This window comes from Kocuria salina, assembly GCF_013368965.1.
GTDB classification, from domain to species: domain Bacteria; phylum Actinomycetota; class Actinomycetes; order Actinomycetales; family Micrococcaceae; genus Kocuria; species Kocuria rosea.
Map to the genome: position 1 here is coordinate 1 of NZ_SSSF01000012.1, position 54,944 is coordinate 54,944.

The 54,944-nt window shown below is 65.3% G+C and carries 60 protein-coding genes and 2 pseudogenes; 36 read left to right on the forward strand and 26 right to left on the reverse strand.

Annotated elements, in window-relative coordinates; genetic code table 11:
- The 3 genes from E7Z53_RS17450 to E7Z53_RS17460 form a co-directional block, all read left to right on the forward strand.
- Positions 1–535 (forward strand): hypothetical protein (locus E7Z53_RS17450; protein WP_217905925.1); only part of this gene is annotated, 535 nt, incomplete at its 5' end.
- Positions 536–599: 64 nt separating this feature from the next.
- Complete coding sequence (locus E7Z53_RS17455; protein ID WP_176338413.1) at positions 600–935, forward strand: hypothetical protein; 336 nt, start codon at positions 600–602, stop codon at positions 933–935.
- Positions 936–1,013: 78 nt separating this feature from the next.
- Positions 1,014–1,184 (forward strand): hypothetical protein, encoded by a 171-nt coding sequence (locus E7Z53_RS17460; RefSeq protein WP_176338414.1) that lies wholly within the window; start codon positions 1,014–1,016, stop codon positions 1,182–1,184.
- Positions 1,185–1,306: 122 nt separating this feature from the next.
- Here the strand turns inward: E7Z53_RS17460 and E7Z53_RS17465 are convergent, their stop codons facing one another.
- Complete coding sequence (locus tag E7Z53_RS17465; protein ID WP_176338415.1) at positions 1,307–1,984, reverse strand: TetR/AcrR family transcriptional regulator; 678 nt, start codon at positions 1,982–1,984, stop codon at positions 1,307–1,309.
- Positions 1,981–2,811 carry an alpha/beta fold hydrolase gene (locus tag E7Z53_RS17470; RefSeq protein ID WP_176338467.1) on the reverse strand — a complete coding sequence of 277 codons (831 nt, stop codon included), beginning with the start codon at positions 2,809–2,811 and terminating at the stop codon, positions 1,981–1,983. The genes E7Z53_RS17465 and E7Z53_RS17470 overlap by 4 nt, the downstream gene beginning before the upstream one ends.
- Positions 2,812–3,053: 242 nt before the next feature.
- Here E7Z53_RS17470 and E7Z53_RS17475 point away from each other — a divergent pair, with 242 nt between their 5' ends.
- From E7Z53_RS17475 to E7Z53_RS17490, 4 genes are all read left to right on the forward strand, one after another.
- A complete protein-coding gene (locus E7Z53_RS17475) occupies positions 3,054–3,533 on the forward strand; it encodes a hypothetical protein (protein ID WP_176338416.1) in 480 nt (159 codons plus the stop codon).
- A gap of 282 nt (positions 3,534–3,815) precedes the next feature.
- The gene (locus tag E7Z53_RS17480) at positions 3,816–4,037 is read left to right on the forward strand and encodes a hypothetical protein (protein WP_176338411.1); all 222 of its coding nucleotides are present in this window, start codon (positions 3,816–3,818) and stop codon (positions 4,035–4,037) included.
- Between the two features lie 148 nt (positions 4,038–4,185).
- A complete protein-coding gene (locus E7Z53_RS17485; protein ID WP_176338417.1) occupies positions 4,186–4,617 on the forward strand; it encodes a hypothetical protein in 432 nt (143 codons plus the stop codon).
- 10 nt (positions 4,618–4,627) lie between these two features.
- On the forward strand, positions 4,628–5,188 hold the full coding sequence (locus E7Z53_RS17490) for a hypothetical protein (RefSeq protein WP_176338418.1): 561 nt from the start codon (positions 4,628–4,630) through the stop codon (positions 5,186–5,188).
- 185 nt (positions 5,189–5,373) lie between these two features.
- Here the strand turns inward: E7Z53_RS17490 and E7Z53_RS17495 are convergent, their stop codons facing one another.
- From E7Z53_RS17495 to E7Z53_RS17505, 3 genes are all read right to left on the reverse strand, one after another.
- Positions 5,374–5,877: a hypothetical protein gene (locus E7Z53_RS17495; protein ID WP_176338419.1), complete on the reverse strand. Its 504-nt coding sequence runs from the start codon at positions 5,875–5,877 to the stop codon at positions 5,374–5,376.
- Between the two features lie 119 nt (positions 5,878–5,996).
- The gene (locus tag E7Z53_RS17500; protein ID WP_176338420.1) at positions 5,997–6,605 is read right to left on the reverse strand and encodes a hypothetical protein; all 609 of its coding nucleotides are present in this window, start codon (positions 6,603–6,605) and stop codon (positions 5,997–5,999) included.
- Positions 6,606–6,729: 124 nt separating this feature from the next.
- Positions 6,730–7,557: a hypothetical protein gene (locus E7Z53_RS17505; RefSeq protein WP_176338421.1), complete on the reverse strand. Its 828-nt coding sequence runs from the start codon at positions 7,555–7,557 to the stop codon at positions 6,730–6,732.
- A 240-nt stretch (positions 7,558–7,797) separates the two neighbouring features.
- Here E7Z53_RS17505 and E7Z53_RS17510 point away from each other — a divergent pair, with 240 nt between their 5' ends.
- Both E7Z53_RS17510 and E7Z53_RS17515 read left to right on the forward strand, forming a co-directional pair.
- Positions 7,798–8,280 (forward strand): hypothetical protein, encoded by a 483-nt coding sequence (locus tag E7Z53_RS17510; RefSeq protein ID WP_176338422.1) that lies wholly within the window; start codon positions 7,798–7,800, stop codon positions 8,278–8,280.
- Between the two features lie 32 nt (positions 8,281–8,312).
- A complete protein-coding gene (locus tag E7Z53_RS17515; RefSeq protein ID WP_176338423.1) occupies positions 8,313–8,573 on the forward strand; it encodes a hypothetical protein in 261 nt (86 codons plus the stop codon).
- Positions 8,574–8,669: 96 nt separating this feature from the next.
- Here E7Z53_RS17515 and E7Z53_RS17520 read toward each other — a convergent pair whose 3' ends face one another.
- Together E7Z53_RS17520 and E7Z53_RS17525 are read right to left on the reverse strand one after the other, a co-directional pair.
- Entirely contained in the window at positions 8,670–8,906 is a 237-nt protein-coding gene (locus E7Z53_RS17520; RefSeq protein WP_176338424.1) for a hypothetical protein, read from the reverse strand.
- Entirely contained in the window at positions 8,903–9,058 is a 156-nt protein-coding gene (locus E7Z53_RS17525) for a hypothetical protein (protein ID WP_176338425.1), read from the reverse strand. Before E7Z53_RS17525 ends, E7Z53_RS17520 begins: the two co-directional genes overlap by 4 nt.
- Positions 9,059–9,191: 133 nt before the next feature.
- On the opposite strand from E7Z53_RS17525, the gene E7Z53_RS17530 reads away from it, so the two are divergent.
- Positions 9,192–10,280: a hypothetical protein gene (locus tag E7Z53_RS17530; RefSeq protein WP_176338426.1), complete on the forward strand. Its 1,089-nt coding sequence runs from the start codon at positions 9,192–9,194 to the stop codon at positions 10,278–10,280.
- Between the two features lie 94 nt (positions 10,281–10,374).
- Here E7Z53_RS17530 and E7Z53_RS20495 read toward each other — a convergent pair whose 3' ends face one another.
- The 6 genes from E7Z53_RS20495 to E7Z53_RS17555 form a co-directional block, all read right to left on the reverse strand.
- Complete coding sequence (locus tag E7Z53_RS20495; RefSeq protein ID WP_255219666.1) at positions 10,375–10,506, reverse strand: hypothetical protein; 132 nt, start codon at positions 10,504–10,506, stop codon at positions 10,375–10,377.
- A gap of 99 nt (positions 10,507–10,605) precedes the next feature.
- Positions 10,606–11,070 carry a hypothetical protein gene (locus tag E7Z53_RS17535; protein WP_176338427.1) on the reverse strand — a complete coding sequence of 155 codons (465 nt, stop codon included), beginning with the start codon at positions 11,068–11,070 and terminating at the stop codon, positions 10,606–10,608.
- A gap of 151 nt (positions 11,071–11,221) precedes the next feature.
- Entirely contained in the window at positions 11,222–11,842 is a 621-nt protein-coding gene (locus E7Z53_RS17540) for a hypothetical protein (RefSeq protein ID WP_176338428.1), read from the reverse strand.
- A 215-nt stretch (positions 11,843–12,057) separates the two neighbouring features.
- Positions 12,058–12,417, reverse strand: coding sequence for a hypothetical protein (locus tag E7Z53_RS17545; protein ID WP_176338429.1), 360 nt, complete (start codon positions 12,415–12,417; stop codon positions 12,058–12,060).
- A gap of 148 nt (positions 12,418–12,565) precedes the next feature.
- Entirely contained in the window at positions 12,566–13,054 is a 489-nt protein-coding gene (locus E7Z53_RS17550) for a hypothetical protein (RefSeq protein ID WP_176338430.1), read from the reverse strand.
- A gap of 435 nt (positions 13,055–13,489) precedes the next feature.
- Positions 13,490–14,083, reverse strand: a complete 594-nt coding sequence (locus tag E7Z53_RS17555; protein WP_176338431.1) for a recombinase family protein — start codon at positions 14,081–14,083, stop codon at positions 13,490–13,492.
- 173 nt (positions 14,084–14,256) lie between these two features.
- On the opposite strand from E7Z53_RS17555, the pseudogene E7Z53_RS21000 reads away from it, so the two are divergent.
- The 3 genes and pseudogenes from E7Z53_RS21000 to E7Z53_RS17565 all read left to right on the forward strand — a co-directional run.
- Positions 14,257–14,442: pseudogene (locus tag E7Z53_RS21000) on the forward strand (Lsr2 dimerization domain-containing protein); the annotation flags it as partial.
- Positions 14,443–14,451: 9 nt separating this feature from the next.
- Positions 14,452–14,535 (forward strand): annotated as a pseudogene (locus tag E7Z53_RS21005) (Lsr2 family DNA-binding protein); the annotation flags it as partial.
- Between the two features lie 329 nt (positions 14,536–14,864).
- Entirely contained in the window at positions 14,865–15,956 is a 1,092-nt protein-coding gene (locus E7Z53_RS17565; RefSeq protein ID WP_176338432.1) for a DUF4365 domain-containing protein, read from the forward strand.
- Between the two features lie 56 nt (positions 15,957–16,012).
- On the opposite strand, the gene E7Z53_RS17570 is transcribed toward E7Z53_RS17565, so the two are convergent.
- The 3 genes from E7Z53_RS17570 to E7Z53_RS17580 all read right to left on the reverse strand — a co-directional run bounded on the left by E7Z53_RS17570 (position 16,013) and on the right by E7Z53_RS17580 (position 19,642).
- Positions 16,013–17,773 (reverse strand): hypothetical protein, encoded by a 1,761-nt coding sequence (locus E7Z53_RS17570; protein ID WP_176338433.1) that lies wholly within the window; start codon positions 17,771–17,773, stop codon positions 16,013–16,015.
- 289 nt (positions 17,774–18,062) lie between these two features.
- Entirely contained in the window at positions 18,063–19,022 is a 960-nt protein-coding gene (locus E7Z53_RS17575) for a hypothetical protein (protein WP_369598015.1), read from the reverse strand.
- 137 nt (positions 19,023–19,159) lie between these two features.
- Positions 19,160–19,642, reverse strand: coding sequence for a hypothetical protein (locus tag E7Z53_RS17580; protein ID WP_176338435.1), 483 nt, complete (start codon positions 19,640–19,642; stop codon positions 19,160–19,162).
- Positions 19,643–19,767: 125 nt separating this feature from the next.
- On the opposite strand from E7Z53_RS17580, the gene E7Z53_RS17585 reads away from it, so the two are divergent.
- Together E7Z53_RS17585 and E7Z53_RS17590 are read left to right on the forward strand one after the other, a co-directional pair.
- On the forward strand, positions 19,768–20,001 hold the full coding sequence (locus E7Z53_RS17585; RefSeq protein WP_369598016.1) for a helix-turn-helix domain-containing protein: 234 nt from the start codon (positions 19,768–19,770) through the stop codon (positions 19,999–20,001).
- A gap of 53 nt (positions 20,002–20,054) precedes the next feature.
- A complete protein-coding gene (locus tag E7Z53_RS17590; protein WP_217905927.1) occupies positions 20,055–21,041 on the forward strand; it encodes a restriction endonuclease in 987 nt (328 codons plus the stop codon).
- Here the strand turns inward: E7Z53_RS17590 and E7Z53_RS17595 are convergent.
- Positions 21,038–22,720 carry an N-6 DNA methylase gene (locus E7Z53_RS17595; protein WP_176338438.1) on the reverse strand — a complete coding sequence of 561 codons (1,683 nt, stop codon included), beginning with the start codon at positions 22,718–22,720 and terminating at the stop codon, positions 21,038–21,040. The genes E7Z53_RS17590 and E7Z53_RS17595 overlap by 4 nt on opposite strands.
- 516 nt (positions 22,721–23,236) lie before the next feature.
- Here E7Z53_RS17595 and E7Z53_RS17600 point away from each other — a divergent pair.
- The 3 genes from E7Z53_RS17600 (at position 23,237) to E7Z53_RS17610 (ending at position 24,985) form a co-directional block, all read left to right on the forward strand.
- Positions 23,237–23,464, forward strand: coding sequence for a DUF2188 domain-containing protein (locus tag E7Z53_RS17600; protein ID WP_176338439.1), 228 nt, complete (start codon positions 23,237–23,239; stop codon positions 23,462–23,464).
- 54 nt (positions 23,465–23,518) lie between these two features.
- Positions 23,519–24,262, forward strand: a complete 744-nt coding sequence (locus tag E7Z53_RS17605; RefSeq protein ID WP_176338440.1) for a hypothetical protein — start codon at positions 23,519–23,521, stop codon at positions 24,260–24,262.
- 393 nt (positions 24,263–24,655) lie between these two features.
- Entirely contained in the window at positions 24,656–24,985 is a 330-nt protein-coding gene (locus tag E7Z53_RS17610; RefSeq protein ID WP_176338441.1) for a histone-like nucleoid-structuring protein Lsr2, read from the forward strand.
- A gap of 469 nt (positions 24,986–25,454) precedes the next feature.
- On the opposite strand, the gene E7Z53_RS17615 is transcribed toward E7Z53_RS17610, so the two are convergent.
- The gene (locus E7Z53_RS17615; protein ID WP_176338442.1) at positions 25,455–25,805 is read right to left on the reverse strand and encodes a hypothetical protein; all 351 of its coding nucleotides are present in this window, start codon (positions 25,803–25,805) and stop codon (positions 25,455–25,457) included.
- The gene (locus E7Z53_RS17620) at positions 25,802–25,987 is read right to left on the reverse strand and encodes a hypothetical protein (protein WP_176338443.1); all 186 of its coding nucleotides are present in this window, start codon (positions 25,985–25,987) and stop codon (positions 25,802–25,804) included. The genes E7Z53_RS17615 and E7Z53_RS17620 overlap by 4 nt, the downstream gene beginning before the upstream one ends.
- A gap of 487 nt (positions 25,988–26,474) precedes the next feature.
- On the opposite strand from E7Z53_RS17620, the gene E7Z53_RS17625 reads away from it, so the two are divergent.
- Both E7Z53_RS17625 and E7Z53_RS17630 read left to right on the forward strand, forming a co-directional pair.
- A complete protein-coding gene (locus E7Z53_RS17625; protein ID WP_058874560.1) occupies positions 26,475–27,110 on the forward strand; it encodes an AAA family ATPase in 636 nt (211 codons plus the stop codon).
- Positions 27,104–27,403: a hypothetical protein gene (locus tag E7Z53_RS17630; protein ID WP_176338444.1), complete on the forward strand. Its 300-nt coding sequence runs from the start codon at positions 27,104–27,106 to the stop codon at positions 27,401–27,403. The genes E7Z53_RS17625 and E7Z53_RS17630 overlap by 7 nt, the downstream gene beginning before the upstream one ends.
- 389 nt (positions 27,404–27,792) lie before the next feature.
- Here E7Z53_RS17630 and E7Z53_RS17635 read toward each other — a convergent pair whose 3' ends face one another.
- From E7Z53_RS17635 to E7Z53_RS17655, 5 genes are all read right to left on the reverse strand, one after another.
- The gene (locus tag E7Z53_RS17635; protein WP_369598017.1) at positions 27,793–29,052 is read right to left on the reverse strand and encodes a Y-family DNA polymerase; all 1,260 of its coding nucleotides are present in this window, start codon (positions 29,050–29,052) and stop codon (positions 27,793–27,795) included.
- Between the two features lie 21 nt (positions 29,053–29,073).
- Positions 29,074–29,499 (reverse strand): LexA family protein, encoded by a 426-nt coding sequence (locus E7Z53_RS17640; RefSeq protein ID WP_176338446.1) that lies wholly within the window; start codon positions 29,497–29,499, stop codon positions 29,074–29,076.
- Positions 29,500–29,666: 167 nt separating this feature from the next.
- On the reverse strand, positions 29,667–31,571 hold the full coding sequence (locus E7Z53_RS17645) for a DUF262 domain-containing protein (RefSeq protein ID WP_176338447.1): 1,905 nt from the start codon (positions 31,569–31,571) through the stop codon (positions 29,667–29,669).
- A 106-nt stretch (positions 31,572–31,677) separates the two neighbouring features.
- A complete protein-coding gene (locus tag E7Z53_RS17650) occupies positions 31,678–32,961 on the reverse strand; it encodes a hypothetical protein (protein WP_176338448.1) in 1,284 nt (427 codons plus the stop codon).
- A gap of 164 nt (positions 32,962–33,125) precedes the next feature.
- A complete protein-coding gene (locus tag E7Z53_RS17655) occupies positions 33,126–33,341 on the reverse strand; it encodes a hypothetical protein (RefSeq protein WP_047802221.1) in 216 nt (71 codons plus the stop codon).
- 349 nt (positions 33,342–33,690) lie between these two features.
- Between E7Z53_RS17655 and E7Z53_RS17660 the strand changes: the two genes are divergently transcribed.
- The 4 genes from E7Z53_RS17660 to E7Z53_RS20500 are packed head-to-tail and all read left to right on the forward strand — an operon-like array spanning position 33,691 to position 36,045.
- Positions 33,691–34,020, forward strand: a complete 330-nt coding sequence (locus E7Z53_RS17660; RefSeq protein WP_176338449.1) for a hypothetical protein — start codon at positions 33,691–33,693, stop codon at positions 34,018–34,020.
- A complete protein-coding gene (locus E7Z53_RS17665) occupies positions 34,020–35,021 on the forward strand; it encodes a hypothetical protein (protein ID WP_176338450.1) in 1,002 nt (333 codons plus the stop codon). Before E7Z53_RS17660 ends, E7Z53_RS17665 begins: the two co-directional genes overlap by 1 nt.
- The gene (locus E7Z53_RS17670; protein ID WP_062737182.1) at positions 35,018–35,611 is read left to right on the forward strand and encodes a hypothetical protein; all 594 of its coding nucleotides are present in this window, start codon (positions 35,018–35,020) and stop codon (positions 35,609–35,611) included. The genes E7Z53_RS17665 and E7Z53_RS17670 overlap by 4 nt, the downstream gene beginning before the upstream one ends.
- 11 nt (positions 35,612–35,622) lie before the next feature.
- Positions 35,623–36,045 (forward strand): hypothetical protein, encoded by a 423-nt coding sequence (locus E7Z53_RS20500; protein WP_255219668.1) that lies wholly within the window; start codon positions 35,623–35,625, stop codon positions 36,043–36,045.
- Between the two features lie 101 nt (positions 36,046–36,146).
- Here the strand turns inward: E7Z53_RS20500 and E7Z53_RS17680 are convergent, their stop codons facing one another.
- Complete coding sequence (locus E7Z53_RS17680; RefSeq protein ID WP_176338451.1) at positions 36,147–36,503, reverse strand: ArsR/SmtB family transcription factor; 357 nt, start codon at positions 36,501–36,503, stop codon at positions 36,147–36,149.
- A gap of 171 nt (positions 36,504–36,674) precedes the next feature.
- Here E7Z53_RS17680 and E7Z53_RS17685 point away from each other — a divergent pair, with 171 nt between their 5' ends.
- The 12 genes from E7Z53_RS17685 (at position 36,675) to E7Z53_RS17740 (ending at position 49,899) form a co-directional block, all read left to right on the forward strand.
- On the forward strand, positions 36,675–37,802 hold the full coding sequence (locus tag E7Z53_RS17685) for a transglycosylase SLT domain-containing protein (protein WP_369598018.1): 1,128 nt from the start codon (positions 36,675–36,677) through the stop codon (positions 37,800–37,802).
- Between the two features lie 200 nt (positions 37,803–38,002).
- Positions 38,003–38,434 (forward strand): hypothetical protein, encoded by a 432-nt coding sequence (locus E7Z53_RS17690; protein ID WP_255219669.1) that lies wholly within the window; start codon positions 38,003–38,005, stop codon positions 38,432–38,434.
- Positions 38,431–40,002, forward strand: coding sequence for a hypothetical protein (locus E7Z53_RS17695; protein WP_176338453.1), 1,572 nt, complete (start codon positions 38,431–38,433; stop codon positions 40,000–40,002). The genes E7Z53_RS17690 and E7Z53_RS17695 overlap by 4 nt, the downstream gene beginning before the upstream one ends.
- Positions 40,002–41,423 (forward strand): AAA family ATPase, encoded by a 1,422-nt coding sequence (locus E7Z53_RS17700; protein WP_176338454.1) that lies wholly within the window; start codon positions 40,002–40,004, stop codon positions 41,421–41,423. The genes E7Z53_RS17695 and E7Z53_RS17700 overlap by 1 nt, the downstream gene beginning before the upstream one ends.
- A gap of 2 nt (positions 41,424–41,425) precedes the next feature.
- On the forward strand, positions 41,426–42,028 hold the full coding sequence (locus E7Z53_RS17705) for a DUF6668 family protein (protein ID WP_176338455.1): 603 nt from the start codon (positions 41,426–41,428) through the stop codon (positions 42,026–42,028).
- 15 nt (positions 42,029–42,043) lie between these two features.
- Positions 42,044–42,313 carry a hypothetical protein gene (locus E7Z53_RS17710; RefSeq protein WP_035930757.1) on the forward strand — a complete coding sequence of 90 codons (270 nt, stop codon included), beginning with the start codon at positions 42,044–42,046 and terminating at the stop codon, positions 42,311–42,313.
- Positions 42,314–42,362: 49 nt separating this feature from the next.
- The gene (locus tag E7Z53_RS17715) at positions 42,363–43,160 is read left to right on the forward strand and encodes a hypothetical protein (protein WP_176338456.1); all 798 of its coding nucleotides are present in this window, start codon (positions 42,363–42,365) and stop codon (positions 43,158–43,160) included.
- Positions 43,157–44,809 (forward strand): hypothetical protein, encoded by a 1,653-nt coding sequence (locus tag E7Z53_RS17720; RefSeq protein WP_176338457.1) that lies wholly within the window; start codon positions 43,157–43,159, stop codon positions 44,807–44,809. The genes E7Z53_RS17715 and E7Z53_RS17720 overlap by 4 nt, the downstream gene beginning before the upstream one ends.
- On the forward strand, positions 44,806–46,338 hold the full coding sequence (locus E7Z53_RS17725) for an SCO6880 family protein (RefSeq protein WP_176338458.1): 1,533 nt from the start codon (positions 44,806–44,808) through the stop codon (positions 46,336–46,338). The genes E7Z53_RS17720 and E7Z53_RS17725 overlap by 4 nt, the downstream gene beginning before the upstream one ends.
- Complete coding sequence (locus E7Z53_RS17730; RefSeq protein WP_176338459.1) at positions 46,338–47,870, forward strand: hypothetical protein; 1,533 nt, start codon at positions 46,338–46,340, stop codon at positions 47,868–47,870. Before E7Z53_RS17725 ends, E7Z53_RS17730 begins: the two co-directional genes overlap by 1 nt.
- The gene (locus E7Z53_RS17735; RefSeq protein ID WP_176338460.1) at positions 47,867–49,546 is read left to right on the forward strand and encodes a type IV secretory system conjugative DNA transfer family protein; all 1,680 of its coding nucleotides are present in this window, start codon (positions 47,867–47,869) and stop codon (positions 49,544–49,546) included. The genes E7Z53_RS17730 and E7Z53_RS17735 overlap by 4 nt, the downstream gene beginning before the upstream one ends.
- On the forward strand, positions 49,543–49,899 hold the full coding sequence (locus E7Z53_RS17740; RefSeq protein ID WP_176338328.1) for a DUF4913 domain-containing protein: 357 nt from the start codon (positions 49,543–49,545) through the stop codon (positions 49,897–49,899). Before E7Z53_RS17735 ends, E7Z53_RS17740 begins: the two co-directional genes overlap by 4 nt.
- A 207-nt stretch (positions 49,900–50,106) precedes the next feature.
- Here the strand turns inward: E7Z53_RS17740 and mobF are convergent, their stop codons facing one another.
- The gene (mobF, locus tag E7Z53_RS20665) at positions 50,107–54,624 is read right to left on the reverse strand and encodes a MobF family relaxase (protein ID WP_303396647.1); all 4,518 of its coding nucleotides are present in this window, start codon (positions 54,622–54,624) and stop codon (positions 50,107–50,109) included.
- Positions 54,625–54,944 lie beyond the last annotated feature (320 nt).

The window sequence follows — 54,944 nt, forward strand, 5'->3', positions numbered from 1 at the left end:
CCGGTGGTACGGTATCGCTCAACTCAGCATATTTGCTGACGTGAACATGTGGTGGTGGGCCGCTGGATCAGGGGCATTCATGGAAAACATCGTCCTGTTTGGCGCCGTGGTCACCATGGTGGTGGCAATCCTCTTGGGATGGGTACGAACTCCTGTTGCCCAGCGACTGGCTCCCACTACGGATGCCGTGGGGCCAGTGGCCGCGCAGGTGGTGGTGGTGGCGATCTTCACCGCTACTGCTGCGGTGGCCGCGGCGATGACGCTCATGCTGTTCTCCGCCCTGGACGACTCTCAGCCACTGTGGGTGACGGTGGGCTTCCCAGTAGGGATCAGCGCCATCCTCCTGGCGGGCGCGGTGCTGGCGCGGTTCTTCGCGGAGCGTTTCGGCGAGGCGATCTACACGGCCTTCAATGGCCCCGCCCACCCGGAGGAGAACCCGTCCATGTATGCGGCCGCTTCATCCCGCTGGTGGTGGATCTACGTACTGGCCGCGGTCCTGCCGCTGACCGTGCTCGTGGCCGGCCTGCTCCGATGACGGCACGAGTTGCGGCAGCAGGCAGTGGCCGACACAGGGCACGACACGATGCGGAGAGTATTCGATGACCGCCAAGACCTTCATCATCATGACCTTCGGTGGATTCGTGGCCATGGCCGTTTTCGTGCTGCTGGTCGTTATTCTCGGCGGCACCTGGAGGGGCGGCAACGAAGGCATGGCATGGGTGTTCCTTGCCGCCTCCGCCCTGACCTCCCTCTCCTACCTCATGTACCGCCAGAAATGGTCCCCGACACTGACCGGCGCACGTTACTTGCTGGCCGTGGAACGAGGGCTGACCATCGAGGAAGCCATGGAGATCTGCCGGAAGTACTCGTTCCTCATGCTCATCAGCGCCGGCATCTTCCTGGTCGCCGCAATAGTCGCCTTCTTCACCTACTGACGGCCCCGGCCACTTCTCCTGCTCCGCTGACTCACCACTGCTTCAGAGACGACGAGCAACAGCCGAACGAGGATTGACATGCAGACAGTGCTTATCGTCTTGAACTCGATCTGCTTGGTGCTGCTGGTCGTGACGGTGTTGATCGGGCGCTACAAGTTCCAGTGGAGCGACACGAAGCTCGTGATGGCCGCCCTGACGTTCGGCGCGGCGTCGCTCGGCGGGTCAATGTTCATTTCCTACCTGACGTGAAGCGTCCAGCTCACACGATCTGAGCGCCGCCGAGCAGGCACAGCCTCGAGGTCCCGGCAGACCAACCTCATCTGCAACGTTCCGGGCATGGGCTCTTTGCACTACCAGGGCGCACTGGTGGGTCAGTGGGCGGGCTGGGAGTCGTCGGCCAGTGCCTGTACGAGGCCTTCGGCGAGTTCGCGGAAGGCGGCCGCACCGGCGGCTGGTTCGGAGGGGTTCTCGGGCTCCAGCCCGGTGACCACGAGGTCGGCGAGCAGCTCGAAGGTCGCATCCAAGGACGGTGTCGTCTCATCGCCCAGCACAGGTTCGGCCAGCAACGGGCCCACGGCGAGCACACTGAGCAGATGGCTGGTGACGGCGGGATCAACGTCGGGTCTCAGCAACCCGGCATCGATGAGCTCCTGCAGAAAAGCCGTTCCCAGCATCACGCGGGGGCGATAGCGTTCGGGTCCTCGCAGCAGCCCGTCGAGGATACGCCCGGTGTCGGCGTAGAGGGCGCGCATAAACGGGCGCTCGAGCAGCACCGCGATCGAGTGGCGGTAGATGCCCGACAGCCGCCCGCCCTCGGGGTCGGCCTCGACCCGGGAGCACGTCTGCGCGATGTAGTGGCTGAGCTCCCGCCGCACGGCGGCGTCGACGAGGGCGGCCTTGCTGGGGAACTCCAGGTAGACGGCTCCCTTGGAGATCCCGGCCTCCCGGGCGATCTCATCGATCGAGGCGCCTCGGACGCCCCGCCGCAGCATGAGGGCGACGGTGGTGTCGAGCAGCTTCTCCCGCCGTTGGGTGTCGCGGGCGCTCACCGTGCCCTCCCGGCGGGGGCGTGCTCAGCCAGGAACTCCACCAGGACGCGGTTGAAGAACGCGGGATTGTCCTGGTTGGCGTTGTGCCGGGCGCCCGGGACGATCTCATACCGTGCCTGGGGATCACGGGCAGCCCAGGCCGGCGCCGACCTGGCGATGGTGCCGGTCCGGTCCTGGTCACCGTGGGTCAGCAGCAGCGGGTGCTCGATCCGATAGCCCGGGCGGGGCCGGGGAACTCGCGTGACCGCGCCCCAGACGGCCAGGAACTCCTGCTTGCTCAGCGCGCTCATCGCCTCTCGGGCATCGGCCCGCACCCCGGGGCTGATCGCCAGCGAGGTCGCCATCACATCCTGCAGGTGCCTGTAGGGCCACCACCGGAACCACAGCAGCGAACTGCGCAGCAGGAACAGCTCCGCACGCGGGATCGGAGCCGTCGTACACGTCGCCCCGATGATCCCCAGGGCGACGATACGCTGGGGATGCCGCAGCACCAGGTCCTGAGCGACATAGGCCCCCAGCGACTGACCGACCACCACCAACCGATCGGCGGTGACCTCCTCGACCAGCGCGAGCACGTCCTCCGCCAGATCCGTCACCTGCAACGGCACCCGTCCGATCGGCTTGGACACCCCGTGCCCACGCAGGTCCATCGTCATCACCCGGTAGCCCGCCTCCAGCAACGGCCCCACCTGAGTGCCGAACATGCGGTGATCCATCGTCGCCCCATGCAGCAGCACCACCAGGGGCGCCGTCTCCGGGCCATGCAACCAAGCGTGCAAGCGGCACCCGGAGCGCTCCACCACCACTTCCCGCACCTGCCCGATCATCTCACTCACCCACCTAGAATGACCGGTTGAACGGATTTGGTCAATTAGTCACATATGGATGACTTGCACCCCCCGGAGCGAAGGGGTTACACCACGGCACCGCCCCACGGAACAGCGCGATATCCACGCATGACATGGGAACCCTCACCGCAACCAGGTAGGTCGAGAAGTCAGGTGAACCCGAGGGGGTTCCCTCGAAGGAATAACCGACGATTTGCCTCATAGCGTCTAGGGTGACCGGCATGACGAGCCGAACGTTCACCGTCGCAACCGCCACCACCGCGATGACACTGGCCATCACCGCCTGCGGATCGTCACCGAATTCGGAATCACACCCGGAGCCCGACCTCACCAGCTGGACCGCCGACACCCTGCCCGTCCCAGCTGAAGGCGGCTTCTCCATGACCAACATCGCGACCCCGGACGGCGCCCATGCCAACGACGCGATCCCCGACGTCGAGCCCGGGTGGTACGCCATCACGATGGCCTGCGAGCCCACCGGGTCTGCAACTGCAGTCGAGGATCCCTCGGCGCATATCGTGCTCAGCGGCGAGAGCGGCAACTACGGCGGAGGGGATTGCCCACGCCCGCCGATCACCACGACCACCTACGTCGGCATCCCCGAGGAGCCAACGCCGGAAACGTTCAGCGTGAAAGTCCTCCCGGACGGCCAAGAGCTCTACTGGGGCGTGTCCGCTTCACCGACGACCGCCCCCGAGTAGCTCTTCTCGATCCGCCGGCACAGCGCTCATCACCGCATCCGGCGCGCGGACGAGGCCTCCGGTCGGGCAGGTGCTGGGCTGATCCACACCCATACCCGTACAAGCCCCCGCTTTCCGTCCACCGCAAGGGGGGAACCCCTACTGCACTGTGGAGTGGTGAGATCCGCGGACTCCAGTCGTCGTACCACGGTGACTGCACGACACGCAGGGCGTCGGCGCAGTCCGGGAGGTTCGATCGCGTCTCAGTAGCGTGGGAAGCCCCACCCGAGGAGGCTCACCACGATGCTCACCGATCTCGCCGCACCGCCCGGCGTCCTGGCCGCGTCCGGGATCAATCCCACTGCCGGTGACTGGGGTCTGCCCCTGTTGGCCCTGCTCTTCCCTCTGGTCATGTTCGTGCTCTCGTTGCTGATCTTCTACTGGGTGGTGCGCAAAGGCGTGACCGCCGGCATCAGGGACTACGTGCGCCAGCACGGCGACCGCCCCGGTAGCTGGCGACCGTAGACCCCCCCAGAAGGCGCCTGCCCTCGAGGCCCGTGTATCGAGCGATGACCTCGTCGCCGTCCAGGAAGGAGCCCGTCCTGTGGATGCCCCAGCTCAAATGCCTGCCCGGCCCTGGAGGAGTGCTGCCCGGTGGATCTGGCATTTCTTGGTGCGCTGGGTGCCGATCATGGTGGCCCTGCAGGTGAGCTTCGAGGTGCTGCTGCGCAGCGACTGGTTCCTCCGGAACCCTGACCTCGACCCGGGGCAGGCCGCCACCGTGGTCGTCTTCGTCCCGGCCGGGCTCTGGGCGGTGGCCGACGGGTATCGCCTGGTGCCCACCGGACAGGCCGTCGCACTCTGGGCCGTCGTCGGTGCTGCGATGGTGCTCGCCGCGCATCTTTACACCGCGGTGCTCGGTGTCAGCCAGGGCATGACCCTGACCGTGGTGGAAACAGCCCGGTGGGCCACAGCGGCCCTGGACCTCGCCGTGCTGCACGCCGTGCCCGCCGGGATGCTCGTGCTGCTGGGGGCGGGCCTGCACCACCTCCGGAGCACGCGGGCCACCGGCCAGTCCACGACCACCGCCGAGGGCGGCCGGTAGCGTGAGCGGCATGGACGACCGCCCCCGGCCCGCACCCGACGAGTCCTCACCGGTCGACACCGCCCCGGTCCCCACTGTCGGCCAGGTGGTGGTCGGCACCGCGCCTGCCGCCGCGGTCCTCGTCGTTGCGATGCCGGTGGCGCTGTGGTGGCTGCTGGACACCTCCTCCGGTGAGCTGCGCACCCCGTGGCGGCCGGCGCTGCTGCTCGGTCTCCTGGCCCTGTTCCACCTCCTGGCCCGACTCGCCCGCCCCCCACGGCCCACTGGCCTGCCGTCGGTGTCCGCGGAACGGGTGCGCAACGCGCTGGTCTCCGCCGCCCGGACCGGTGCCGTGCCCTCGGAGCCGCGAGTCCGCGCCGCCGCCGCTGCCACGGCCTGCCAACGGGTCGAGGCCGCCGCCTACGCCGTGGCCGCCACGACCGGGGTGCTGATCGCCTCGCTGCTGGTGCCGCAGCCGGCTTGGACCGTCTTCGCCGTCGTCGCCGGGATCCTGGCGCTCATCCACGTTCTCCGCGCCCGGCACCCCTGGGCCTACCTGCGCGCGGTGCACCACGACGACCACGCCAACTAACGAACCCTTATTGCATCGTCGGAGACGTGAGGCAGGCCGAGGTTCACACGGCCCGGCTGGTGCACCGGTCCGGGGTGCTGGTGAGTCCTTGGGCCGGTGGGCCATCGTGGTCTCTCTGCCTGCAGCGCCATCGATGCTTGGCCAGAGCCACTGCGGACGAGGTGGGCGCGCAGCCGAGTGCGGCGTCACCTCCAGTGCATCCCCGCCGGCATCTCGTCAACGGTTCCGAGGGCCCCGAAGAAGACCAGCCGTGCGATGAGCACCAGGACCAAGGGGGCCACGGCCCAGCCCACGATCCAGGCTCGCTTCCGGTAGGCCTGCGCGTACAGCTCCGCCGTCTCCCCCGCGGCTGCCCCGACCCACTGCTGGTAGGAGAGCCGGCCCATGTACTGGCTGCGGTAGCGGGCCATGAGGTAGCCGTAGGCGAAGAACAACGCCCCGAGGATCGGGGCGATGACCACCATGGGATCCGGGTCGGCGTAGAGGACCTGGACGGTCGTGATGAAGGTCAGAAACAGGCTCATTGCGACCATCGCGAGGTGGAAGGACGTCACCGCCAGCGACACGGCCACCCGCGGAACGTCCTGGGGGGCTTTCGCCAGCCGGGCAGCCACCGGTGCCCGAGCGAGGGTGAGGACCACATTGGCCAGGCCCACGCTCATCAGAATCCCGAGGGCAATCCAATTCATCGTCTCCTCCTCGCGCCGCTGCCGGTGAGGGCAAGCCCGGTCCAGTCGCACGTTCGCCGGCAGGCCGTCCTGAACTTCTCAGGCATCGAGGCGGCGAAGGCCGAGGACAGGCATGGACCTCACCGGGGGTAGCGCGGCTGGGTGAACCAGGCGCGCAGCGGGGCTTGGAACGCGGTCACCAGCCAGGCGATGTTGACCGCGATGAAGGCGATGCCGATGGCGATCAGCACGATCGCCCACTGCCCGTAGAGCCAGAACCCGAAGAGGTTGCCCAAAAAGCCCAGCGAGCTCAGGATCGCGGCCACGATGCCCACGATCCGCGCCCAGTTCGCGCCCTTGCGCAGGAACACGTATTCCGTGGCGTAGAGGCCCACCAGCACCACGATCGCGATCACCCCGGAGGCGATCGAGAAGCCGCGCATCTGCCCCATCATGGTGCCGACCTGGCCGGCGTCCTCGGCCGGCACCCCCATGCGCTGGTACATCGCGGCGAAGTCCGTCGTGGCGAAGATAACCGTGACCACCACCCCGAGGGCCGTATACAGGGCGCCTGAGGCCACGGTCAGGCCCAGCAGCCGTTTGAGCTGCCGCGGCGCCGGCACCGGACCGCGCTGCTGGCCGGGGCCCGCCCCTGCGGACCATTCGGCCGGGGCGGCCCGGGGCGAGGTGCTGCGGGTGGGTTCGTAGGGGTGACTGGGGTGTCCTGGGTTATCCGGTGGGGTGCTCACAATCGGAACTCCTTGAATGGTGCGGTGACAGTGCTGACGAAGCCCTGGAGTGCGTGGCGGTGGTGCGTCCGGGGCACCTCAGATCGGTGGCACCCCGTCCCGGATGGCTCACGGTGTATTGGTCTCATCGCAGATCGTGATCCCGGGCGGCCCATTTGCTCTTCCGGCGGCGTTCAGCCCACCACATCCCGGCCGTCACGACCACGGCCATCCCGGTGAACGCCGCGTACGTCCCGAGGGACAGGTCCAGCCCGGCGAAGACCGCCAGCACCGTCAGGATCAGCCAGGCCAGCCAGATCTTGACGAGGTTGGAGATGTTCAGCGCGTCCATCGGCCCCGGCCCGGGGTCAGGCTCCCGCTCGGTCAGGCGCCCCAGATGGGAGCCCCCGGGTTCCTGGCTCTCCGTGTCCTCCGGGCGGGTGAGGGAGCGGCAGGTATCGATCAGGTGGGCGTTGCGCTCGGCCGCCCACCGCGGAACACCCGGGCGCATGAACAGATACCACCCAAGGTTGTCCCGGGCCCGCGCGGAGAGCACCGCCCCCGTTCCTGAGGGCACAGCGGTGACGGTCAGGGCGGCGGGAAAGGCTCGGCGGCCCCGGACGGATTCGACCCCGAGGAACCGGAACTTCCGGTCCGAGCCCATCTCCACGGTGGTCCCGTCCTGGCTCTCGTGGACAGTTGCGCCTTCGCCGGCGAAGTGTGCGCTGATGCGCTCCAGCGCCTCAGACACCGGAAGCGCAGTAGCCCACCGGTCCTCGAGAACGAAGCGGTCGTGCCGGGGGGCGTGTGCGGCGAACCGGGCGAACACCCATCCCGCCACAGCCAGGCCCGCGAAGCCCAGCACCCACCCCCACCAGGGCATCTCCACCAGGCGCAGCGCCAGAAGACCCCCCACGAGGACGACAACCAGGACAATGACCGCAGCGGTGGGCGTGCGCGGTTTCTCGCTCATCGGCCCGCACCGATCGACTCGGCAGCACAGGGAAGACTCATCCTCTCTGCCTATCAACGAGAAGATGAACCCACCAGACACACATGTGCGGTAGCAAACCGCAGAGGGGTGGGGGCCCGTTAGTGGAGCGGCCCTGTGGAACGGCCGCCCGACAGCACCGCTGAAGAGTCCACAAGCGTGACCGTTCCCTGTCGCACCGGCAGCTGGTTGGCTGGGATTCCACAGCGACGGAGGGAACCAGTGGGCAACAGCAGCGCACCAGGGTGGAGTGCCCGGTGGTGGGACGTCACGATCTGGGGCACCATCCTTCTGACCGTGCTGATCCACGCCGTGCTGCACGGGTGGACGGACGAGCACACCGTGGCCGCGGTGGCGATGGGAGCCTGGGTAGCACTCAATCTCATCTGGATTCACCGCCACCGCAGCAGACGTCAACACGCGGCTGCAGAGTCGATGTCTCCGACAGCCACGGACCGGCAGGCCACCACCTCCAGCACAGCGGGCGTGCACGGCCGTCGGAGGGCGGTGCCCCTGCGCGGGATCGCCCTGGTGTTCCTGGCGGCGATGGTGGTCTTCATCCTGCGCACGGACAACCTCATGGCACCGACGACAGCCCTGGGGGTGTGGATCGCCTTCGCGTGGATCGAACGGCTGGAACGCAAGGATCCCATCCAGCGACGGCCACCTGATCCCAGCCTGCACGACGCCACCCGGCGCAACTAGACCCGGGTCCACCGGAAGAACGGGCACCCACGATGACGACACCGACCCCCACTGCGCCGGCTTTCGACGGAACCCGCCGCTCCATGCTCGACATGGGGCTCCAACCCTTCGGTGACTGGTGGTCCACCCTCCCCACCGGGGTCCAGGTCGCCCTCGTACTGGGCTTCGTCGCGGCGATGGCCGCGGTGATCTGGTGGGCGATCCGCCACGAACGACGCCACACGCCACCGGGCACGACCTCGGCCATGCACAAGAGACCGAGACTCGGGCGGAGCAGCCCTCCAGGATCCTGACCGCCAACCAGAGACAGTCAACGCCGTCGGCCAGCGCCACGTGCTCGAGCAACCGCAACGCTGAGCGGGCGCCGCATCGATTCCCAGCGACTGCGCTCAGTTGCCGCCGGCATTGGCCTTCTTCCGCGCCTTCCGCTTGTCGTCTAACCACATTCCGCCCCACACGACAGCCATCAGTCCGATCATCTGCAGCACATTGTCGGTGCGCACGGCGAACCAGATCAGGAACGCCAGCAGGAACGGTAACGAGATCAGCGCCAGCAGACCCTGCCACTCGGCCCGGCGCGCCTGAGCCGACTGCGGCGCCCGGTGCCGCGGCGTGCGGGTGCTCACCGGCGACCCCGCCCGCGATTGTTGTCGAGGCGCATCAGGAACAACCCGAGCAGCAACAACCCGGTGAAGATGGCGATGAACCCCACGTGTCCCAAGGCGATCTGCCAGCCGGCGACGACGAGGTAAACGAGCGCCCACAGTGCGGTCCGCATCCGCACTCCACCCGTCATAGCAACCCCCTTATTCGTGTCTCGGTCCGCGCATCCTGGCACGCGCGCACCAGCCTCGTCGTTCCCCTCTTGTGGCCCAAGCGGTGCGCCGTCACCGGGCGGTAGCGTCACCACCATGGACCAGCCCGCCCAGCGCACCGACGAGGTGCCCATACCGCGTGCCGGGCAGGTGCTGGCGCGGACACTTCCTGCCGCGCTCATGCTGGTCATCGGTATTCCGGGGTTGGCGCTGTGGGGCCTGGACGAGAACGGCGACGCACGAGCCGACTGGTTCTTGCTCCTCCCGGGACTACTGGTCCCGGCCGCCCTCTTCCTCCATCGACTCACGAAGGCGCCTCGACCCGCGCTGTCACCGGACACCGAGCTGGCACCGCTGAAATGGGACCTGGCGATCGCGGCCGAGAGCGGTCGACTTCCACCGAGATCTCCGGCGCAGGCAGCCGCGGCCCTGGCCTGTTGGCAGGTCGAGAAAACCGTGCTGGTCGGCGCCGCTGCCGTTGGTGCGACCATCACCTGGACGACTCGTGCGGTGTGGCTGTGGCTGGTGCTCGCGGCGCTCTGCGCTGCGGCTACCGTGGTCGCGGGCCGCCAAGCCCGCCACGGCTGGGTCTACCTGCAAGCCACGCACTCCACTGGCCGGCCGACGCCATCAGATGCGGTCAGTGCCATTCCCGCAGCAGCCCACGAGACCACAGCGGTGCCCGTGCCGACGGCCGGTCAGGTCCTGATGCGCACACTGCCCGAGGCGGCGGTGATGGTCATCGGGCTGCCACTGGTCGTCCGGTTCGTGCTGGACGAGAACGGTGAGACACGCACTCCCTGGTGGCCGGTGCCGCTGCTCGCCCTCGCCGGTCTAGTCATGCTCGTCGACCGCTACGCCCAGGCCCCTCGCCCCCGATACGACCAGCGGGTCGGTGAGGCGCAATGGAAGCCGGCGTTCGCTGCGGCTGCGAAGACCGGGGTTCTGCCCGAGCACCCCGAGGTGCGGGCCGCGGTCGGTGTCGTCGCCTGCCAGAACATCGAAGGAGTGGTGACAGGCGTCGCCATGGTCGTAGCTGTCGCCCTCAGCGCACTGGCCGCCCCTGGCTTCCCGTGGCTGGGTGCACTGGGGGCCCTCGTGATCCTCACCGTGATCAACGCCCTCCGGGCTCCCCGGGCCTGGGGCTATTTGCGCGCACTGCACACCGCCGAGCCCACCGGCTGACGACCAGCGGCGACGCGCCCCTGGGTAGCGTGGAGCCATGAACAAGCTCCTGCTCTCCCTGACCGGGGCCGCGGCCGGCTAGGTAGGCCGGCAGCTACGCGTCGGCGGCGACCTCCAGCCGCACCCGGTAGCCCAGCAGCGGGCACCCCGCCGAGCACCCCGGCAACTGTGTCCCGGCACCGGGGACCGCCTCGAGCTCCACGCCCACGTCGTTGCCGGCGCGCACGGTGAGCTCCCCGGGATTCGGGCCCTCTTCGAACCCCCTACCGCAATGAAGAGTCTCAACCTGCCCCAGGCCCTCGACCCGGCCGCTTCGGGCTTCCAGTCACTTCGCCGGGTCGAGCTCCGTGTCCCGCTCGTGGAGGTAGACACCCATGGTGAGCATGGCGATGAACTCGAAAGCGAACACGGCGAAGGTCCACTCACCCTGGGTGACGCCGAAGAAGACCGCGACCGGGATGACGATGAACAGTTTCATCGCGTCGCTGGTGATCATGGACCGTCCGCGGGCTCGCGGGGTGTCGATGTAGCCGTGCCCGGGGTAGAACATGCGCCCCTCCACTTGGTCGGGGTCCGCTTCTTCACCGGCCATCTGCTCGGCCCACTCGCGCCGGCGACGGGCGTAGTGGAACATGCTGATCACCGTGATCACGTACATCAGGGCGGTGATCCCGGTGACGAAGAGGAGGACCATCCGCTCGTCCCCGCCGGTATTCACACCAGCGCCTGCGCCGACGGCCAGAGGCACCAGCCACAGCGCCAGCAGCACCTTGTCGACCCCGGTCAGCATCGTTCCCCTCCCCCAGTCATTGCCTGCGGTAACGGCATCCTGGCACGACAGCACATCGCCTGTCTGACCCCTCATTCGGGGCGTGATGCGGCTCTAGCGTCGCCCGAAGGGCCCGCCGGGTCCTACTCCTCGGCCCGCACGAGGAGAGACCTCAGGAACCGGTCCCCCAGGGATGTGCCCCCGGCGAAGAGAACTGTCGACGGTCGGCTCGCGCCCCCATCAGATAGCTGGAACTCATCAGGAAGAACGCCAGGAAAGCCCCCAGCGACTGCCAGTCCCGCGCGACCGCCGACAGCACACCGAAGGCACCGAAGAGCACGGAGCCGACCACCCCGATACCGATCATGGCCTGCACCCGGTGCGGACGGGTGGCGATGAGCTGGGCGTAGCGCTGTTGCTGCCGCGGTTGCTCGAACAGTGCCGCCACGGGGAACGCCACCAGGAAGGGGAACAGCGCGACACCGGCCATGGTGGGATCCTCCCAGCTGCTGAGCAGCATCAGCACCCCGGCGATCGGCCACCACACCAGCATGATCCGGGTGGACCGTCGACGGCTCAGCTGCCGGGGAGCCCGGCGGAGCACACCACTGATGAGCAGGACACCGAGAACGACCGCCATCGCCCCGGTCAGCACGCCCAGCCAGGGGGCGAAGAGCTCCGAGGTGACCGGTGAGGTCAGGTGCCCGATGCTCCACCACAGGGGCACCGCCCCCACGGCGATCATGAACAACCCACCCAACACCGTCAGCTGCGCCCACCGTCGCTGTTGCACCCACCACCCCCATATCTGGACGGACCCCGCCCTACCGCCCGGTACAAACATCGATCATATGTGCATAAGTGAACGATCGTTGTTGTGAAGGGACATGCGCCGACAGCCATCGCGTCGCGTCAAGAACCCCAGCTGCACCCGTGGATGCTCGGCTCCCGCGCCCTATTCCACGGCAAGGGCCCGTGTCCACCCGGACAGGCTGGACAACTTCCATGTCAGCGAATCTCTCTCCCGCCGCCCTCGGACCCTTGCCCCTGCGCTCGGAAAGTGAACCAGCTAATGGTTCCGATGACCGCTGCAGCAATCACCGTGACGGGAAGGATGAACCAGGACACCCCCTCCCCCCGGACGACTTCGGGCAGAAGCATGGCCAGGATCGCCCCCAGCACGAAGACCGCCGTGTAGATCACCCGCTGCGTCTTCGGCGATTTCGACCCCCAGGCGAGCCGTCGCCCCGGCAGGGCAAACAGCAGAGCCAGAATGATGAAGGCAAGGGGAACCAGAGACCAGGCAAAGTCCGGGGACTCGACGACCGTGAGCACGATCAGCAGAAGGCCGAACACACCGATGATCAACTGGGCTATCCCATTCGACGACATCTGCGCTTGCTCCGTTCTGCTGGTCTGCTACCGCTCATGGCGCAGGTAGTCGTATCCTCACACGCCAGTTCCGCTCTGCTCGATGCCCTCTTGTGCGCCAGAGAAACCCCTGTTGCGACGCTATTTAGTTAGTACGGGGTGAGCTCGCCCAGGGTTGCGGGTTCTGAGATTCACCCCAGTTGAGGAGGGCAAGGGTCAGAAACATCGCTGCCATGGGCAACATAAATGTGGTTGAAGTCAAGGTGCCAAAAACAGCCACAACCAAGCTGAATGCGGCGGCGAAAGCCGCCATGACCCCGTAGCCCAAAGCAATCCGCCGCAAGGTCCTCCGCTGAGACTGCACATCAGTAGGTGGCTCCCAATCGGCGCGAGGGCTGATGGAAAACGGTAGAACCAAGCAAAGTCCCAAGAGGATCGGGAAGGCCGCCAAGGCGGTCTCGAGCGTAATAGGGCCGGCGGTGGCCAAAAATGCCAGCACCCCCGCGTTGACCAACAAGGCCACTAGTGCGTGCCCATACCTCCACCGAGCCATCTCAATGCTGCGAGTACGGGCATAACTAAGCAGCATCACTCCCAAGCCCACCGCCATGAGACCAAAAAAGATGTCGACCACGATACTGAGGCCCTCACTCCGGTCGACCGGATCCCACCCCAAGATGTTCCACACGATGGGAACCAACCCCATACCTATGACCGTGATTCCACAAAGCCTCAGTAGCTGCTGTGGTCCGCGTCCGCCCATTCCCAGTCTCTCCCCCGTTTTGCGCCGTGTGCCTAGTCACCCACCAGTGTTGTCCACCGGGGCCCACCCCCCGCCCCTATGTGCGTTTGTGAACTTCCGTGCATGTTGGGGCCACCATCCTCGAGTAGCCCGTCTTGACCCGGTCCCGACCAGAAGGGGCACGTTAGAGGGACCTCAAGCGGGCCCGGATGCACCCCTGAGGAACGCAGGCAACCAAGCGCGGTTGTCATGCCCGTTTACCCCGCCCGGTAAAAAGCCCGCTCAGGTGCGTCATACGCACCACGATGTCCACAGGCAACGACGGACTCAGATGGTCGTCGCTTGCGGGAGCTCTCGAATCCGCCGGTAGAGGGTGGCCCTGGACATGCCAAGGTCCCGGGCGACCTGGGTGGCCGGCTCGCCTCCCTCGATCAGCCGGAGAGCATTGCGGATCTGGGAGTCGGTGAACGTCTGGCGCCGCCCGCCGAGGTCCTTGCCTGCCGCCCTGCGTTTGGCCACCGAGTCGGTTACCCGTTCCCGCTTGATCTCCAGTTCCATCTGGGCCAGGGCGGCCATGACGGTGAAGACCATTGAGCCCATCGGGGTGGCGGTGTCCACATCTCCCCCACCGAGGTTGAGTACCCGCAAGCCGGCACCCCTTCCCCGCAGCGCTTCCGCGAAGGCCAGCATGTTCTGCGTCGACCGCCCCAACCGATCCAGCGTGGTAATCACCAGCGTGTCGCCGTCCTCGAGTGCGGCCACCGCCTTGTCGAAGGCCGGACGCGATGCACGACCTCCAGACACTCCACTGTCAACATAGACGTCATCGCGCCGTACGCCGGCACCCAGCAGGTCAGACACTTGACGGTCCGCGTCCTGCTGCCGCGTCGACACACGGGCGTACCCGATCAGCTTCCCCATGTCCACCCCATCTGTCTCGCAACTAACGTTGAGTATCCGATTCTAGGGGCATGGATAAAGCACATAGCTACGAGACAGGCCGAACCGCGGAATCATGCGGGTGCAAATTTCTTAGACGAGACGTCTCGCATCCCATGGCTTGAAAGACGACTGATGGCTGACCCGCTGACGAGACCCTCACCTTCGGCCTGGACGGTTGCGACCCCGAGATCGACCTCTCAACCGTCAACGCCGAGAAGCTCCACGAGGCGCTGCGGCCCTTCGTGGCCGCCGCACGCAAAGCCACCGGCGGGCGCCGCACCCGCACCACCCGGACCACCGGTGGTGATGCCGCCGAGACCGCCGCGATCCGGACCTGAGCGAAGAAGCACGGCCACCAGGTCTCCCCCCGTGGTCGCGTTCCCGCCGAAATCCGCCAGGTCTACCACGCCGCCGCCGGCGGCCAGCCCTAAGAGATGACTTCCATACCGGGGCCGTACAGGAGCACTTCAGCCAACCAGGGACATCGCAACCCTGAGATGACATAGTCACGTACCGAGCCAAGCAACGGATAGCTCGTGCGCTCAACGAGATGAAGTATGTGCTTCCGGGCGCCAGCCGCAGACACTGCGTGGAATCAGCGCGTCTGCCGATGTCCTTATGTAGGCGTGAGCGTGGGGCATCGTGCCGATCCATCAAGGAGACGGATGAGTTGGCGACCATGGAATCGCACTGGACTCGGACACGCTGCAAGCGCGCTACGACGACGCGTAATCTGTAGCCATCAAATGGAAGGAAAAATGTGCCTTCACTACTCACAGAAGAAGAATTTGAAGATGACTACCGCCTGCGGTTCGAGAGACTACTGCATGGTCAGGGCCTACTCATTGATTTTCGAAGAGACCGGGCTGGCCTAGACGCTGGCCTGGTGCTTGCGCAAGACGATTCAAGAAAGCTGAGTAACGTAAAGGTATGGTTTCAACTCAAAGGCAAGCATAAGGAAACGCTATCCGCTACCCAACTAGAAGAACGGGGAAGCGTAGATGTATCAGTTGATATTGAACACTTAAAGTATTGGTACGCCTCCCCCGAGGCTATCTACTTAGTGATATACATAGAAGCAACTGACATGTTTCTTGCTGAAGACGTCCAAGATATTGTAGACCGTCAGTGGGGAACAAGCATCCTGTCTCCTCAATTTCTCCCCGGCCAGAAAACAGTAACGGTACACATTAGCAGTGAATTAATCCTTGACACACGGGCAATTAGATCAATGGCCCGCCATCAATCCATGCGAATTGATGGCCCCGCATTCCGCGGCCGACCTTTGGGTCACCGACTAGACCCCCTCCGTTGCGACTTAGCGGAACTCCATCCTAATGTATTCATGGATGTTGTTGATGACCTGCTTAAAGCTCATCGCTTCAAGCTGGAAAAAGAGCTAGACGTTAATAGCCTGCTAATCTTGCCTAAAAATTCACGAGATCAAACGAAGTTCATCGTAGGCACCTTTCACACTACCTACGAGTGGATTTTTTCACTGGGCGTGGAGTACGGGCATGATGGCACCGGCTCCCCTCGAGAAGAAGGGCAAACTTTCCACGCATTTGGTAAAGTCGCCATCCTCGTACTGGGAAATCATCTTCAAGCTAAAGCTGCCGAACGAGCGACGGATTTTCTTAAGCAGCTCGAAGAAGAAGGGGTGACCAAAATCCTAGTTATAGCTAATGCAGATGAACGCAATATTTTGGGGACTTATGGTCGCATGATGGGACGATTGAGCTCGATCCCACAAGGGCTTGGAAGCCTATCCTATAGTGTGCTCACCTGTACGCTCATCTATTTAAAGTACAGGGATCAATTGGTATGGAAAACAATAAACTACAATTATTAGCCTGGGCTTTTGCACTTAGTAGTTGAGACGCCCCCAGGTCACCTGGTTTATCTGCATTATCGCACGATGATTACGTTATGCGCAGTAGGCACATCCGGGGCGTTGTTGGATGAAATCATTTTCGCAAAATCCATACGAAGGGTCAGATTCTTAGAAAGATTACCCCTTCTTGTTACAGAAAATGTAGTCTTGCACATTTCTGCAACATCTAGATCGCCTGTGGACACCGCAAGGTTTAGAGTCTTTCGCAGGTAAGGCATAAAACCAATGTCCCCTCCCAGTACATGCAACCCATACGTAGCAGCAGCAAATTGCAGGGCACTTGACGTCAAGCTGGTACGGCTTCCGAATTGACAAGCGTGCAACAATTCCAGCCGACCCATCAAAAGGTCTTCCGGTGGGGATTTTTGTTCCATTAGGTGCGTATATTTGGTATACGCTTCAAAGGGAACTAACAAATTTTCATCGCCTGGTGAGCTTGTCACCGTGACAGCTACGTCATCAGGCGAATTATGCGCAAGAGCCAAGGCCAGTACATGCACATCACGAGGTTCCCCTAGCAACTCAAAGGTCCAGGAAGTGGAGTCTTCCCAAGCCGATGCAAGTTCAAACCCGTGTTGTTCTAATGAAATACATGCTAAGCGAAATTTAGATACTCCCATGTACGCCGCATCTCGCTCATCCAATAAAATAGACACATTCGCCTGCGCAAGAGCGTTCGAAAGTGCCCATGACGTAGCCAACAACGACTCGAGGAAAGCAAATACGTCATTTATCACCTGATCCTGCGTTAGGGTTTCAGCAAAGGAGCGAAGCTGAAATTGAACTTCGTCGCCATTCAAGGCAAAGCTGCTTCCATGTTGGGCTGCGTTCCGGAGGTAATTGGCTACGCCAGCAAACAATCTCGAAGTGGCATCATTCTGCGCTAAGGACCTGGCTAGTGATGTGGCATCAGCTTCAAGCAGTCTTGCATAAGGTTGTGACTTTTGACCCGACAGTAAACAATACCAGGCAAAAATGGGAGCAGCGACGTCTTCAAATATTTCTCCATACAATTTAATTATCCGACGAAGCAGTGCGTAAGAGTCATTTTCGCGCTGGAGAACCGACTCAAAGGAAAAAACAGATTCCACAAGTAGACGCGAGCTTTTCGCCAGTGATTCTAGAGCGCCTGCTTGGGAGGCCACAGCCAACAGACGCTCATTAGCGCGACACAGTCGGGCCGCTTCAATGAGCAACTTTTCAAAATTTTCTGGGTCTAAGTGAACCTTGGACACGGCTTGCAAAGCAAGATACTGAGCTCCGTGCCCTTCATCGACTTCAACTCCGGTCAGACTTTTAGCTTCCTCGGCTCCTTTACTCCCAATATCCAATATGGACATGTTGGGATGGGTGACCAATAATGCTTTTATGCCTCTTTCAAATAAATTGGGCTCACTTAAGTCTTCATAGACACTTGCTGCACTTACTGCTAATGCGTAGTCCTCGATATCCAAAGCGCATTCATCAATCCTGAGTTGGCCTTGATGGATGAGTTTTTGTGCATCAAGCATGCTGGAGACTGAAAGCGCTTCAGCGTAAACCGTCCACAACGACTGCATACGCTGGAGCGTGGCCGTCACGGCTTTGTGCGCGGACATAGTCGGACGCAACGGCTGAGTTACCTTGTACTGCCTAAGGGTACTTTCGATTGAACTTTGAGCTTCTACCATTTTGCATATCGATTCGGCTGACCCATCTGTCTTGGCCATAAGGTCTAGCGCGCTAATAAATGCTGAAAGATGCTGCGTCAATTCGGTCAGTGTTTCCGGGTCCATCCCGCTTCTTTTTGGCAATGACTGAAGTCTCGAACTTCGAATCCGGTCATTGACTTCACGGACGGCTGAACGCCTTTTTACTACGTATCCATTGACTTCCGAGACTGGAGCCTTCTTGCCGCAATCCGCACACGGGTTGCCTAGTACGCGTTCTGCGTGGCAACGTTCACATTCCGTTAATTGAAACCGAAGTGAAGTTTTCATTGTATGTATCTACCCAATTTCCTCGAATCTTAATGATTTAGCGCTTTCACCGAATTCCTGGAGGTACACGGATGGAGAGCAGCCACTAAATATCGTTGCGGCCTTGGAGGAGGCGCATCATCGTGGCGACCATGTGCTGGCCCTGGAGCTGGTCGTCGGGCGTCTGCTGGTATTCCTGTCCGGTCATGCCGTCGCCCTGACGGCGGTTCTGCGGGGGCTCGAGGCCTTCGATCAGGATGGCCTCCATGGTGGCCACCACCAGGTCCGTCCCGAAGGTCTCCGCAGCGCGCCCGAGTCGACCGTTGGCGAGCACCGGGCGCAGACCGAACCAGGAGAACCGATCCCAGCGCCCGGACAGCCGGTCTTTGGTGTGGTCGAACAGGCGTTGCCCCAGCCGTGGTTTGGACACGCGTCCGACGTAGACGGTGCGTGCTCCGTCATGGAGCAGGTAGACGCCGACCTGTTGGGCGAAGTCCACGTCCTTGTCACTGCCGGCCTGGTGTCCGAGAATTCGGGCGCCCTTGCTCCAGTTCACCTTTTCGCGTTCCCAGAACATCCCGAAGGAGGTGATCAAGCCGGGGTCCTCGGTGGTGTCCTCCGGCGGGACGGGTGCGGGAACGACGTCGGAGGGGTCCGGGGCGTCCTCGTCGATCTTCTCCCCACCCGTAGCAGGTCCTTCAGCGAGAGGCAGAGGCGCCGGGGCAGGGGCGGCGGTGGGTTGGTTTCCGGCGGTCGTGTCTCCGGTTTCGAAGCGGTCGCGCAGCACGGCCAGAGTGATCCTCCTGCCGTCACGTTCGACTGCCCACATCACCCATCCGTTGGTTGCCCTGCCTCCGCGCACCGCCTGTGCTGCCGCGGAGGGCGTGCGATAGGACTGGCCGTCGTAGTTGACGCTGCCGTCGGCGTTCACCGACGCCTGGGCAGGCCACGAGGGACGGGTGGATCCCAGTCTCTCCCCTGATTTGAGCAGATCCGCACCGATGAGGTCCAACAGTGTGGTGGTGTGCACCGTAGGGGTCCGGCGCGGGCGGGGAGAGCGAGTCACGATGAATCCTTTGGGGGCAAGGAATGAACCCCTCCATCACACCACGGGGTTCGTGCTTGCCGGTCCCGGGCCCACCGCAGGGGCAGGGCTGGTGTGCCAGTGTCACCGGTATGCGATCCTCCCGCGGCTTCCAGGCCTTAGAACAAGGCGGCGCTCAGTACGACGTCGATCAGGCGCGGGGCGTATGCCAGCAGGGCGATGATGGCTCCCGATTGCAGCCCCGCCCGACACAGCTGGCGCCGTCGTCTGGCGGTGCGCACGGACGTGCGGAGGTCGGTGAAGCGACGCTGTAACACCGCAGGAACCAGCGGTGGTTGGGGATTGTCGTGCCAGGTTCCGGTCCGCTCGGCGGCCGAGGTGATCCGGGTAATCATGTCGACGGGGAGGACAGCACACCGTCGGCGCAGCCATCGCACCAGGTGGCGGTCAGTGAGCACGGTGACGCCGGCAGGCTTTTGCTTGATGGTCAGGCGCATGAGGCCGACGAGTACCAGCACGGCGGTGACCGGCACTGGTTCTCCGACCGCGGTGGCGAGCGGTTTGGCAGCCCGGGCTGCTTCATGGTGGGCGCGGGAGACGTGGTGCTGTTCCTGCCCGGCGATCAGACCGCTGGGGGTCACTTCATTGCTAACTCAAATGGAGGTCGCCGCCGTTAGCGATGGCGGCCAAGGTGCTGCCCATGAGGCACGACAATGCTACTCATAGACTGTCGCCTTCTAGAGTGTCTACTGGGCACTATTTCCGAGTGCAACAAAATCCTGATGACACAACTGCCCTCAGAAGGCTAGGTGACAACCTCCGCGCGCTGCGCGAGTCCAAGGGAAAATCGCAAGACACCCTTGCCAACACCTCAAGTCTTCACCGGACCTATATCGGCGCCGTCGAGCGTGGAGAGCGCAATCCAACGTACCTGACCCTAAAAAAATACGCGGCCGGACTGGGCATCAGCGTTCGAGACCTATTCGAGGGGCTCGAATGAGGACGGGCACACTAGAAAGTGCCCTCATGGTTCGATCAGACATCCAGGAGGGGATGCCCTCCATCTACGATGAGCCAGCCACCGAGCTAACCGGGTTTTTTTACACGCCATATGAACTCGAAGTGCTTTTGAAGGAAGAGTTATTAGGACGCGACGACCTATATGGACTACCCGTGCGCACCCGATCCAAGGTAGCAAAAACCCTAGTTTGTGAAGCTTTAGGATACGTGGCCCCAAAAACATTCCAAAGGGTTAACCCTAGACTGAGCCACATAAACGCCGATGTCTACGCGCAGGAATCAAACAACCTCCAAATTTGGAATCAAGAAGTTGATGCATCACGTCGCTACATCATTCTTATTCTTATTGAGGGACAAATATCAAATGTAAAAGTAATTGCCGGAGCCGACCTTGCTCAATATGATACGACGGGAACTCTGACACGAAAGTACCAGGCAAACCGAATTAACGAAAATTCAGGATCCCGACTAGTCTCCCAAACTGACAGCAATGAGCTTGTGAGACTTTTCCAACCATCATTCACACTTGACTACGCAGTCTCTCCTGTAGCGTTACCCGAGCCTGGACTCGTGCTGGATATCGCTACCATATATTCCAGATTGCAAGCAATCGTAGGACGCACCTATATCGACCCTGGACTAACGCAGGAAAGAAATAGGGGAAGCGTCGTACACAGAGACGCATGCGAACTACTCGGCTTATCACACTTTGCCGACAATGGGCAGTTCCCCGATGTTCTTTCTCAGCTACTAGAAGTTAAACTGCAACTAGCGAGGACAGTGGATCTGGGGCTTGAGCTACCAGAGTCCACAGCTCCCGTTGCTTCTACCAATGGAATTCTTGCAGCCCGAGACATGCGATACGCCATATTCTATGCCGCCCGGGATGGCGCCAAATTTACAGTAACAGAATTAGTGGTAGTCACAGGGAAGGACTTTTTCAAGGAGTTCCGGCAGTTCCAAGGAAGAATTTCGAACTCCAAACTTCAGTTGCGGCTTCCCGGTCCCTGGTTCAACTAAAACAGCGTGTCACTGGCCGGACCCGTCACCGCAACATCCATGGCTCCTTCGAAGGACTGTCGCACCAGGCGGTCCACTTCGCTTAGTTCCCCTGGAGTCACTTCTCCTTCCGATTCGCAGATGCTTTTGGTCAACGCGATAAGTCGGCGAGAAGTGTCAAGCGACGGGTCCGGCAATGGTAGCTTCCCAACATACTGAGTCATCCATCGTCGTCGACCTGAGTACAGTTTATTGCCACATACTTCATCGTAGAACCGAACACCCAGCCTGGAATTAGCTACTGCGATCATTAAGTATGCGAGACCCTCGTCACCAATGTCGGCAACGGAGATCCAGTAACAGTTTCCGTTCACAATGGCGCCTGATTTGTCGTAAGCAAACCGTGCGTCCACGCTTATGTCAGGGAACACGATTTTAGGCACCGACCACATTGCTGGCTTTTGAGGCACCCAAATCTCATACCACTCTCGGCCACTCTCGATAACGTATTTACGGCCCTTCAAACGTTCGGAGTGGCCTTCCAAATAGGTCATGCTGCTTGGATAAAGTGACATATCCACTAGAACTCGCTTTACTGAGCCGAGATCGTATGGATACAACACTTTAGTCTCGAGATTCTTGGAGATCCTCCATGGTGTCACGTTAGCTTGCGTGACCAGAGGCAAGAGAAGGTCTTTGTCAGGAACGGGTCGCGCCGACTCCCAATTGTCGGATATGAATACGCTGTCTGCCGTCGTCTTTATGCCAACCCGAATTTTGGCGACATCAGCGAAGGTCTTCCATGTGGCTTTCCGTATGGCTCGCAACCAATCGTCACCAGATCTATGAGAGAGGCGCCACGGTTCAGCGGGGGAAGTCGAAGGCACTAGCGTGCCAACTCGAATGGAAATTGTGCGACCTTCATGGGTTACGGTCGTGTCGCCGTCGCTGGTTAGCGATTCATACAGGCCTTTTATGGTATCCGGTTGGCCACTCTCATCTTCATACGCCGATGAGAAGTAACAAGAGACTTCAGGTGCTGGCGCTTGATTCAGTGCGACGACAATCGCGGGCAGTACGGCGGCGCGAAAAAGCTTGGTGTCACCCAGGTCATACAGCTCGACGGGTTGCAGAGACGTTTGGAATACGGCCCGTACGTTCGCCCCCGCCTTAGTCGACAAGAAGCGGTTGGAGCATAGTAAGCCCAACACTCCGTTATCACGTAGCAGAGCTGGAAAAAGTGTCACAAAGGGATGGGTAAGGTCAATACGCCCCTTCAAACCGAAATCCGCGGCCAGTGCTTTTGATGCCTCCTGCCCAAGTTGCTGGGTACGCACATAAGGCGGATTAGAAATAATTGCATCGAATGATCTTGGAGACAATTCGCGCCCTGCTTCAAGGAAATCTCCTTGATGCCACGTGGCATCCACGTCAAGGTCGCGGGCTCGCGTTTCGGCCACTGCGATGGCATCAGAATCCAAATCGTAGCCGACCAGTTCAAGCCGCATGTCAGGTCTACGTTGCTTGGCGACCTGGTCAATCGCCAGCAACAGCTCCCCGTCGCCACAGGCCGGATCAAGCACTCGTACGTCCTGCTGATCTCCTATCTGATGAAGAACTCGTTCCGCAAGGAACAGTGCCAAGTCCGTCGGGGTGTAGTGCCTCCCGTGGCGCTTAGTTGATGCCGACTCTGTCAGCATGGGGCTCCTCCGGTTGCTTCTCGTGTTGGGCCGCGTGCAGTCTATAAGTAGCAGCTGACAGCGGTCACGCTAGGTTCGGACGGGTCGTTGAGAACCCAGACGAACCTTGGCATGGAAGTCTTAGGGGAATGCGGTGTTGGCGGCTAGTGTGACCCCCGATATTCGCAGCAACCGGCGCATTTGACGCTACCTCAGGGCGCTGCATCCCGCGCCCGGCCCGGCTGACGGCGGCCTCAGCGGGCTAGCTAGCGCTCGGCCCCATGACCCATCAGCCAGGTTCTGGTCATGCACCGGGCGTCACGGAACTTGCACCTCCTTGTGTCCGCCGTCCGCAAATTCCTCACCTGCAATGGGCGCCCCAAGCACGTCATCGGCACCTCCGGCTTTCAGGGGGAGACCGCCGAGATCCGGTCCTGCGCCAAGGAGCATAGCCACTAGTTAGGCCGTCTGACCCCCTGTGTACATTCGAATACATGAGAACAGCACTCTGTTACTAATGCTCGAAAGGGGAACGGCATGGCACGTAAGCCCAGCGTCACGACCTACAACGAGGACGGCGTGTGGAAAAACAAGGTCGATGGAAACAGCCGCGCGAGCAATGTGTCGGCCACGAAGGCGGACGCCCAGCGAACCGGACGGCAGATGGCCGTGGACCGGGGCGCCGAGCACGTCATCAAGAACAAAGACGGTCGCATCGGAGAGAAGAACTCCTACGGCAATGACCCGCACCCGCCAAAGGGCTAAAGCCGGTCATGACTGTTGTGCAACGCTTCGAGCCGAGAAAGTAGGCCCTCACCCATGGTGATGTTCGAGCCTCAGCGTGATTTCCCCCGCGCGTACGTCGCTCTGCCCGCCCTACCCGAGGATGCGGTTCTCCCTGCCCTGAAGTGGGCCTTCAAGCACAGTGAAACCGGAGCTTGGGAGTCCGTCGGATTGCGGGTTGCTCAGCGCAGCACTATTCGGAACGTTCCCGTGCTCCAGAAGTTGGAGAAGCACGGGGTGCGCATCAGCACCGACCGTCACACCAATAGCAATCAAAGCCCCCGGGGGCCGTTAATTGTGTACCGACCCGACGTCGAGTCCTTGGTCGCGGCCGAGGATTTTCGAGGTGCCTCCGCCATCGTGGCGATCTCCGCTAATAACGAGTGGCTCCAGCCCTGGGTGGACGCTTACCACCCGGAACACCTGGGAGGAGACGTTGTCCCCCCGGCCAACCCCACTGTCCGCGAACCCGTCGTCTGGGAGGCCCTGGAGGCCTTCACAGGCAGCATCAACAGCAGCACGGGACTGGGGCACCCCAGCGACTTCGACTTCGTCCTGGACGGACTGCAACAACTCCGAAAGCATGGCTATGCCTTCACCGCGGACGAACTGCTGGCCGGAGCCCTGAAGCTGAACTGGCGTGGCAGCTCCGCCATGGAACTCCACCAGCTCGCCTCCGAGATACTCGCCGGCAAGAACAAGCGCTACAGGAATCGTTCCACCGTTCCTAATTCACGCCTACTGCGCCTTTGGGAGGAACAAGCCGCTGGGAAGCGGTGACAACCAGCTGGATGACTCGGCAAGGTCGACTTGTCTATGACGATTTCAAACTCGATCGAACTTCCAATCCCTACCGAGGCCGCCGCTCGTTCCCAACAGCAGGGAACGCCCACTGCCCGGCGTGTCCGTCTATACCGATGGCCCGACGCATGCGTCGGGCCATCGGTATATCTGTAAGTGATGTCTATGTGAGCGCGCCCGCCGCTTCCAAAGGCAATTGAATAACCATGGCCCTTTGTCGGTAGGGTGAGTCGGTGCGTGAAGACGCTCATCCCCACCGGTGGCACTTCGACTTACCCCAATACCTTATGGGAAGGTGAACCGATGCTGGCGTTCCAGACAGTGAGCGCATTCCGGCGGAAGACAGAACGAGATCAAGGAAAAGGTGTTGTGATGGCCCAGAGCGTGCAGATCATTCTGGAGGACGACCTCGAGGGTGGTCCTGCTGAGGAGACCGTCCAGTTCGGTCTGGACGGCCGGCAGTACGAGATCGACCTCTCCACCGCTAACGCGGAGAAGCTGCGGGAGGCCCTGCGCCCCTTCGCTGCCGCCGGCCGGCGGGCCCAGTCCAAGTCCGCCCGGACCACCGGGCCCCGTTCCTCCACCGGTGGTAACCCGGAGACGGCGAAGATCCGGGCCTGGGCGAAGGAGAACGGGTACGAGGTCTCCGACCGCGGCCGGATTCACCAGTCCGTCAAGGACGCCTACTACGCCGCCCAGTAGACCTCCACTCCCCCACCCGGACACCCCCTCGGGCCTGTCCGGGTGCTCCGCGACAGCGGGCTCTGATGCCGGCGGCCACGGCCATGGCATCACCGGGGATCGTCTCGGGGCAGGGCTCGAGCACGAGGACCCTCATCGTGGCCCCTCCGCACGATGAGCAGCCAGTGACGGGCTGACGATCCGTTGCCGGCCACGGTGCCCCCGGGACGCCCCGCGTCCAGCGTGGACAGCGCTGGTCGTCCCTTTGGCGCCCGGGAATAGGCCTCGCTGGAGGTCAGCCCTGGCTCCTACGGAGGGTGCGCGGGCAGCCGCGTCGTCCGACGACCCCCGGAACCACCCGCCCCATCCCGCCGCCTGTCCCCAGCATGAGAGAACCCGGCCCACCAGCAACGGTGAGCCGGGTTCCTTCCTCGCCGACCATGGGAAAGCCGCCCGCGGCCCACTCCCCTCCCCTGCCGAGGAGCGGGCGTTATCGGTTGAGCTGCTGGGCGTAGGCGCGCACGGCGTTCTCGATCACCGCACGGGCGGTGCCGTCGTGCTCGGTGAGCTCCTCGATCAGATCGGAGACGTCCTGAGCCACCCGCACCCCCAGCTGGATCGTGGGTTCCCGGCGCGGCCGGCCACGGCCCCGCTTCGGCGCCGCCACCGGGGACTCCGCCGCCGGTGCCGCTTGCACCAGCGGGGACGACACCACCGGTGCCACGGGCTGGGGTGTGGTGGCGGGTCGGGGTGTGTAGTCGACCGGGTCGATGTGCTCATCCGGGGCCGGTCGGGGCCGGCGGCGGGCCAGTGAGGCGGGACGCTCAGGCTTGTCGGTCATCGCAGCACCTTCTTCGCGATCGCCGTGTAGGCATCCAGCACCCGGGAGTCCTTGCGGTACTGGCCGTACCACTCCCCCGATATCCGCACCTCCTGGACGATGGCCCGGTCCGGGATCAACGGCTCCAGGAACAACCCCGTGGCACGGAGCTCCTCGAGGCTGGCCACCGCCGCCCGGCTCATGATGGTTTCCTTCACCCCGCCGACCACGATGCCGGCCTCGGTGAGGGTGTCCGGGGCGCCCAGCTGCTGGCGGTGCCGGGGAGAACTGGGCGATCGTGCGCCGGGCCCCGTCCACCCCGTCGATGCCGTCGCTGGTGGCGGTGGCGGCGTAGACCACGGTGTCCGCCGCATTCAGCGCCGACAGGGTGAGCGGGCCGCCCTGGCAGTTGGGGCAGTCGATGACCACCACATCCGCCTGAAGACCGGTCAGAGAAATCTTCAGCCGCAGCTCTGCGTGATCGGCCCGGTCGGCCTCGCGGTTGGAGACATTGCGGGCCGAGGGAATCACCCGGAGGTTGAGGTGCCACCCGCTGGGCACCGCGGGCTCCCCCCGCAGGCACAGAAAATACTTCCAACGATGACATGTCTTTAGTACCACACTAATATGACATTGGTGTGGTACTAGTCTGGTACTTGAATAGCATCACAATGGTGTTACTGTGGTGCCATGATCATTGTCTTTGGGCATCAGAAGGGCGGAACGGGCAAGTCGACGCTTACCGTCAACATGGCCGTTGAGCTGCAACGGCAGGGAAAAGACGTACTGCTGGTCGACGCTGACCCCACCATCCGCACGACCTCGAACTTCACCACTGACCGAGAAGAAGCCGGACTCCCCTCGATACAGTCCGTACAGAAATCGGGATCACTACATAAGTTCCTGGAAGAGTTCCGACCTAAGTTCGATCACATCTTGGTCGACGTCCCAGGCAAGGATTCCAAGGAGATGCGCACAGCGCTCACTGCCGCGGACATGCTGATCAGCCCCACGCGAGCCACCCAAGCTGACTTGGACGCTGTGGCCGGCCTTCTGGAGACGGTCGAAGGTGCCCAAGACTTCAACGAGGACCTCAAGTCGATGCTGGTTCTGAATTTTGTCTCCTCGAACGTATTTACCAAGGAGCGAGAAGAAGCCCAGTCATACCTCGAGGACTTCCCCCGTGTGCGACTCGCTGAAACCGTGCTGCATCAGCGCAAGGCTTTCGCCGACTGCCTGGCCGACGGCAAGGGAGTCGTAGAAATGCGCGATGCCAAAGCCAAGGCCGAGATCCAGCTGCTGACCCAGGAGGTCTTCTCATGGTGAGGAAACGTGGCCCGGTTGCCACCAATCGCGAGGAAGAGATCGAGCGGTTTGCAGCGGCAGCCGAACGCTCTGGATCCGATGTCCCCGAACAGGGGCCACCCCTGAAGCCGTGGAAGCGGCGGGCACGCATCGGAGCCAAGGTGAAGGGGTACAACTTCCGATTCAACAACACCCAGCACGCCTTGCTTAACTATGCCGCTGAAGCTGAGGACACCTCTCAGCAGAAGTTGATTGAAGAGCTTGTATGGCCGGTGCTCGAGGAGCGATACGGCCAGAACGTGCCCTTTAAGTAGGCGCTACCAATACCACACTGGTGTGGTATTGGTACTAACTCAGTACCAACGTGGTGCCGTATCGACAATGGTCGGTACGGCACCTCCATGTCCAGTCATCGCTGTGAAGTAGCGAATCCTCTCCTAGGAATCCCGCAACCACTACACCATCCGAGGAAGTCGACTGGGGTAGTGGTCAGTGCGAATACGAAGTGGGGAGTGGCCAGCCCAAGAGGACCGAGCTCACTAGCACCATACCGTACTAGTACCACACTAGTACCACACTTATACGTAACTGATGTGGTGCCACTCTTGGCGGTACCCCTCAAGTGATTCGACGACCAACCAATACCAAGAAGATGTATGACAGCTGCCATTTCCTGAAGCACCCCGGAGTCGTGAGTTATCGGTCAGCTGACGGTGCGTATTTCGTTCCAGTCGGTGGTGTATCTGGGGGAGAGGTCGGTTTGGCGGTTGGTCCAGGGGGTGGGGGAGTGGGCGCCGGTGCGACCCAGGGCGAGGGTGCCGGTGCCGAAGCGGCGGTTCACCTCGTCGATGAGCTCCCCGAGGGGGGCAGGTTGTTCGAGCACTCCGGGCAGGACGGGGACGGCTCCGTCGGGGGCAAGGTCTGTGCAGAGGATGCCGGCACGCATGTAGGACATGCCGTGCATCAGTTTGGGCACCAGGGCCGCCCGGGCCGCGGCCACCAGGGGAGTGGGCTCGTTGGTGGGCACGGCCAGGCGCACGTGCGCCGAGACATTGTGGGTGGGTCCGGGCCGGTGCGGGGAGGTGCTGGCGAAGGCGGTGAGACGCCCGGTGACCTCGCCCTCTGTGCGCAGCCGGCGGGAGGCGCGTTGGGCGAACTCTGCCACCGCGGCTCCGACGACCTCCGGGTCGTGAATCGGGTCCGGGAACGACCGGGAGACCAAGATCTGCTGCTTGGTGGCGACCTCGTCCTCAACGGGGATGGCGGGGAAGCCGTTGAGCTCCAGCACAGTGCGCATCTGCACCACGGAGAACTTGTGACGGATGGCCACCGGGTCGGCATCACGCAGGTCGGCGACGGTCTTGATGCCCATCGCCTCCAGGCGTTTCGCCAGCCGTCCCGCGATGCCCCAGACCTCGGTGACTGGCAGGGCCTCCAGGAGTCGGTCCCAGTACCCGTCCGGGGCCTGGTCCCAGTGGACGACCCCACCGGTGGCGGGCAGCTTCTTCGCGGTCTCGGTGGCGATCTTGGCCCGCGTCTTCGAGCTGGCGATCCCGATGCTTACCGGCAGCCCGACGTTGCGGGCCACGGTGGCTTGCAGCCGGCGCGCCCACCGGGTCTGCTCGGCCGGGGTGCCCTCGGGCGGGAGGAGGAAGCACTCGTCGATGGAGTAGACCTCCTGGCCGAGGGCGTGGCCGGCCAGGAGCAGCATCACCCGCTCGGACAGATCCGCGTACAGCTGGTAGTTGGAGGAGCGCTTGATCAGCCCCCACCGTTTAGCGTCGGCGCGCAGCTGGAACCAGGGGTCACCCATCCGAATGCCGAGGGCTTTGGCTTCGGGGGAGCGGGCGACCACGCACCCGTCGTTGTTGGACAGCACCACCAGCGGCTTACCGGCCAGGGAGGGCTCGAAGAGCGCCTCGCAGGAGGCGTAGAAGTTGTTCACGTCCACCAGAGCGATCACCACACACCACCACCGGCCAATTCAGTTGACGTGGCGGATGCCGTAGACCACCACACCCCAGACCACCAGCTCACTCAACGACGGGACTTCGACGTCGGGGTAGGCCGGGTTCTCCGGGTGCAGCACGACCCGGTCCGGGTGAACGTGGAGGGTTTTGATGGTGAAGTCCCCATCGAGCACCGCGATCACCACGTTGCCGTCCCGGGGAGTGAGGGAACGGTCCACCAGGACTTCGTCCCCGTTGTAGATCCCGATGCCTTCCATGGAGTCCCCGGTGACGCGGAAGAGGTAGGTGGAGGTGACATCGCGGATCAACACCTCGTTGAGGTCGATCCGCCCGTCGTCGAAGCTGTCCTGGGCGGGGGAGGGGAACCCGGCCGGGACCCGGACCAGGACCGCGTTCACCAGCACCGGGTCGTCAATGGTCAGCGGCACGGGGGGTCTCATGCACGCCATAGTAGAACACTTATTCGACAGTAAAGCGACATACGCCTATTCATTAGTACTGGATTACCAGCTGGCTAGGTTTGATGCCCTGAAGCTTGATGTGTCCCAGATATGGCGAGGGCCCTGCGCCGGGAACGCAGAGCCCTCGCTGCTACGAGTGGAAAGGATCAATTACCACCAAGGTCGTGCGCGCCGATGTGAGCGTGCTTAGCCTCGGTTCGTTCTTTGAGCTGACTCGTGCCGTGAGGCCAGACCCGGCAGGCGATTGCCGCCAGTGCCTGTCCGCGGGCGGTAATGGCGGCCTCATCCCAGTGCTCGACATCTGCGAGGGGGAGGTTCAGTTGCAGGGCTGCGTGGGCGGCCAGCTCGGGGCGTTTGTGCTGCCAGCCGAGGTTGGAGACGCCTTGGTTGAACGCGGAGGTCACCAGGGTGAGGTTGCCAATGCGGTGCACCACGGCAGTGCGTTCGGTGGTGGCCAGTTCCCGCTGAACCGGGTCGTCGAGTACTTCAGTTGGCAGGGGCCAGTGCTGGACCCAGCGTCGCGGCATGAGGTGCTCGATCTGCAGTTTGGTGTAGTCGAAGACCGCTGGCTCGGTCTTCGGGTTCTCAGCACGCATTCGTGCATCGATGGCCCCTAGCAGCAGGCGGATGCGCTCTTGGGTGAACCGGCCATAGATCCGTTCCTGGGCGAAGACCTGGGTGATCTCAGAATCAGTGGGCCAGGCCAGGGAGTTCGGCCCAGCAGAGAGGGCTTCGACGATGGCATCGGCGATATTGGCTTCCGGATCCTTGGCAGCCGCCTGCGCGCTCTTGAGCACGCTCATGAACGCCGCGTTGTAGCCACGGGTATTGACCCCAAGGATCATCCGACGGATCACCCAGGATTCCACCGCGCCCACCGCGCGTTCGTGATCGGCCGGGGAGAGCCGTGCTGAGTGGAGGGTGCGCAACCAAGCCAGCAACGGCACTGCGGTCTGGAGTTTGAGGGTCTCGAGGTTGCCGTAGGCCCGGGCCAGTTCCGTGGAGCCGGGGTCCAAGGCGCCGTAGATGGCCTTGTAGGCCCGCCCGTAAGCGGCCAGCTCGATCAGGATGTCCTCGGTCGTGCGCTCACCCCCAGCCAAGTACTGCCGGACTTCCCCGTAGAGGTGACCCACGCTGGCCTCGCTCCCCGAGACCGCGGTCAGCCACACCGACAGCAACACATCGCGCCGCGCGCGGGCAGCGTGACCGGTGCCGATCTGCTTCTTCCACCACCCCTCGTCGAAATCGGCCCAGTAGGCGTCGTAAAGAGCCTCGAGCTCGTGCTCGTTGGCCAGTTCCCCGCGGAGGAACAGCAGGTTTTTGACCAGGTCCGAGGCAGACAGGGGGGTTTGGCGGCCGTTGAGGACCTCGAAGATGACCTGGGCATCGTCATTGTCGTCCAAGTCGATGACCACCAATTTGAACAGGTCCAGCAAGGCATCCACGAGGTCATCGATGCGGTCCCGGCCGTCCACATCCAGGATGACCTCGCGCACGGACTCGGCGAAGAAACGGCGGGCCTGCAGATACAGGTGGTCCTCGGCACTGTACTGGGGAACCGCATCAGCCATCGCCACCGGCCACACCTCGCGATCCTTGCGCCGCGGCCACAGCTTGTAGCGCTCATGAGGCTCATCGACCACATCCTCGGGATTCTGCAGCAGACGCTTGACCTGCCGGCCCCGCGGCGACTCAGACTCCTGCAGCACGTCCAACACCCCGCGCACCAGCAGCTGCAGCGTCGTGAGCCGCTGCTGGCCATCAATGACCGCAGACAAGCTCAGCCCACCGGCGGGGGAGGGCAGCTGATCACACACCACTGCACCCAGAAAGTGGGGAGCCACTTCCTTCTCCGCCTTGGTTTTCGAGGACCCCGTCGCTTCCGCTTGGGCTCGGGCTGCCCCCAAGCGGCCGGCCACCGTGTCGAGATCCTCGAACAACAGCTGCCACTGCCCCTCCTGAGTCCATTCGTAATCACGCTGAAACGTCGGAATCACGAACCGGCCCTCCGCGGTCAGAATCTGCTTCAGCTCTTTGGTATCGGCCTGCACGGCACACCTTCCCCCTCCGCCGCTGCGCGACGGTCGTTGCAATTGAAATCAACCTACTCAACTCGCCAGACAGGGTTGCGCACCCACGCAGAGAGCCAGCAATTCCTTAGGCTTCACCGGAGAACGAGCTTCGCCGTGCCGCCTCCGCTAGGCCTGCAGCAAAGGCTGCCGCGTACCGCTCCCTGAGCGGACGCCGCGCCACCGGCACCTCATCAGCCGACCTAACGGCCACGCCCTCCGCCCCGGCATCCTCGGTGGCGGCTGCAGCAGCTTCCTGCCGGGCCGCGTGGCGGGCGGCGGCCGCGACCGCTTCGGCCCGGCGCTGCTCGGCCTCAGCCGCCTGGCGCTGATCGGGGGAGCGGTGCGGGGTGCCGTCGGGGTGGGTCCAGGCGCGTAGGCGGGCGGTGAACCAGGCCCCGGGGTGCTCGATCCCGGTGACCGCGTCGTGGGGGTAGCGCTGGCCGTTAGGTGCCCAGTCCAGGGCGTGGAGCACGTCGGCGACACTCCAGCCGGCCTCGAAGTGGGCCTTGGCCACCGAGACCACGTAGGCGGTGGTGATCCGGCGCAGCACCAGCGCATGGTGCTGGATCTCCAACCCCGCACAACGATAAGCCTGCTTCCAATCCGACCGGGCCGCCCCCAACCTCGAAGGCTGAACCGTCGCATGAGCTGGCCACAGCGGAGCTGTCCGCTGTCCCAGGGCGGCTTGGACCTCCCGCCGCTGTGCGGCGGCCTTGGTAGAGGGCCGCGGCGGAGCCGCGTCCATTTGGGAAAGTCCTTCGCGCGCGTGCGGGGGAGAACATACCCCCTCCGGGGGGACCGGGCCGACATTTATATCCACAACCGCCGCTGCCTCCTCTTCCGTCTTCTCGGCCGGAGTGGGTGCAGGAGCCGGAGGTGCGGGGACGGTCAGGGCGTAGACGGGGGCCTCACCCTGCTTCTTGCCCGTGGACCGCGGGGTGTAGGCCGCGGAGCGGCCGGTGGCCACCACTGCCAGCAGCCCCCAGTCCTTGAGCCGGCGGATCATCCGACCCACCGAGTCCTCGTGCACCCCGAGCCGCTCAGCGACCCATCCCCAGGTGGTGCGCCAGGTCCGCGAGCCGGGGTCCTGCTGCACGGCGATGACCTCGATCAGGGCAGCCATATTGGCCCGGCCATCGGCACGCATCAGCTCCAGGCCCGGATGCTCCAGGACGGCGCGCTTCCACGCGACCACGTGCCGGGCCAGACGGCAGCCCTTGGGCACGGCGCGCAGCACCACGGCCTTGGAGCGTTCATAGGCCACCCGCACCCGTCGACGGTGCGAGGGGAGCTCCGCGGGGGCCTCGAGGGCAGTCTCGAGGGAGGAGTGTGACCGAAAATCGGCGCGGTTGAGTGATGAGGGGTCCATTTGCGGACGCGCCTCAGGTACACTAGGGGACACAACAGTCCCCTGGTATTGGGTTCATGACAGATTCGATTCAGTTAGCTGTTGGAACGGCTGTCGCGAGTTTGGCGACCTGAGACAGCCGAATGACTTCGACGGCCCGCCCTGCCAGGCGGGTCGTCAGTCGTTTAAGCGGAATTAGCCAGCGGTAGGCGCGGCTCCTCCCTATTGTCGAGCTTGTTGGACCTTCCAGCGTCGCGGTCGATCAAGGCGCCGATGTACTCGGCCATGCTGAGCCCCGCCTGATGCGATGCTTCGATCGCCGCGCGGTGCTGTTCTGGAGACACACGCGCCATCAGGGCCACCTTGTGGCCCTGCAACTTCGGCTGCTGGTACTCGGTCATGGGTCGATCATGGCATATCGACACTGCTACCGATAGCGGTATCAGGTGTGTCTCGGTGATTTTTCATCCCTCCGGTACACGATCCCTCCGGCAAACGAGGCAAGCAGCGATGGCCTTGGTCATCTACGGCCGGGCGCAAAGTGCCGCACGACATGCATCCACCCTAATACATGTTGAACATGTTCAACATAAACATGTTCAAGTTCCGGGTAGCCTGGAGGGCATGTCTTGGCTAGGGGGAACTGTTTCCCGTTCCGACTCCGATGTGCTGGCTGAGTTGCCGGACCATCTCACCTGGGAGGGTCTTCATCTGGAGGTGCAGCGTCGGCACGGCAAGCCCATCCACATCATGCCAGCGCCGGCGGGGTTGGGTCAGGACGTCACTGGGCTGTGGTTGGAGAAGGCTGAGCGGTCCTGGATCTTCCATGCTGCCGGGGAGAGCGAGCTGCTGCGCCGGCACGTGATCCTGCACGAGTACGGACACATCCTCCTCATGCACGGTGGATGCGAGCTGACGCTGGGGAACGCCTTCGCCCACATCGGGGGCTCCCGGCGGATCAAGACCCTTCTCGGGCGTTCCTCGACCTGGACGGCCCAGGAGATCGCGGCAGAGAACGCCGCCACGAGGTTGGCCGCCCGACTGACCCAGCAGGTGGATCCTCTGCTCGAGGCCTTCTGATGAGCCTCGGAGCGGTGTTGAGTCTGCTCAAGGCCGTGGCGTTCCTCTTCGCCGCCGTGGCAGTGGTCGTTCGTCTGCCACGAGTGGCGCGGCGACGCCGAGTGGACTTCGTCTGGGTGGGCACGGCGTTGGCGGCGCTGGCTTTCTCGGCCAACGGGGTCATGGTTCCCGAACGGACCGTGGATGCGTGGCTGGGCGGGGAGAACATCTTCCATTTGGTGCGCAACCTGCTCGCACTCAGCGCCGTATGGTGCCTGCGGGCGGCCCTCGTCCAGTCCCTGCAGCGCAGGCACTGGAGCCGGTCGCGGACATTGCGGGAGGCCGCCATAGGTAGCGCCTTGCTGCTGGGACTGACGGCAGCGTTCTTCTCGATCGACCGGGGCCCGACCTCGGGAGCGTTCATTCCGGACCACCTTGCCCAGGGCGGCACCCTGGTCTACACGCTGCTCATCATGGTGATGGGAGCCTGGAACGCCGCCGATGTTGCCCGTGTCGCCTTCCGGGAACTCACCCTGCGCCAGCATGGGCACGACCGCCTGCTGTGGCCGGGGCTGCTCGGCCTGGGTGTGGGAGGTTCTCTGCTCGTGCTCGGCTGCACACTCGAGGCCGGCTACGCAGTCCTCGGGTATTCAGGCACGTGGGATGCTGTAGCTGTGGCCCTGCGGGCCTCGTTCGGCCCGGTCTTCCTGCCCGGGGCCGTGCTGGTGTGCTTGGCCGTGGCGTGGCTGGGTCTCTACGCCCAAGGCCGGCGCCTGAAGATGGGTCTGCGCATGGACATCCTGAGGATCGCCCCGGTGTGGGCCCACCTCGGCGCGGACCGGTGGAGCCCTGGTGGACGCCCTCCAGGCTGGTCCAGCGCCCTCTCGGCTGATCCCCAGACGGTTCTCTACAGTGCCGTCATCGCCGTCGAAGACGCCCTGCGGGCCGAGAACGCGGGCCTGTCGGACAAGCAACGGTGTGCCCTGCAGGCCGCCGAGAGGAGATTTGAACTCACATCATGAGCACCTCAATCGTCGTCCCCCGCTGGGAGAGAACCGCCACGGAAGCCTTCCAGCCTCCGGTGCTGCTGGCCGCACTGCTCATCGCGCTGCCCTGGGGGGCGAACCCTTCTGCGGCCTCGCTGTGGTGGGGAATCAGCGCGGCCCTGATCGTGTGCGGGGTTCCGCTGGCCGTGGTCCTCATGCTGGTGCGCCGAGGGATCCTCACCGACCACCACGTGAGTGTGAAGGAGCACCGCCGCCCGGTGATGGCCGGGGTGCTGGTGCTGGTCCTCAGCTACCTCACGGCGGCGATCCTGCTGCAGGGACCGATCGAGATCGTGGCGCTGCTCGTGGCCACGTTCCTGGCCGGGCTGGTGATCGCTGTGGTGAGTCCGTGGTGGAAGATCTCCGGGCACGGCATGATGATGGGCGGAACTATTGTTGCCCTGACAACATCCTGGGGTGTGGTCGGGCTGCTGTTCGTTCCGGTGGGCCTGGCAGTGTGCTGGAGCCGCATCCGGCTCCAGGACCACACCGGTCCGCAGGTGATCTCAGGCTTCATCTACGGGCTGGCCTTCCTGGGCAGCATCTACGCCTGGATCGTGACATGAGGAGAAACCACGTGGGGGACGCCAACCGGGAACGCTCAGCCCAGATCTTGGCCGACAAGATCAACCTGCTGTTGGACACCCTGCGCACCGAAGCCGGCCAGCCCTACGACTTCACCACGATCCAGCAAGGCCTCAAAGACCGCGGCGTGGCCATTTCGCGCACGAAATGGCACTACCTCAAGACCGCAGACACCCGGGTACGCCCCGACGAGAAACTGCTCCGGGCACTGGGGGAAGTGTTCGGAGTGGACCCGAGATACCTCGTGCAGGAGGACGGGCCGCTCCCTCAGCAGGTCGAGCAAGAACTCCACACGGTCCGCGCCCTCCGACGGGCCGAGGTCCGTAACTTCGCCGCCCGGGCTCTTGGTCAGATCGACCCCGAAGGCCTCCAGGCGATCCTGGACGTTATTGAGAAGGATCAGCGCGAGAGATAGACCGCGCCGCACAGCATTTGAGCCCTAGACGGACTGCCCGTAGGATCCGTGTTGAACATGTTCAACACGGATCGGAAAGGGCGCCCAGACATGGGAAGACATCAGTGAGGCTCGATGGGCGTCTCCGCACCCGCACTCCGCACATCCGCCAGGACATACTGCGTGAGAGCAGACAGCAGCCTCTCGAGCCGCGCGTGATTCGCGTAGTACAGCATCGGCCGGCCACGGCTCTGCTGCGCCTCCGCCTTCACGGCATCCATGGCCTCCAGCTCGGTCAACTGAGCACCGAGAGTCTTGGCCGGGAGCCCCGTTCGTTCCACCAGGTCCGCACGTAGCGCCGGCCCCTGCCGGAGGGCATTGATGATCGACAACCGGACGGTGTTGCCGAACACCTTGGCGGCTTCGGCAACAAGATCAGGCTGACCTGCGGGGCGAACTACGGACGGCACGGAATTCATTGTGTCGCACCCGCAACACCTCACACGCAACTGACATCGCGCCTCAGGCTCGAGACCCATACCGCCACGAGCTGAACGTGTTTTGACCGTTTTATACATCCAAGACGTGCTACAACTTTTATAGCTGTATAAAACAGCCAAATGGATTGACGCTGGGAAGGGAGGTGACGTGTGGAAGACGAGGAGTCCCACGGTTCATCCACTCTGGCTATCGCCGTCCTGGCGCTGGTCGGCGTGATGGCGATCGGTGTGCCTGTCGTGGGTGTGGCCGGTCTCGCCCTGGTGGCGGACATGCAGGCATCGGCCAGTAGCGGATGCGTCCCTGCCACGGTCGTCTCCGACGAGGACCCCGAGGACGGGGTGATCAACGTCCCTAACGGGTGGGGTCCACTGGTGGAGGAGGCCGCCAGGACGGCCGGGTTGCCGGTGAGCGTGGTCGCTGCCCAGCTGAAGGCGGAGTCGAATTGGAACCCGAACGCCGGCAGCCCCGCTGGAGCGCAGGGCATCGCCCAGTTCATGCCCGACACCTGGGCCGCCTACGGCGAGGGCGGGGACGTGACTGATCCCGAGGACGCGATTCCCGCCTATGGGCGCTACATGGCAACGCTGCGCAATGAGGTGAAGCCCTTGGCTGGTGATGACGCTGACCAGTTGGTGCGCCTGACCTTGGCTGCTTATAACGCCGGGCCTGGTGCGGTGCAGCAGCACAAAGGTGTGCCGCCGTTCGCGGAAACGGAGCGGTACGTGGAGACGATCCTCTCCGGTGGACAGATTGAGTTCTCGCCCGGGTGTGAGGCCCCCACCGGGGGCAAGGCATGGGACGGGGACCTGGGCGACGGGGAGTGGACCGCGCCCCTGCCGGGTGGGAAGTTCACCTCCGGCTACGGGGGCCGCAATGTGCCCGGGGTGCCCCAGTGGGCGCAGAACCACGTGGGGCTGGACTTCGCCACCCCTGGTGCCGGTTCCGGGGCTGGTGGGCCGGTGATCGCCCCGACTGATCTGCGGATCACCGGGTTCAACGACACCGATGGGTGCGTGATCGCCAAGGTCGACAACGACGACGATCCCGATTTTGGGTTCGCCTTCTGCCACCTGAACTCCTGGGGCGTGAAGAGGGGCCAGCGCCTCACCCGCGGTGAGGTGATCGGCACGGAGGGCAACCGGGGACAGTTCGGCATGGCCACGCACCTGCACTTTGAGATCTACCGGCCCGGGGCCCCCGACGTCGTTTTCCCCTATCAGGGCTTCAACATCGACCCCGAGCCGATCCTGCGAGAGAAAGGAGCGTGGCCCCAATGAGCCGCCGCCCCCACCTGATCACTGCCCAGGTTTTGTTCGCCCTACCCCTGGCGGCGTGCTCAACCAGTCCGGCACAGGAGACGTCCGCCCCGTCAAGTGCTGCGGCCTCGGCCAGCTCATCTCCGGCCGCCTGGCCTACATCGAGCAGCTTCCCCACCCCGGACGTGCCCGGGGATGGGACCTTCCCGCGCATTCAGGACGTGGACCGCTCCGATGTGGACTCCACCGCCCGAGCGGCTGCGCTCCTGCTGCACTCCTGGGACACGGCCAGCGATCGCACCGAGACGGCGGCCGCGATCCGCACCAAGCCGCTCATGTCGGACGAATGGGCAGCGCAGCAGGTCGAGCCTGAGCGCAACTCCTCCCAGGGTGCGTGGCTCGGCCCGTCCGAGCACGGGGCCTACAGCCGGGCCCAGGCGGTGTCGGCGATCGGGGACGTGACCCGCGACGTCGGGCAGGACAAGGCGGTGCGGGCGTACAAGGTGACTTGGCGGTGGGCCAGCCGCGACGGGGAACCGGCCGAGGGCACCGGCACCCGGCACGTGACGATCTACCTGGAGAAGCACTCCGGGGCCTGGGAGGTCGTGGGCCACCAGTCCCACGACCTGCCCGCTGGGGAGGCCGCCTCGTGAGCCCGGCAGTCCACACATGGCCGGTGATCACCCTGGCCTTCGGGGCGGAGCAGATCGTGGCCGATGCCAACGGGGAGGTGCTGACCTATCCGGTGCTCGATGCCGGTGCTACTCACGAGGTGGCCGCGGATGCGGCCGCCGAGGCGTGCCGGCGGCTGGGGTTGAAGGCGTGCCGGGTGCAGGGTCACACCGAGGACGGGTCCGTGTTCGAGATGGTCGTGGACGCCGAGCTGGGCACCCTGGAGGAGTACGAGCCCCCGATTGGTCCCGGGCCTGCCACCAGCAATGGGGTCCGGCAGGGCGGGAGCAGCGCCAGCACACGCAAGTCGGGTGCCCGGTCCGGGAACCAGCGCCGTCGTGCCCTGGCGATCTGGGGCAGCGTCGGGATCCTGGCCCTGACGGCCGGTACCTCGGTGGCGATGAACCTGACCGAGGGCGACGGGGAGCCGGTCGCGGTGGTGCACACCCCGCCCCCAGCGCAGCTGCCGGTGCCGGCCCCGGCCGGGTGGGACACCTACGGCGCCTGGGCCACGCCCATGTCCGGGTCCCAGGTGAAGGCGGTCCTGGACTGGGATGGCCGCCCCGTCAGCGTGGACGGCAGCAAGCTCATCGGCCACGATCCGGCTACGGGTGTGGAGCAGTGGATCCGGTCCGCGCCGTTCACCGTGACCCAGCTGGCGGTGTTCACCGTGGACGGGCAGACCCGGTTGGCGGCCGCCACGGGCAAGGAGCTGGTGCTGTTCACCCCGGACTCCTCGGACCCGATCCGGGTGGAGGTCCCCCAGGAGGCGACCGTGGTCTTGGACGGTGGCACGGTGCCCCGGCTGGATCTGCCCACCAAGAAGTCCCTGCTGGTGAAGGCGGACGGGTCCACCGTCTCCCGGGTGGTTCCGGCGGCCGCCAAGCCCCTGGAGGCCCAGGGGGAGGACCTGATCGCTACTGATGCCAAGGCTGGGAAGGTGTGGCGGGTCGGCACCGACTCCGCGGCCCTGCCCAAGCCGGCGACCCTGCCGGCCCCGGCTAAGGGCGCGGAGCTGACCGCCGTGCTCGGCAGCGTGGAGGGCCGGGTGGTGGCGGCCTGGAAGGACGGGAAGCAGACGGTCGTCGGGTTCTACGACGTCGATGAGGCCACCGACGTCACCGCGGTGAAGCAGGTCGCGGTGCGCGAACTCGACGGGAACCAGATCACCACCTCCGCCGTGCAGACCGATCGGGTCCACGGGCTGCTGCTGGCCTCGACGGTGCTGGTCGATGTGGAAGCCACCACCGCCCACCGCCTCGATGGTCAAGCCACGCTGGCCGCCGGCTGCGCCTGGGTCACCGATGACGGCAAGCAGACCCAGGTCACCCGCGACGGGGCGACCGAAGCCACCACCAGAGCTGACCAGGCGGCGGTGCCCGACGTCATCACCGACAACGGAATGGCGATGACCCGGGTGGCCGGGTCCACCGATGGCTCCCTCTACGCCCTGGTCAAGACCGGCCCCACCCCCACAGCCAGCCCTTCGCCAACTGCCAGCACGTCACCGACTGCGAGCCCTACCCCCACTGCCAAGGAGACCCCCTGATGAGAATGACCGCGACGATCGACTCCACCGGTGCCGTGCACCTGGACACCGACGGGGAGACGACCCGGGAGAACCACTCTTCCGTGGGCGATGCCCGCCGCTCGGTGATGGCCACGGCAAAGACCCTGGCGGAGCAGACCAACCAGGACATGCAGCTGCACATCGAGGACCCTTCCGGGTCCCGCACATTCCTGGTCGGCGCCGATGGCACCTCCCGGCAGGAGAGCGCGGCACCAACCACCGTGCAGGCCCCAGCTGAGTCCGTGGCCACGGTGGAGCCGGTGGCTGCCCCGGTCGAGTCTCCTGAGCCTGAGTCGGTGCCTGCGGTGGAGTCGGTGGTGCCGGCGTCGGTGGAGACGGCCCCGGTGGCTGCTGCGACTGAGGAGGATCAGGCTGTTGCACCGGTTGCGGCGGCTGCTCCCGCACCTAATCCGTTCCTCGGCGGCCGCCCCTCCACGGCTCAGGCCGTGGCGGAGTCCGAGGCGGCTGGCAACCGGCGGGAGCCGTTGCCGTCCTTCGTGGACCGCCCCGAGGTGGACGCCCCGGCCCAGAGCGGGTGGCGTGGTGCGCTGAACCAGTTGGGTCTGAGCCTGGCACCCTCGGCCGCGGAGCTAAGCCAGCGGAAGGACGAGGCCGCGGTGTCGGCCCACTGGGCCGGGCCGCGCACGATCGCGGTCCTGAACCCCAAGGGCGGGGCCGGCAAGACCCCCACGGTCATCTGCCTGGCCGCTGTGTTCGCCCGCCTCTCCGGTGGTGGGGTGCTGGCCTGGGACAACAACAACTCCCTGGGCTCCCTGGGCTGGCGCACCTTCGATGCCGGGCATGAGGCGGCCGTGGTGGATCTGCTCGGGCGCACCGAGCACTTCATGACCTCTGACGCCCGGGTGGGGGATCTGTCGGGGTACGTCCACCACCAGCCGGCCGACCGGTACGACGTGCTGCGCTCCGATGACCGCTCCGGGGACCAGGAGCGACACATGGTCACCGGGGACGAGGTGAACCGGCTGCACGCGGTGGCCGCGAAGTACTACCGGGCCATCGTGATGGACTCGGGCAACACCGAACGCGGAGCGAACTGGCAGGCGATGATCGGCCACGCCGATCAGGTGGTGATCCCGGTGAAATCCGTCGACGACGCCGCCGAAGGCGCCTCCCGGGTGCTGGCCGCCCTGCACGCCGGAGACACCCACACCCAGGACCTCGCGCGCAACGCGGTAGTGGTGGTGCTGTGCTGCGAGCCCGGCCACCAGAAGACCAAGGCCACGGAACTGGCCGCCGAATTCGCTCCCTACGCCCGTGCCGTGGTCACGATCCCCTATGACCGGGCGCTGGTGGAGGGTCGGGTGCGATTCACGGCGATGACCCCGGCCACCCGCCGGGCCTGGCTGCGCGCCGGGGCAGCAGTGCGGGAGGGACTGTGATCGTGGACAGCCCCCGTAACCCCTTCGTGGCAGCGCCGGAGGTCATCGAGGAGGAGGACCCGATGGAGGAAGACCCGATCCTCGGGGCCCGAGACTCCATCCGCGGGCCGCAGAACCTCCAGCAACAGCTGGCCGAGGAACCAGCGCCCGCCGAAGAGCCGGCCGCCCCGGTAGACGTCTCCCAGGCCACGTTGTGGTTGGTCGGTGCCTCCGGCGGGGTGGGCACCTCCACCCTGGCCGGGCTGTGCTCGGAGCAGGTCGTGGACGCGGCGGTGCAGGAACCGGAATGGGCAGGACGGGCGCTGCTGGTGTGCTCCACCAGCGCGTCCTCCCTGGAAGCCGCCGCCCAGCTAGCCCGGGCCTCCGCCACCGGGCAGCTGCCCTATGAACTGGTCGGTCTGGTCATCGTCCACGACCGGCCCAAGAACCGGATCACCAAACCCACCCTGACCTACGCCCGCAGTGTGGCGCGCATGTTCCCGGTGGCCATGACCGTCCCCTACGAACCGTCCTGGCGCGAGGTCGGCGTCACCCCATCCCCTTCCAGCACCCGGCTGAAAACCGTGCTGCGGAAGATCCACAAAATCGCCCAGACCGGGCACTGAGAAAGGAACCCCCCAATGCTGACCAACACCCTCAACGCCCTGATGATCCCGGCCATCAACGCCACCCCCACCCAGCCCCCGGGCATGGAGAACGTGACCATGATCCTCGGCTGGATCCTCTGGGCCGCCGGGCTGGTCTTGTTCGTCTACTTCATCTTCGGGCTCGTCACCGCCGGCCGGAACCGCCGCCGAGGGGACGAGGTCGAGGCCCCGGTGTGGCCGCTGGTCGCGGCTGCTCTGCTCGGGGCGGCCGGGGCGATCTGGAACATGATCACCGGCGGCTGAGCCGGTCCCCGATCCTCAACCGGCACCGCAACGACAGGGAGACCCCCCGATGGACACGCACAACAACGACGCAACTCGGACCCGCCCCCGCTGGTTCGGCCCGGCCCTGATCGCCCTGGTGCTGCTGGTCGCAGTGGCCGGGTGGACCATCCGCAACCTCACCACCGATGAAAGCCAGGCCCAAACCCCCGAGGCCCCTGCTGCCTCGACCGCCCCCAGCCAGGGGGCGGTCGAGGCGGCTGCCCCCGCCTCCGGGGAGGGTTTCGCCTGGGACTGCCAGGCGCAGCTGAGCACCGACACCTCCTCGGTGGCCGATGAGGCCCCCGAGGTCCTGGACTGGGTGGCCGCCGGCTACAACGTGGTGCCCTCCTCCGACGATTTCGGCGGCTGCGAACGACGCGACTCAGGGCTGCGGGTCGGCTACGCCCACTCCGAAGCCGGGTCGCTGATGGCTGCTGCGACTTATGCGATGGCTCTGGACCCCTCGGTGAGTGAGGACGCGGCCAAGGACTCGGAGGTGGCGATCGCGGAAGGCCCCAACCGGGACCGCCTGGAGGAAAAGGCTCAGCGCATCCGCGACGGGCTGGAGGAAGCCAAGGGAGGCTTGGCCGCATCCTCGGCCACGCTGATCGGCTACTCCCAGGACCACTACACCGACGAGGCGGCGTCCTATCAGCTGATTTACGACCTGCCTTCGGAGAACGGCCTGACGCAGACGATCGCCGGTCAGGTTGACCTGGTGTGGGAGGACGGGGATTGGAAGCTGGACCCGGCCTCAGGCACCTCGATGATCACCGGGGACCAGCACCAGGGCCAGCCCTACGTGGAGTGGGGACCAAAGTCATGATGGATTGGGTCGGAGACCTCGCCGGCGGTATCGCCGGGGACACGGTGGAGAAGCTGATCCTGTTCATGGCCGGGTGGCTGGTGGAAATCTTCACCACCATGCTCGATTTCGTGGGCACCTGGTGGCTCAACATCGGCGCCGTGGAAATGGGTCCGGGCTCGGCCACCGAACGGGTGCAGAGGGCCACGACGACGTTCGTCGGGGTCGCCGGCATCATCGGCACGGCCTTTGCGGTGCTGCGCATCGCTCGGGACCACAACCGGGAGTCGGCCGAGAACCTGGTCATGGGACTGATCCGCACCGTGGTGGTCTCCGGCCTGGCGGTATCGATGGTGTCCCTGTCGCTGGCGGTCACCGATGAGGTGGCCCCGTGGCTGGTGGACACGATCGCCGGCAACGCAGCCCGGGACGGGCTGGGACAGTCGATGGACCTGGACGCTGTGGCCGGGTCCAAGATGGCGCTGACCACGGCTGGAATTCTGATCGTGCTCGCTCCCTTTGCGATCCTCGGGTCGATCCTCAATGCGGCCCTGGTGATCTTCTCCTACGGGGTGGCCGGGGCGCTGTGCGGGCTGCTGCCGATCTTCGCCGCGGCCTCGACCACGGAGCGGGGACGTAAGTCGTTCGACAAAGCGGTGGGCTGGCTGATCGCGGTGATCCTTTTCAAGCCGGTCGCGGCCGTGCTCTACGGATTCGGTCTGGCGCTGATGAACGGGATCAGGGGTACCGGCGACAGTGAGGTGGCCAACCATGTGATCACCCTGCTCACCGGGACCGTGATCATCTTCATGGCCTGCCTGTCGATGCCCGCCCTGGCCCGGGTCATGGTCCCGGCAGTCAGCGCCGGGCCCCGCGGTATGGGTGCTGGTGGGCTGGCAATGCTCGGTGGTGCGGTTGCTATTGGTGCGGTGACTGCTGGTGTCGGCGCTCTGGCCGCCGGTGCTGCTGCCGGGGCCGGGGCTGCTGGCGCTGGTGCCGGTGGAGCTGCCGGAGCCGGGGCCGGTGGCGCTGCGGGTGCTGGAGCTGCCGGTGGCGCTGCCGGAGCCGCTGGGGCGGGTGCCGGCGGAGCTGGTGCCGGCGGTGCTGGGGCTGGCGGTGCCTCGGGTGGGGGTGCCGGTGCTTCCGGGGCCAGCGCAACGGGTGCGGGGGCCGGTTCTGGCGCTGGAGGTGGTGCCTCCAGTACGACCGGAGCCCCGGGATCGACTGGTGTTGGTGGGTCTGCCCCGGCCGGTGGACCGGCCGGTGCCGAGAACGGGGAGAGCACCACGGCTGGTGCAGCTCCTACGTCCGCGCCAGGAACCACGACCGGTGGGGCCTCGGGCGCGGAGAACGTGCAGAGCCCCGGCACGGGTGCTGCCCCCAGCAGTGCCGCCGGCACCGGCACGGGCGGGGCTTCGGGTGCGGAGCAGGTGCAGAGCTCGAGCTCGTCCCCGGCAGCTGCCGACGGGGCAGCTGAGGCGTCCGGGCCAGCCGGTGCGGAGCCGGTGGCTCCGACGAACGGTGCCGGTCCTGCTGGTCACCCTGCCGGTGAGGGTGGCCCGGCTACGGGGGCCAAGAAATCGTTTATTGATCCGCAACGACTGGAATTCGGGCTGCGGGAAGTCGTCCGGGACAGCGAGCAATCCATGGAAAGTGGTGAGGATCTGTGAGTAGCAACCAGGTAATCGTGCGGCAGTACGGCAACATCGCTGAGGACAAGACGGCCGGGCTGCTGGGGTTCTCGATGGCCTCCACCGTCGTCCTCGGAGTGGGGTCAGTGCTGGTGTTCTTGTTCATCATGGCCTCCCACATCTGGGTGGCTGCCGGTGTCGCGGTGGCCGCGTTCATCGTGGCCACTGTGCTCGGCTCCAAGGACCGCAACGGCCGCTCCAAGCCGGAACGGTGGATCGCCCGGGGCATGTTCTCCCGGGCCGAGAAGAAGCAGCGCACCACGTACAAGGCCGGGCCGACCTCGCAAATCCCCGACGGGTCCTTTCGCGCCCCGGGAGTGCTGGCCGCCACCGAGCCGGTGACCTTCACGGACCTGTTCGGCCACCAGGGCGTGATGCTGTGGCACCCGAAGCTGAAGACCGGAACCGTGTTCGTCATCGCCAACTCCTCCGGGCTGGGGCTGCTGGATCAGGACCGGGTGGACCGCATGGTGGGCACCTGGGCCGCCTTCCAGCGCGACGCCGGCTCCAACACCGAACTCGTGCAGGTCTCGGTCACCACCCAGTCCACCACCGACCCCGGCGAGCGGCTGCCCGATGCGGTGGCGGTGGGCCGGGCCCAGGCCGGGTCCCAGTCGGTGCCGGCCTTCGCCCGGGCCACGATGGACGAGGTGGTGGCCAACCTCAACCAGGACGTGCCCAAGCTGGAGCAGTGGATCGCCCTGACCTTCAGCGCCAAGGCCAATGAGGGTGAGGGGGTGCCCGAGCGCACCGCCGAGGAGCTGGCCACGGACGTCTCCTCCCTGCTGAGCGGATTCCTGGAACAGCTGGAGCAGGCCGGGGCAGGGTCGGTGTCACTGATGCAGGCACACGACCTGATCGACCAGACCTATGTGGCCTACAACCCCCTGGCGGCCGCCGCCGTGGAAAAGGCCCGCTTGTCCGAGGCCGGCACCGGGCTGCGCTGGGAAGAAGTCGGCCCCTCGGCGGCACGGGTGGTGGGTTCCCCGGGGCGGTATGAGCACGGTGGGGTGGTGTCGAAGTCCTGGCAGATGTGGCGTCCGCCGGCCGGCACCTTCCGGGAGAATGCCCTGGTGGCCCTGCTGGCTCCGAATGCGGAGATGTTGCAGAAGCGGGTGACGGTGTTCTACCGGCCGCAGTCCCCGAACAAGTCGGCTATTCAGGTGCAGCAGTCGTTGACCAATGCGCAGTTCGCGGCGAATCAGAAGAACCGCCGGCCCACCAGCTCCCAGATCATCGCCCTGGAGAAGGCGCGGAAGGCCGAGCGTGAGCAGGCCGAGGGCGCCTCCTTGGTGCGGTTCTCGATCGTGGTCACGGCCACCGTGGAGCGGCCCGAGCAGTTGCCGCGGGTGGCGGCCACGCTGCGGCGCAACGCCTCCCAGGGGGTGCAGTTGGGCCTGCGGGAGTGCGACTACAACGACGATGCGGCCTTCGCGTTCAACCTCGGCCTCGGCGTGGTGCCCGATGCTGTGGCCACGATTCCGGCTGATGTGCGAAAGGCGCTGTGATGTCTGTCTTCGACCAGCTCACCGATGCGGTCCTCAACAAGTTCTTCGGCCGCTCCGCCGCGCAGAGCAACGGGCAGCTGCGCGAGCTCACCGAGAAAGGCATGGACGTCACCCACGGCGGGATGAACTCCTGGGTGGAGGCACCCCCGGAGTTCACTGCCACCTCCAACCAGACCGCCGGGCTGTGGCCCTTCGCCGTGGGCACCTCCTCCCCGCTGGTCGGGGCGGTGCTGGGACGCAATCAGCTCAACGGCTCGGTGGTCTGCGGGGACCCAATCAACCTGTTCCTGCGCGGCATCATCTCCTCCCCCTCCTGCTTCATCCTCGGTCTCCAGGCCCGAGGGAAGTCCTCGGTGGCGGTGCGCATGGCCCTGGCCCTGGTCGACCAGGGATTCCTGTTCGTCGGGGCCAGCGATGTGAAGCCCGACCTGGCCGGGCTCACCGTGGAAGTGGGCGGGCAGGTCATCCGGGTCGCCCCCGGGGTGGGCTCGATCAACCCCATGGACGCTGGGCCGCTGTGGCGCCGGCTGGGCGAGCTGCCCGAGGCGCTGCAACGGCAGATGCGCGCAGAGATCCACAGCCGCCGCCTCAACGCCCTCACCGGGCTGCTGGAACTGGTGTTCAAAGCACCCCTGGATGCCCGACAACAAGAGCCCACGGTGCTGTCCATGGCGATCACCGAGGCCGCTGAACACGCTGAGGCCCAGGGCCGGCAGCCCATCATCCAAGACGTCGTGGACGTGATCACCGCCGCACGCCCGGCGATCATGGCCGCGATCCTGGTCGATGACCAGGCGGCCTATCGGGGGCAGGTGCGCAACCTGCTGGCCGGGCTCAACGCCCTGGGCGCACATGGCCCGTTCGGGGACGTGTTCTGCCGCCAGACCTCCGAGGAGATGCAGATTGACCAGTCGGTGGACTTCGACCTCTCCGCCATTGATGAGACGTTGTTGGATCTGCGAGCCGCAGTGCAGATCGTGTGCTGGTCCTACGCCCAGGCCGGGATCTCCGCGGCCAAGACCCTGGCCGAGGCCGGGCTGATGGCCGAACGCCACCACCTGATGATCATGGACGAACTCTGGCAAGCCCTGCGCGCCTCCGAGCTGCTCGTCCACCAGATCGACGGCATCACCCGTCTGAACCGCACCAAGGGCCTCGGGCAGCTACTGATCACCCACTCCATGAAAGACCTCCAGCTCTCTACGGAGGAGCTGACCAAGATCGCCACCGGGTTCATGGAGCGCTCCTCCATGAAGGTCCTCGGCGGGCTGGCGCAGAACGAGATGGAGATGCTGGAGACCGTCTTCCCGCTCTCCGAGCAAGAAAAGGCGCTGCTGGTGGCCTGGTCGGCCGAGGGCTCGGTGAACCCCAAGACCGGGCGCACCTCGCCCCCTCCCGGGCGGGGCCGGTTCATGCTCAAGACCGGGGAGGCACCCGGGGTGCCGTTCCAAACCAACCTCACCGCCGGGGAGCTGCGGGTCCATGACACCAATGCCGCCTGGGCGGCCGCACAGGCACGGGTGAACGCATGAACACCAACGACCAGAACAAGAGCTTCATCGGCATCCTGATCCTGTTCACCGCCGTGATGGGTGCGGTCGGTCTGACCCACCTGGGGAACGTGCTGACCCCGGTGACCGGGGACCTGCCGTGGAACCCGTTCACCTTGGGCATCCAGCTGGCCACCGGAGCAGTGGACTGGCCGACGGCCGCCACCTTCCTCGTGGGCCTGGAGGTCGTGGTGGGTGTGGCCGCGCTGATGATCTGGGGCACCCGCACCCCGTCCAAGACCCAGGAGGCCGCCCGCCGGATGAGCCCCCCGGGTCGGATCAACCCGGCGATGGGCCCCGCCCGCACCACGGAGGCCCACCGGCTCCACCCCGATGCACAAGGCATTGGTCCGGGGCTGACGATCGGGCTGGTGGGCAAGAACCCGATCTATCAGGGCTGGCGAGAGTGCTCGGCCCATGTGTGGGGCACCGGGCGGGGCAAGACCACCTCCCAGGTCATCCGCCACGCCGTCGAGGCGCCGGGGGCATTCGTGATGACGTCGAACAAGGTCGACGGGGTAGCCGAGGTCCTGGCCGCCCGCACCACGACGGGCAGCACCGTGTGGCTGTTCGACCCCCAGCGCATCTGGCGCGACAGCACCCGCCCGGCGATGATCTTCAACCTGCTGGCCACCGTCACCGACACGGTCTCGGCCGGGGAGGTCGCCTCAATCTTCCAGACGGCCTCCGCCGGGGCGGCCGCTGGCGGGAAGGGTGATCCGCAGTTCGACTCCCAAGGCCGGGACTACCTCTCTTGGTGCCTGCTGGCGGCCGCCAAGAGCGGCAAAACGCTGGCGGACGTCCTGCGCTGGGTGTCCTCGGCCGCCTTCATGGAACCGGCTCAACTGTTGAAGCAGGCCGGGCAGACCGGGCCTGCTGCCGCGTTGGAGGGCATGGGGGATCAGCCCGAGGACACTCGTGGGTCGGTGGCTGCCAGTGCTCAACGCATGTCCTCGGCGCTGGTCCATGACGAGTTGGTGGCCTGGACCACCCCGACCCCGGGGGTGCCGGTGTTCGACTCGCACCGTTTCGTCACCAGCAAGGACACTCTGATTCTGCTGACTCAGGACGCCGCCGGGTCTGGGGCGGCTTTCGTCTCGACCCTGGTCTACGCGGTGGTCACCGCCGCCCAGCAGGCGGCCCGCCGGGCCGGCGGCCGGTTGCCGGTGCCTCTGGTGGCTGACCTCGATGAGGTCGGCAACGTGGTGAAACTCAAGCAGCTGCCCGAGTGGTATTCGTTCTTCGGGTCGATGGGCATCGTGGTCTCGGCCTACTTCCAGACCAAGGGCCAAGGCGTGGACATGCTGCAACGCACCGGCTGGGACACGCTGTGGTCGGCGGCCGCGGTGAAGGTCTACGGCGGTGGCTCCGATGATGCGGAGTTCCTGGAGTCGCTGCGCAAGCTCATCGGCACCTACGACGCGAAGGTGCGCAGCACCTCCACCTCCCGGGGTGTGGCGTCGCGGTCGGTGCAGACTCAGCAGCGCGACATCATGCCGGTCTCCAAGCTCTCGGAGCTGCCGACCGGGCACGCCTGGGTGAAGACCTCCACCGGGGGCGGCACGATCGTGCGCACCGTGCGGTGGTTCGAGGACAAGAACCTGACAGCCCGCATCAGCCCAGTGCTGGAGCGGATCACGGAAGGACAGCGCTCATGAGCGAACAGCAAGCAGAGACCGGCGAGCAGTTCACCCCGGAGGAGTTCGTGGAGTGGGTGGAGCAGTTGGTGGCACGGGTGGAGTCCGTGGATATGAACCAGGCCATGCGCTGGTGCCCGCAGTGGTGGGCCCACACGGAAGCCGTGGACCGATTCAAGTCACTCTATGAGGAGTGGATGGTGTGTCAGGCCGGTGGTGGCATGTCGGCTTGGTGGACCAATCACTTCGACCGCCACGCTGCCGTGCTGTTCACCAAACGCGGTCCCTTCGGGGAGTGCGGGACCTCCCACGTCGAGAAAAGCTTCCGCCGCACGCTGGCCTGTGAGCATCCTCCTGCCGACTGGTCGTGGTGACCACATAGACCTGGGGCAGGTCGCCGTCCCTTCCCAGTAGGCGCCCTGCTCCCCTCCAGGGGACAGGCACTCGTGCGCTGTCCCACAGTGGCCGGGGTCCCTCCTTCCCAGGGGTCCCGGCCACTGGCATTCCCGAACAAGGGCTGCCGCACATTTCCTCGGCCCTGGCGGGCCTCCTAAATGATTGCCCTCAGTGGGTGTGGTTGCTTAGAGGCTGCGGCCACCGTCGCGGCGAATGCGGTCAGCCGCATGGCGCGTTGCCGCGGCGTTCTCCTCCTGCCGGCGGGACTTCTGCTCGACACGATTAGCGGCCTTGAAGCGCTTGATGACCTCGGCTTGGCTGCGCTCCAGGTCAGTTTTCATGGGCTTCCTGGCGGCGTCGTTCTGGGCGTTCTCGGACACGGTGGGCTCCTTCTGCTGAGTAGCCGGCGTGGGGGTCGCCGGCTCGTGGGGGGCAGCTGCATCGGTGGTCGGGGTGGCCTGTTGGGTCTGGGCCCGGTGCTGGGCCACTACGTGGGCGATCAGCTCCTCCCTGGTCAGCAGCCGCCGGGTCTCCTCGGCTACCGGGGCCTTGGCGGCTTCGGTGACCGCGGCCTCCCGGGCCTGCGGTGCCGGCAACGGATCGGCGGCCTGTCCACGAGTGGCGCGCAGCGTCTCTGCGGCCTCCTGCGCCGGGGCCGGGGTGGTGCGCACCCGCTCGGCCACGTGTGCCTCATCGACGGCCTGCCGGATCTGCTCCGGGGTCTGCGGGGCGGCGGTGGTGAGGGCGGAGTGCTTGTGCAGCGCGGTGGCGCGAGCCACCAGCGCGGCCGCCACCGGGTCCTGTTGGTGGGCCTGGGGGATCAGCGCGGTCTCGTGGGCGGGAATGTTGTAGCGGTTGCGGTACGCCTCGACCTCGGCCGCGACCTGGTGCCACTCGGCCGCCTTGGTCGGCTTGGCCGGCACCGGGCCCAGGGCCGAAGTCCACTCCGGGCGGTTCTCGGCCAGTTCGGCACCGCGCACCATGACGCGCTCCTCCATGCGGGTGCGCAGCCGCTCCAGCTGCTGACGGTATTGCACCGGCACCTGGGCGTCGGTGATCAGCGGGGTGGGGGCCAGGTCCTCGCTCACCCGTCGCCCGTCCGCCACCGGGGCCGGTGGCGGGGTCTTGGCGGCCACAGCCCGCACTTGCTGCTCGGCGGCGATCGCCTCCCCGATCGACACGTCCGTGTCGGTGCGGGTGCGCTCTCCGCGGGCGATCTGCTCCACCGCCGTCTGCTCCGTAGACAGCCCTGCCCGGCGCTCCTGCTCAGCACCCATCGTGCGGGCCACCCAGTCCAGGTGCACCGAGGTGGTGGACTCCCACAGCTCCGGGGGCAGCGCCAGGTTCTCGGCCTCCGCACTGGCCTTCGCCGCAGCCAACTGGGCCGAGGGCATCCAGGCGTAAGGGTGTGCCGCCCACTGCGGGTCCTCGACCTGGGGCGGGTGCTGGGCGACCCCAGCGCGCTGGGCCAGCTTCTCCAGGTGCTCGTCCGTGAGGTTGCCCAGGGGCCGGCGGTCGGTGTTATCCAGGACGCGCTGGGCGGCCTCGATCTGCTGCTCCAGCCGCCACGCGAGCACAGCGGCCGGGTCCTCCGCCCCACCAAAGCCGCGCTGGTTCACCGCCCGCGACAACAGTTCGGCCGGGTCCATGTCGGCCTCCTGGGCGGCGTGCAGGTGGGTGGCCACCGCGCCCCACGCCTCGGTGCTGGTGAAGTCCGCGGCCTTGTCCGCGCCCATGACGTCCACGGCCATCGCGCGGGTCTTAGCGGTCCACGCCGCCTCGGCGGTCTCGCGGTAGACCTCTCCCAGGGTGGCGACGTCGCCGTTGCGCATGGCCTCAGCGGCCACCGTCTCGTGGGCGGACAGGTTCCGGTCGTAGGCCCCGGCGATGGCCTCCAGCACCTCGTCCCGGGACTGTCCCTCGCTCAGAGCGACATAGAGCTGATTGGTCTCCCATCCTCGGGTGGCGGCCACATAGGCGGCGGCCCGGTCGGTGGATGCATCCACGATGGCGTGGGCGGTGTCCACGGTCGCGCCCTGGGCGCGGTGCACCGTGGCGGCGTAGCCGAGCTGGCCGTGCTGGGCCAGGTAGTCGGCGTCCAGGGTGATCTTGCCGCCGTGGCCGGTGTGCCGCAGTGTCGCGGTGTCGGCCCCGACCTTCTGAACGGTCCACACATCGTTGTTCTTCACGAAGTCTTTGCCGCCGTTGAGCTGCAAGGTCCGGTCGTTGCGGCGGGTCACCACCACGTCCCCGGCGTGGGCGGTCAAACCGTCGCGCAGCACCACCGACTCCCCGGTGGCATCGAGCTGCCCGGTGGCGATCCGGGCGGCCTGGGCGCGGGCGTTCAGCTCGGTCACGGTGGTGTTGTCGGTGGCGATCAGCAGGGACCGCTTGCCCGCTTGGGTGTCGGTGATCCACGCGCGCAGTGCGGTGTCGGTCATGGCCTCGGTGTCCCCGGCGACCACCCGGCGGTTCTCCAGATACCAGGCCCACGGGACGTCCGCCCCGGCCGCGGGCGGCTCACGCAGTGCCAAAGACGCGGCCGCCTCACCGTGCGCGCGGAAGCGGTGCACGGCCTCCAGGCGGGTCGCTCCCACCTCATTGTCCAGCAGCCGCAGCGCCCCACCGGAACCGATGGCGCCCAACTGGCGGTCATCCCCGATGGCGCGCACCACCGCCCCGTGCCGGGCCGCCACGCTCACGAGCTCGGCCAGCTTGGGCGTGGTGACCATGCCCACCTCATCGAGGATCACCACGTCCCCGGCGTGTAGCTGGGCCGCCCCGGTGCGCCCGGTGCGGTGAGCGATCAGGAAGGCGTCAATCGTGGTCGCCTGCGCTCCAATGTCCTCCGACATGACGGCAGCGGCAGCAGCCGTGGGAGCCAAGCCGACGACGTTTCCGCCGGTCGCACGGACAGCATCAGCGGCCAGGGAGAGGCTAGTGGTCTTGCCGGCACCGGCCGGGCCGATGCCCAAACTCAGCAGCTTCTCGTCAGTGGCGAAGGCCCGGGCCAGGGCCACCTGGCCCTCACTGAGTGGGCCGGTGTGGGCGGCCAGCACCTCGTCAAAGGTCTGAGTAGAGACGGCGGGGATGACGGTGCGCTGGGCGGCGGCGAGCACCTGGTGCTCCGTCTCGAGAACCTCACGGGATGTGAACACGGCGGCGTCGGAGCGCACGAACTGGCTCGTGCCATCGGCCCGGGTGAACTCCGCCAGGCGCGGCACATCAGCGGTCGGAGTGACCGACAAACTGTGCGTGCTGGTGGCTTCCCGGACCACCGCGGCTACCAGCTCATCGGGCACCGTGCGCCCGATCATGGCCTCTTTCAAGTGCCGGCGGGTCTGGGCGTGGACGTGATTCACACTCCAAGTGGCCCGCTTCTGCGACAGCTCGTGGACGACCAGGCGGGCGTGCTCGAAGACGTCGATCTGCGCCGTGTCCGGGCCGGTCGGCAGGCCGGTGGCGGCCGCACGCACGTGGACCAACAAGTCCTCCCCGACCGGCATCTTGACCTGCTGCCCGTACTCTTTGCCCCACTCATCGACCAGCTCGGACAGGCGCCGGGCGGACTTCTTCGCCGGTCGCGACTCCAGGGTGGCTTGCTGGGCCAGGGCGATCTTCTGCTTGGCGTTGGGGGCGTAGCCGTGGCGGTCGGTGAACTGCGCGTGCAGCCGTTCCAAGGTCCCGGCAATGTCGGCCCGGCGGGAGGAGGCGTGGTGGATCGCGTCCAGGTCCACCCCGGCAATCTCATAGATCGGTTCGTTCCCACCAGCCATGCGCGGCGTAGTGGCGACCCCCAGGGAAGCGGTGACTTTCTCCATCACCTTGGCGTTGTAGGTCTCCGAGGCGGCCACGTTCATGCGGTACAGGGTGCGCCCGTCCAGGGAGGACCACTTGCCGTCCGCGCCCTTGACCTTGTTGGCGATCACCACGTGATCGTGCAGCTGCGGGTCCCCGGTCCGGGAGTCGTAGTGTCGGAACTGGGTGGCTACCAACCCGCCCTCGACGTCGATCTGCCGCACGCCGTTGCGGCCGCGCCGGGTGTAGGTACCCTCCTGCTCCAGGAAGCTCAGTGTCTCCGCGATGGCCTCGTTGTGCGCTGCCTCAACGGCCTTGCGGGCCTCGTCTCCGCCCAGGGCCCAGAGCAGGGAGACGGACTTCGCCGGGGAGAACACCAGGTCATAGCCGGCCACGGTCTGCTGCTTCGGGGTGGTCTGAGCCGTGATGAACCGGCCCAGCTCCTCCTTGTTCCGCACGTCACGGCCGTGTGTTTCGCGGAACAGTTGGCCACCGACACGGCCGCGAATGGCCTGGCGTTCCTCGCGGGTCGGGGCCGCCCCAGTGGTGCGTTCGTGCCGGGCGATCTCCTCATCCAGGCGCCGGGTCAGCTCCGTGTCAGCACTGGCATAGCGGTGGTACTTCTGCCCCAGGGCCACGTCGGCCTCGGTGCCGCCGGCGGCCAGGATACGGTCCGCATCCGGGCGGATGCCCTCCCCAAAAAGGGCCGCCATCTGCGCCTCGGTGACCTCCCCGGAGACCCCCAGCAGGGCCTCGGAGTGAGCCACCCACTGCCCCGGAGGCATCCCCTCCACGGTGTAGTAGTCACCCAGCTCCCGGCCCTCAGCGCGCAGCTCATCAGCGGAGGCGACCTCGGACGTGTAGTAGGCATAACCGTCCCCAGCGCTGAGCTTGTGGACGGTCATCACAGAAGCAATCTATCGCGTTTTCATCCTCATTTATCAATGATGCATGAGGTGTGACGTTCTGGCAGGGCGTGGAGGGCCGATGCGAGCTTGCGAGTCATTGGACTGGAGCGACCCAGAAAGTCCGTCACGACAGTGACGCGGTTGTGCCCACGAGACCTGGAGTGTGGGCAGGGGATGCCCAGGGAGGACGAGGAACGAGGACGAACCGCAGCGCATCAGCTGTCCACACTCCAGGTCGATTGGGTGCAAGCGAAACCAGGTTGTCCACATGTGGTGTTCGTGTGGGCAACCTGCACGAGCTGGGGTGGGGGCTGTGG

What these genes read in the sequence shown, in the direction of transcription:
- E7Z53_RS17455 (WP_176338413.1), top strand. Translation starts at nt 600, where the DNA reads ATGACCGCCAAGACCTTCATCATCATGACCTTCGGTGGATTCGTGGCC.
- E7Z53_RS17460 (WP_176338414.1), top strand. Translation starts at nt 1,014, where the DNA reads ATGCAGACAGTGCTTATCGTCTTGAACTCGATCTGCTTGGTGCTGCTG.
- E7Z53_RS17470 (WP_176338467.1), bottom strand. Translation starts at nt 2,811, where the DNA reads ATGATCGGGCAGGTGCGGGAAGTGGTGGTGGAGCGCTCCGGGTGCCGC.
- E7Z53_RS17475 (WP_176338416.1), top strand. Translation starts at nt 3,054, where the DNA reads ATGACGAGCCGAACGTTCACCGTCGCAACCGCCACCACCGCGATGACA.
- E7Z53_RS17480 (WP_176338411.1), top strand. Translation starts at nt 3,816, where the DNA reads ATGCTCACCGATCTCGCCGCACCGCCCGGCGTCCTGGCCGCGTCCGGG.
- E7Z53_RS17490 (WP_176338418.1), top strand. Translation starts at nt 4,628, where the DNA reads ATGGACGACCGCCCCCGGCCCGCACCCGACGAGTCCTCACCGGTCGAC.
- E7Z53_RS17495 (WP_176338419.1), bottom strand. Translation starts at nt 5,877, where the DNA reads ATGAATTGGATTGCCCTCGGGATTCTGATGAGCGTGGGCCTGGCCAAT.
- E7Z53_RS17505 (WP_176338421.1), bottom strand. Translation starts at nt 7,557, where the DNA reads ATGAGCGAGAAACCGCGCACGCCCACCGCTGCGGTCATTGTCCTGGTT.
- E7Z53_RS17515 (WP_176338423.1), top strand. Translation starts at nt 8,313, where the DNA reads ATGACGACACCGACCCCCACTGCGCCGGCTTTCGACGGAACCCGCCGC.
- E7Z53_RS17525 (WP_176338425.1), bottom strand. Translation starts at nt 9,058, where the DNA reads ATGCGGACCGCACTGTGGGCGCTCGTTTACCTCGTCGTCGCCGGCTGG.
- E7Z53_RS17530 (WP_176338426.1), top strand. Translation starts at nt 9,192, where the DNA reads ATGGACCAGCCCGCCCAGCGCACCGACGAGGTGCCCATACCGCGTGCC.
- E7Z53_RS17535 (WP_176338427.1), bottom strand. Translation starts at nt 11,070, where the DNA reads ATGCTGACCGGGGTCGACAAGGTGCTGCTGGCGCTGTGGCTGGTGCCT.
- E7Z53_RS17555 (WP_176338431.1), bottom strand. Translation starts at nt 14,083, where the DNA reads ATGGGGAAGCTGATCGGGTACGCCCGTGTGTCGACGCGGCAGCAGGAC.
- E7Z53_RS17570 (WP_176338433.1), bottom strand. Translation starts at nt 17,773, where the DNA reads ATGGACCCGGAAACACTGACCGAATTGACGCAGCATCTTTCAGCATTT.
- E7Z53_RS17590 (WP_217905927.1), top strand. Translation starts at nt 20,055, where the DNA reads ATGCCCTCCATCTACGATGAGCCAGCCACCGAGCTAACCGGGTTTTTT.
- E7Z53_RS17595 (WP_176338438.1), bottom strand. Translation starts at nt 22,720, where the DNA reads ATGCTGACAGAGTCGGCATCAACTAAGCGCCACGGGAGGCACTACACC.
- E7Z53_RS17600 (WP_176338439.1), top strand. Translation starts at nt 23,237, where the DNA reads ATGGCACGTAAGCCCAGCGTCACGACCTACAACGAGGACGGCGTGTGG.
- E7Z53_RS17605 (WP_176338440.1), top strand. Translation starts at nt 23,519, where the DNA reads ATGGTGATGTTCGAGCCTCAGCGTGATTTCCCCCGCGCGTACGTCGCT.
- E7Z53_RS17610 (WP_176338441.1), top strand. Translation starts at nt 24,656, where the DNA reads ATGGCCCAGAGCGTGCAGATCATTCTGGAGGACGACCTCGAGGGTGGT.
- E7Z53_RS17615 (WP_176338442.1), bottom strand. Translation starts at nt 25,805, where the DNA reads ATGACCGACAAGCCTGAGCGTCCCGCCTCACTGGCCCGCCGCCGGCCC.
- E7Z53_RS17620 (WP_176338443.1), bottom strand. Translation starts at nt 25,987, where the DNA reads ATGAGCCGGGCGGCGGTGGCCAGCCTCGAGGAGCTCCGTGCCACGGGG.
- E7Z53_RS17625 (WP_058874560.1), top strand. Translation starts at nt 26,475, where the DNA reads ATGATCATTGTCTTTGGGCATCAGAAGGGCGGAACGGGCAAGTCGACG.
- E7Z53_RS17630 (WP_176338444.1), top strand. Translation starts at nt 27,104, where the DNA reads ATGGTGAGGAAACGTGGCCCGGTTGCCACCAATCGCGAGGAAGAGATC.
- E7Z53_RS17640 (WP_176338446.1), bottom strand. Translation starts at nt 29,499, where the DNA reads ATGAGACCCCCCGTGCCGCTGACCATTGACGACCCGGTGCTGGTGAAC.
- E7Z53_RS17650 (WP_176338448.1), bottom strand. Translation starts at nt 32,961, where the DNA reads ATGGACCCCTCATCACTCAACCGCGCCGATTTTCGGTCACACTCCTCC.
- E7Z53_RS17655 (WP_047802221.1), bottom strand. Translation starts at nt 33,341, where the DNA reads ATGACCGAGTACCAGCAGCCGAAGTTGCAGGGCCACAAGGTGGCCCTG.
- E7Z53_RS17660 (WP_176338449.1), top strand. Translation starts at nt 33,691, where the DNA reads ATGCCAGCGCCGGCGGGGTTGGGTCAGGACGTCACTGGGCTGTGGTTG.
- E7Z53_RS17665 (WP_176338450.1), top strand. Translation starts at nt 34,020, where the DNA reads ATGAGCCTCGGAGCGGTGTTGAGTCTGCTCAAGGCCGTGGCGTTCCTC.
- E7Z53_RS17670 (WP_062737182.1), top strand. Translation starts at nt 35,018, where the DNA reads ATGAGCACCTCAATCGTCGTCCCCCGCTGGGAGAGAACCGCCACGGAA.
- E7Z53_RS17680 (WP_176338451.1), bottom strand. Translation starts at nt 36,503, where the DNA reads ATGAATTCCGTGCCGTCCGTAGTTCGCCCCGCAGGTCAGCCTGATCTT.
- E7Z53_RS17700 (WP_176338454.1), top strand. Translation starts at nt 40,002, where the DNA reads ATGAGAATGACCGCGACGATCGACTCCACCGGTGCCGTGCACCTGGAC.
- E7Z53_RS17710 (WP_035930757.1), top strand. Translation starts at nt 42,044, where the DNA reads ATGCTGACCAACACCCTCAACGCCCTGATGATCCCGGCCATCAACGCC.
- E7Z53_RS17715 (WP_176338456.1), top strand. Translation starts at nt 42,363, where the DNA reads ATGGACACGCACAACAACGACGCAACTCGGACCCGCCCCCGCTGGTTC.
- E7Z53_RS17720 (WP_176338457.1), top strand. Translation starts at nt 43,157, where the DNA reads ATGATGGATTGGGTCGGAGACCTCGCCGGCGGTATCGCCGGGGACACG.
- E7Z53_RS17730 (WP_176338459.1), top strand. Translation starts at nt 46,338, where the DNA reads ATGTCTGTCTTCGACCAGCTCACCGATGCGGTCCTCAACAAGTTCTTC.
- E7Z53_RS17735 (WP_176338460.1), top strand. Translation starts at nt 47,867, where the DNA reads ATGAACACCAACGACCAGAACAAGAGCTTCATCGGCATCCTGATCCTG.
- E7Z53_RS17740 (WP_176338328.1), top strand. Translation starts at nt 49,543, where the DNA reads ATGAGCGAACAGCAAGCAGAGACCGGCGAGCAGTTCACCCCGGAGGAG.
- mobF (WP_303396647.1), bottom strand. Translation starts at nt 54,624, where the DNA reads ATGACCGTCCACAAGCTCAGCGCTGGGGACGGTTATGCCTACTACACG.